Raw genomic sequence first — 55,891 nt, forward strand, 5'->3', positions numbered from 1 at the left:
GCCCGGGTCGAGGCCGAGGGTGGCCCGGGTGCCGGCGGGCGCCGCGAGCAGCAGGTCGCGCAGGTTCGACGCGAAGACGCGCACGGCCTCGTCCTCGGCGGCCTGGCGCAGCCGCATCCGCAGGTCGATGCCGAGGTGCACCTGGACCTTGGTGCGCCAGCACCAGCGGACCGTGTCCGCGAGCCACTTGTCGCCGGGCCGGCCGCGGTCCGCGACGCCGAAGCGGCGCGCGATCATGCCCTCGTACGTGGACGGGCCGGGGGTGCCGGCGTCCTCGGGGGCCTCGGGCTCCAGGTTGAGGTCGAGGACCTCCTCCTTCTCGCCGCGCAGCATGGCGAGGACGCGGTGCGAGGGCAGCGCGGTGAAGGGCTCGGCGAAGTCGAAGTAGTCGGCGAACTTGGCGCCGGCCTCCTCCTTGCCCTCGCGGACCTTCGCGGCGAGCCGGCCGCGGCCCCACATGCGCTCGCGGAGCTCGCCGATCAGGTCGGCGTCCTCGGCGAACCGCTCGGTGAGGATGGCGCGGGCGCCCTCCAGGGCGGCGGTCGGGTCGGCGACGCCCTTGTCGGCGTCGACGAACGCGGCGGCCGCGGCTGCCGGTTCCACCGACGGGTCGGCCAGCAGGCCGTCCGCGAGGGGTTCCAGGCCGGCCTCGCGGGCGATCTGCGCCTTGGTGCGGCGCTTGGGCTTGAAGGGGAGGTAGATGTCCTCCAGGCGCGCCTTGGTGTCGGCCGCGTTGATCCGTGCCTCCAGCTCGGCGTCGAGCTTGCCCTGCTCCCGTACGGAGTCCAGGACCGCCGCGCGCCGGTCCTCCAGCTCGCGCAGATACCTCAGCCGCTCCTCCAGGGTGCGCAGCTGGGCGTCGTCGAGCATCTCGGTCGCTTCCTTGCGGTAGCGCGCGATGAACGGCACGGTGGAGCCGCCGTCGAGCAGCTCGACGGCGGCCTTGACCTGCCGCTCCCGTACGCCGAGCTCCTCGGCGATCCTGCCTTCGATGGACATCGTCACGATCGGGTCCCGCCTGCCTTCGTTTGCACTGGAAGGCTGCCAATTGTGGCAGGTGGCCGTGACGGACCGCGGGAGCCCTGCCCGTCAGGCCCTGCCCATGAGGTCCCTCGGGAAGGCTCCCGCGGTCACGGCCTTGACGACGAGGGCGCCGCCGACCTCGGTGAGGCGGGCCAGTCCGTCCGCGCCGAGGTGCTCGTAGGGGGCCGCGTCGAGGCGGTCGGTGTCGCTCTCCAGTTGCTCGCGCAGGGCCGCGCCGTCCTCGGTCAGCTCGCCGGCGGAGTCGAGCACGCCGCGCTCGCGCAGGCGGCCGGCCGCGGCGTCGAGGTCGTCCTGCGTCCAGCCGCGCATGGCCTTGAGCCACTTCGGGGTCATGCCCTTGCCGGTGGCGGTGTGGCTGACCAGCGCCTCGACCGGGTCCAGGCCCGCGAGGAGGAGGGCGGCGAGGTGGCCGTCGCCGCGATGCTCGCGCAGCAGGGTGGTGGCGTACCACAGCCGCAGGTGCGGCTCTTCGGGTACGGGGAGGTCGGCGTGGGCCGCGTACAGGGTGCGGGCGTGCCGGGTGCAGCCCTCGGTGGCACGCATCGCCAGGTCGGCGGCCTCGGCCACCTCGGGGGACTTCACGGTGTCGGCGCCGAGGAGGCGGGTCAGGGCGGCGTCGGCGGCGCGCAGCCGGGCGGCGAGGGCCTGGCCGGGGGTGACGGTGCTCCAGACGGCGGGCAGGTGCCGGGCGACGAGGTCGTGGCGGTAGTTGTAGAAGGCGGCGGTGACCGCGCCGGCGCCGACGGCGCCCATCGCGGCGGAGCGGTGCGCCAGGTTGACCGCGACGGGGTCGGTCACCCCGAGGGCGGCGAACTCCTCGGCTGTCTCCGGCGAGAAGTAGACGGTGGCGTGCAGCGGATTGACGGCGGCGTGCCAGCAGCGTCTGGCGGCGAGCGGATGAAGGGTCATGCGGGGCACGGTACCGACTGTTCGGTATGCCGGGTAGGCCGTGACCGGACCGCCGTGACCGGACCGCCGTGGGCGGGCCGGCCGGCACCGGGCGGGCCCGCGGGGCCCGGTGGTCCGATCCGGACGATCCGCCGGGCGGGGTGGGGCGTTCGGCGGTGGGGGTGCAGTCGGGCCGGCGGGCGGGTGGACCGCAGGCCGGGGCGGGTGCGGCGGGGTCGGCGGCGTCCGCGCGGGCGACGCCGGCGCCCCGCAGCCGGCGGACCCGTGACGGCCGAATGGCGATCGTGTGACAGCGGGGGCCATGGACATGACCTGAGGGTCCAGGGGTGAATACGGTCGAGCGACGACCTTGAACCGAGCTGCCTCCCCTACCACTTGGAGCCATTCGTGCACCGCAAAGTCATCGTCCCGAGCGTGCTCGCCGCTTCCCTTCTGCTGGTGATCCCGGCGTCGGCGGCGAGTTCCGGTCCGGGCGCCCCGGGTATCGGCGATCCCTACTACCCGGCCAGCGGCAACGGCGGATACGACGTGTCGCACTACGACCTGCGCCTGAAGTACCAGCCGGCGACGGACCTGCTCGAAGGCACCGCGACCCTGATCGCCACCGCCAAGCAGGACCTGTCGCGCTTCAACCTCGACTTCGGCCTGAAGGTGAGCGAGATCCGGGTCAACGGCGCCAAGGCGAAGTTCGCCACGTCCGGCGCCCACGAGCTGGAGGTGACCCCGGCGAAGCCGCTGGCCCGCAACACCCCGCTGACCGTGGTCGTCACGTACGCCGGCAAGCCGTCCGAGCTGAAGGTCGACGGCTGGACGGCCTGGCAGCGCACCCCCGACGGCGGCGTGGCGGCGCAGGAACCCGACTCGGCGGTCTGGTGGTTCCCCAGCAACGACCACCCGCTGGACAAGGCCACCTTCGACGTCTCGGTCAACGTGCCCGACGGCACCCAGGCCATCAGCAACGGCGTGCTCCAGTCGCAGACCTCACGGCTCGGCTGGACCCGGTACAACTGGCGCTCCAACAAGCCGCAGGCCACCTACTTGGCCACGCTCGCCGTCGGCAGGTTCGACATCACCACCGACAGGACGGCGAGCGGGCTGCCGATCGTCAACGCGTACAGCAAGGACCTCGGCGACAACGCGGGGGCGGCGCGCGCGAGCGTGGAGCGGACCGGCGAGGTCACCGAGTGGCTGGAGGGGGTCTTCGGGCCGTACCCCTTCAACGCGCTGGGCGGCTACGTGCCGAACGTGAACGCCGGCTACGCCCTGGAGACCCAGACGCGGCCGTTCTACGGTCCGCGCCAGTTCCAGAACGGCGCGAACGTCTCGGTGGTCGTGCACGAGCTGGCCCACCAGTGGTACGGCGACAGCGTGTCCGTGGAGGGCTGGAAGGACATCTGGATCAACGAGGGCTTCGCCCGCTACAGCCAGTGGCTGTGGTCGGAGAAGGAGGGCGAGGGCACCGCCCGGGAGCTTGCCGACTGGGCCTACTCCCTGCGCCCGGCGGAGGACGCCTTCTGGCAGGTCAAGCCCGGTGACCCGGGCCCGGAGAACCAGTTCCACGGGGCCGTCTACGACCGCGGCGCCATCGCCCTGCAGGCGCTGCGCAACGAGATCGGCGACGAGGCGTTCTTCCGGATCCTCAAGGGCTGGCCGACCGAGCGTGCCTACGGCAACGCCAGGGTCGGGGACTTCGTGCGGTACGCGGAGAAGGTCTCCCGCAAGCCGCTGGCCCAGCTGTTCGAGACCTGGCTCTACACCCCGGGCAAGCCCGACGCGTCGGCGCTGAACCCGGCGGCGGGCCGGCCCGAGGCCCGCACGGCGCAGCCGTCCGCCCCCGCGAAGCCCGCCGCGGAGCCGAAGTCCTGGAAGAAGATCGCCGAGACGAACACGGTCCACGACACCGCGCACGGCTCGGGGCCCGGCCACCGGCACTGAGTCCGCTGCGCCCGGCGCCCGTACGCGGCCCCCGCCTCCCGCAGGGGCCGCGTGCCGTACCGGGGGCCGTCAGCGGCGTCCCGCATGCCACTCGGCGCGCGCCCGGTAGGCGATCGGCAGGTAGCGCAGCCGCTCCGGCAGCAGGGGCACGATCAGGCGGACGGCGGTGCTGAAGCGCCGCAGCCGGCGCTCCTGCGCCGGGCTCCAGTCCAGCCCGATCGCGGCGCGCGCCTCGGGCGGCATGTACCCGGCCGTGACGAAGGCCCGCAGGCGCAGGAAGGCCACCCGCACGGCGGGCCAGGTCAGCCGCAGCAGCAGCCGCAGGAGGAGCGGGCCGCCCTCGGGCCGGGGCAGCGGCACGTCGGTGGCGACCAGCTCGCGGGCGACCGCGGTCGGCTCGATCTCCTCGGCCAGCATCCGCGCCCAGTAGGTCCAGTACTCCTCGATGGTCTGCGGCATGTCCCGGTCGCGCAGGCCGAGGATCCTGCCGACCTGGAGCCACTCCCGGTAGAGCTGCTGCTCCTGGGCGGGGGTGAAGCGGCGCAGCAGGTAGCGCCCGGCGTACAGGTAGACCGGGAAGCCGGTGGCGTGCACCCACGCGTAGCAGGCGGGGTCGAGGGAGTGGTAGCGCCGGCCGCGGGTGTCGGTGCCCTGGATGTCCTTGTGCAGGCGGCGGACCCGGCGGCCCTCCTCGGCGGCCTCCTCACCGCCGTACACCCACAGCTGGACCGAGCGCAGGGAGCGCTCGCCGCGGCCCCAGGGGTCGGTGCGGAAGACGGAGTGCTCGTCGACGCCGGCCGCGATGGCCGGGTGCGCGACCTGCATGGTGAAGGCGGCGGGCAGCATCAGCAGCGCGCGGATGTCGCCGGCGATGGTCCACAGCACCCCGCCGGGCGGGGGCGGCGCGGGGTCGGTGCGGGCGGCGGACGGCTCCGGTGTCGCCCGCGCGGCCGTACGGTCGGTCCCGGTCATGCGCGCCCCCAGCTGTCGCTCTCTTCGGTTTCCAGTATGACCTGGGCCGGAGCCCTTCCGGCGGGGCGGTGCGCACGTCATCCTGCGGCGATGGACCTGTCTCCCTCCGCGTGGCTGGAAGCGCTTCTGCCCTTCGTGCTCGCGGCCGTCGCCGTCACCTCCGCCCTCGTCTGCGCGGCCGCCGCGGTCGTCCTCCTCGGGCTGCGCCTGGCGCTGCGGCGGCGGCGCCGGGGGGCCCGGGAGGAGGCCGCGGGCGGCCTCGCCGGGTTCGGCTGGACCTCCTCGGAGGACTGACGGCGGCCCCGCCGCGTGATCGTCGCGGCCCGGACAGAAAGTGGCTGCACGGGTGTTACCCAGAGGTAACCGCGGCTGCTTGGATGACGGGGCCGATCTTCCCGCGCAGGAATGATGGAGACCTCATGCTGCACACCTCCCACCGCCGCAACCGGGCCGCAGCCGCGGCCGTCGCGGCGATCGCCGCCGGCGCCATGGCAGCCACCACCGCGCCCGCCGCCACGGCCGCGGAGAACGCCGCCGCCCCGCGGCTCAGCGTCCTGTCGTACAACGTGTTCCTGATGAGCAAGAACCTCTACCCGAACTGGGGCCAGGACCACCGGGCCGCGGAGATCCCCAAGACCTCCTTCTACCAGGGCCACGACGTGGTCGTGCTCCAAGAGGCCTTCGACAACAGCTCCTCCGACGCGCTGAAGGCGAACTCCGCCGCGCAGTACCCGTACCAGACCCCGGTCGTCGGCCGCAGCAAGAGCGGCTGGGACGCCACGGGCGGCGCCTACTCCTCCACCACCCCGGAGGACGGCGGCGTCACGATCCTCAGCAAGTGGCCGATCGTCCGCAAGGAGCAGTTCGTCTACAAGGACGCCTGCGGCGCGGACTGGTGGTCCAACAAGGGCTTCGCCTACGTCGTGCTGAACGTGAACGGCACGAAGGTGCACGTGGTCGGCACGCACGCGCAGTCCACCGACCCGGGCTGCGGCGCGGGCGAGGCGGCGCAGATGCGCGCCCGGCAGTTCCGGGCGCTCGACGCCTTCCTGGACGGCAAGAACATCCCGGCGGGCGAGCAGGTCATCCTGGCGGGCGACCTCAACGTCGACTCGCGCACCCCGGAGTACGCGAGCATGCTCGCCAACGCCGACCTGGCCGACTCCGACTCGCGCACGGGCCACCCGTACTCCTTCGACACCGCGATGAACTCGATAGCGAAGTACCGCTACCCGACCGACCCGCGCGAGGACCTGGACTACGTGCTCTACCGCAAGGGCAACGCCCGCCCGGCGGGCTGGGAGAACAACGTGGTCAAGGAGGAGTCGGCGCCCTGGACGGTCTCCAGCTGGGGCACCTCCTACACCTACACCAACCTCTCCGACCACTACCCGCTGATCGGCCGCTGACGCCCCCGACCCGGCCGGTGCGCGGCGTGCGCGCCCACCGGCCGGGGCTCACGCCTGCCTGGCGTCCCGGGCGGTCTCCGCAGTCCAGAAACTGACCGCTCGAACACCACGGCCCCCTCTCGCCTTCGGGCGGGAGGGGGCACATTCGTCATGGCCGGGGTCAGTCAAGCGGCAGGGCTTGGTGCGCGGCGACGATCGCGTCGATGCGCGCGGCCAGGTCGAAGTCTGCCGACGTGAGCCGGTTCCCGGCATCGTGCGTGGTGATGGACGCCCGCAGATGGTCGATCCTCAAGTCCAGGTCAGCGTGATGCTGGATCCGCCGGGACCGGTCGGCGATCGTCACGATCGCGGCCACGGCCGCGTGGTAGCGGATCGGGTAGGTGCGAGTGATCTCGTCACCCACCTGCTCCCACCCTGGCAACGCCGCCAGATGCTCGGCAATCTCCTCGTGCGTCAGCGGCTTCGGTACGCCCATGTCAGCTCCCCTCGTTCACGGGCCCCAAGACCTCGGCGAGGTCCCGGCCAACGGGGGCATCGTGCCACGGCCGCATGGCCCGCTCCAGGGCACCGAGTTCGCGCAACATCCGCACCGACCGGGTCTCGACGGCGATGGTCGCCGCTTCGCGTGCGATCTCTACGGCGTGGTCGGGGTCCCGGGAGACGGCGGCGGCGGTGGCGTGCCGGGCGAGGTACACGCCGCGGTCCCGGCGCGCGGTGGACGGCACCGCGGCGAGGACCTGTGACCAGAGTCGGTCGGCCTCGCGGCCGAGGCCGAGTCGGCCGTAGCAGGTGGCCCGCTGCACCTCCAGGTATCCGGGAGTCCGACGGCAGGCGTTGCCCCAGGGCAGGTCGTCGTCGACGCGCGGCAGCAGCCCGCCGGCGGTGTCGATGAGCCGGTCGACGGCGTCCCGATCGCCGGTGAGACTGGCGCCGGGGGCCTGCTGCTGCATGGCCATGATGCGAACCTTGGGGAAGAGCCGGTCCGCGTCGTCGAGGGCGGCCTCGCAGAGGTCGATGACGCCGTGGCCGTCGCCGAGGTCGGTGCGCACCTGGGCCTGGTTGACGAGGGAGTACCCGATCAGGTGCGGGTCCCGGGACCGTACCGCTATCTCCTGCGTCACCCCCCGCCAGAAGCCCGCGGTCCCGAGGTCCCCGGCGTCCTGGTACAGCCAGCCGACGAGCGCGGCGTAAGTGGAAGCCGCTCGCACGATGGAGCACCGGCACGGCCGGGACCTGCTGTGCATCCCCTGCGCGGAAGCCGGCTACCGAGCCCGCGTGGTCCTGTTCCCCCCGCTCGGCATCTACGGACTCAACGGAAGGAAGCTCAAGACGGGCAAGCACGGATCTCCCGCAGGACCCCAGATGCCGCCGGACCCCGACCCCCGGCCGCCCGCCGGTGTAACCGCCTCGCAGGCGAGATGAGACCGCCCCGGCCGGCAGTTCCCCCTCAGGCCGGGGCTGCTCACGCGCGGAAACGCCCGCAACCGCCCCGGCCAGCGGGCGCGCACGCCGCCCACCGGCCGGGCGCGCGGGTCACGCCGGGTCGTACGACTCCTGGTACAGGCCGTCGATCAGCGCGCCGTACTTGTCGCGGACGACCCGGCGGCGCAGCTTGAGGGAGGGCGTGAGTTCACCGCTCTCGGGGCCCCACTCCTCGGTCAGCACCCGGTAGCGCTTGATCTGCTCGGTCCGGTTGAGCCGGGCGTTGGCCGCCTCGACCGCGCGGGCGATCTCCTCCCGGACGGCGGGGTGCTCGGCGAGCGCGCTCACCGAGTCCGCCTCGATGCCCCGGGCGGCCGCCCAGACCGGGGCCAGCTCCGTGTCCAGGACGAGCAGGGCGACGAGGTAGGAGCGTCCGTCGCCGTGCACCAGCGCCTGGCCGATCAGGGGGTGCTCCTTGACCGTGTTCTCCACCAGCGCGGGCGAGACGTTCTTCCCGGTGGAGGTGATGATCAGTTCCTTCTTGCGGTCGGTGATCCAGAGGAAGCCGTCCTCGTCGATCCGGCCGACGTCCCCCGTGGGGAACCAGCCCTCCGTGTCGGAGGCGCTCTCCACCGAGCCGTCCGGCCGCAGGTAGCCGCCGAAGACGGTCGCTCCGCGGGTGAGGATCTCCCCGTCCTCGGCGATCCTCAGCTCCACCCCCTCGATCGGCCGGCCCACCGAGCCCAGCCGGAAGCCGTCGGCGCTGTTGAGGGTGCACACCCCGGCCGTCTCGGTGAGCCCCCAGGCGTCCATGATCGTGATGCCCCAGCCGGCCCAGAAGCGGATGACGTCGATGGGCATCGGCGCGGTGGCGCTGGCCGTCCAGGCGAGCCGGTCCATGCCCGCGAGCCGCAGCAGCGGGTCCAGCGTCCGTTCCTTCGCCGAGGCGTACGCGGCTTCGAGCGCGGCGGGCACCTCCTCGCCCCGCTCGTGGTGGCCGGCCCGGGCGCGGGCGAGGTCGCCCGCCGCCTCGATGGCGGTGCGCTGGTCCTCGGGGAGCTGCGCGAGGACCGCGCGGACGGAGGCGGCGAGCTTCTCCCACACCCGCGGCACCCCGAAGAACTGCACCGGGCGCAGTTCACGGACGGCCGCCGACACGGCGGCGGGATCGGCGCACAGCATGACGTGGGAGGCCCTCAGCAGGGGCAGGTAGATGCCGAGGACCCGCTCGGCGATGTGCGCGAAGGGCAGGTAGCAGATGTGCGCCGCGTGCTCGGGCAGGTCCACGCGCCGGTCGAGGCGGACCGCCTGGAGGATCAGGTTGCGGTGGGTCAGGCGCACGCCCTTGGGGTCGCCGGTGGTGCCCGAGGTGTAGACGACGGTCAGCGGGTCCTCGGGGCGGGACTCCTGCCAGGCCTTGTCGAAGGCGTCGGCGCGGTGGATCCGGGCGCCGCCCGCGTACAGCGAGGCGTACGTGCCGTGCCGGCCGGCGTCGGCGGCCTCGGCGACGACGAGGCGCTCCAGGGGGACGTCGGCGGCGGCCAGCAGCGGCTCCCACCGGGCGAGTTCGCGGGCGCCCTCGACGACGGCGACCCGGGCCCGACTGTGGCGGGCGATGTGCGCGATCTGCTCGGGCGCGGAGGTCCCGTACACGGTGACGGGCACGGCGCCGAGGTGGAAGAGGGCGAGGTCGCTGAGCCAGTGCTCGGGGCGGTTGCCCATCATCAGCAGGACGTGCTCGCCGCGTCCGACGCCGAGGGCCGCGTAGCCGGCGGCGAGGACGGCGACCCTGTGGCGGACCTCGCTCCAGGTCAGGGTCGTCCAGCCGGCCGCGTCGGGGCCGGCTCGCCAGGAGAGGGCGGGGAGGTCCCCGTGCTCGGCGGCGTTGCGGGCGAGCAAAGCGGAGAAGGTGATCTCTTCGGGTCGTCCGGGCAGTCGCAGGTTCGTGGTCATGGGCAGCTCCTGGCCGTTTCACATCGTTGGTGCGACAGCAATACTGTTGAACCCAAGCTGTGGAGCAGAGAGCGAGGCGCAGACGATGGCCGACCAGGCACCCGAGCCGATGCTCACCGTCGACGAGCTGGCGGCCCGGGCGGGCGTCACCGTGCGCACGGTACGGTTCTACAGCACCCGCGGGCTTTTGCCCCCTCCCGTGATCGGTCCGCGTCGGGTGGGGCACTACGGGCCGGAGCACCTGTCGCGGCTGGCCCTGATCGAGGAGCTCCAGCACCAGGGCATGACCCTGTCCGCCATCGAGCGCTACCTGGACGCGCTGCCCGACGACCTGAGCGCGCACGATCTCGCGATCCACCGGGCGATGGTGGCCAGTTGGGCCCCGGACGCGGCCCGGGAGGTGTCGCGGGAGGAGCTGGAGAAGCGGGCGGGGCGGAGCCTGTCGGACACCGACGTGCGGCGGCTGACGGCGATGAACGTGCTGGCCGCCTCGGGGGACGGGTTCCGGGTGGACGTGGGGCTGCTGCGGCTCGGGGTCGCCCTGCTCGACGTGCCGATCGCGCACGAGACGATCCTGGCGGCGCGCAAGGTGCTGCTGGAGCACACCCGGTCGGCGGCGCAGGAGCTGACGGCGCTGTTCCGGGACGAGGTGTGGGGGCCGTTCACGGAGGGCGAGAGCGATCCGGAGCGGGTGGAGTCGATGAAGGCGCTGTCGGCGCACATGCAGCCGATGGTGGTGCAGGCCTTGGTGACGGCCTTCCAGCGGTCGCTGCGGGAGGAGTTGCGGTCAGCCTTCGCCTCCGGCGACGACTGATCCGGAGTCGAGTGGTCCGGCCGCGTCGGGTAGCTTCACGGCGCATGGCAGTCATTCACCGCACCACCATGTCGCCCGGCAAGCTCGAACTGATCGCCGCCTGGTTGCCGTCGAGGCCCTGGTACCGGGGCGGGGACACACCGCTGCTCGCCAAGGCCGGCGGTTTCCGGCTCGACGACCCCGAGGGCGAGGTCGGCATCGAGTTCATGGTGGTCACCGACACCTCGGGGGACTCCCCCGTCACCTACCAGGTCCCGCTGACCTACCGCGGGGCGCCCCTGGGGTCTGCCGCGGACGGCCTGATCGGCACCTCCGAGCACGGCGTCCTGGGCCGGCGCTGGATCTACGACGGGGCACACGACGCGGTCCTGGTCGAGCAGTTGCTCGCGCTGCTGGCGGGCTCTGCGACGGCCCAGGACCAGAGCGTCAGCGGCGCCCCCGACCCGACGGTCGAGGTCCGCGCCGGGGGCTCCGGCGTACCGGCCGGGCTGGTCGGGCCGGGCGCCGTGACCGACACCGCGGACGCGACCGTCGTCGGCGTCGGCCCGGCCGGGCGGGAGGAGCCGGTGCTGGCCCTGACGGTGTCCCGGGTGCCGGCCTCCGGGTCCGCGGGGGCCGGCGGCTCCGCGCTGGGGCAGGTGTTCGCCCGGTGGACGGACGCGGACGGCGCCGAGCAGCGCGGGGTGTTCGCCGTCCTGCGCGGCGGGGACGTGTAGCGTGCGGCCGCCCCGGGCCCGCTCGCGGCGGGAGCGGGGCGGCCGTCCGTGCTCAGTCGCTGTAGGTCTCGCCGCGCTCGGCCTTCTCCACGAGGGAGGCCGGCGGGGTGAACCGCTCGCCGTACTTCCCGGCGAGCTCGCGGGCGCGCGTCACGAAGCCGGCGAGGCCGCCCTCGTAGCCGTTGATGTACTGGATCACGCCGCCGGTCCAGGCCGGGAAGCCGATGCCCATGATGGAGCCGATGTTGGCGTCGGCGACCGAGGTGAGGACGCCCTCGTCGAGGCAGCGGACGGTGTCCAGGGCCTCGGAGAAGAGCATCCGCTCCTTCATGTCCTCGAAGGGGACGTCGGCGTCCGGCTTGGTGAAGTGCTCGCGCAGGCCCGGCCAGATGCGGGCGCGCATGCCCGACTCGTCGTACTCGTAGAAGCCGGCGCCGCCGCTGCGGCCGGGCCGGCCGAACTCGTCCACCATCCGGTCGATGACGGTGTCGGCGGGGTGCTCGGTCCACGTCCGGCCCTCCGCCTCGAAGGCCTTGCGGCTCTCGTTGCGGATCTTGCGCGGCAGCGTCAGGGTGAGTTCGTCCATGAGGGAGAGCACCTTGGCCGGGTAGCCGGCCTGGGCGGCGGCCTGCTCGACGGAGGCGGGCTCGACGCCCTCGCCGACCATCGCCACGCCCTCGTTGATGAACTGGCCGATGACGCGGGAGGTGAAGAAGCCGCGCGAGTCGTTGACCACGATCGGGGTCTTGTTGATCTGGCGGACCAGGTCGAAGGCGCGGGCGATGGCCTCGTCGCCGGTCTGCGCCCCCTTGATGATCTCGACGAGCGGCATCTTGTCGACGGGCGAGAAGAAGTGCAGTCCGATGAAGTCGGCGGGCCGCTTCACGCCCTCGGCGAGCCCGGTGATGGGCAGGGTCGAGGTGTTGGAGCACAGGAGCGCGTCGGGTGCGATGACGTCCTGGATCTCCTGGAACACCTTGTGCTTGAGGGCGGTGTCCTCGAAGACGGCCTCGATGACGGCGTCGCAGCCCGCCAGGTCGGCGACGTCGGCGGTCGGGGTGATCCGGGCGAGCAGCTCCGCGCGCCCCTCCTCGGTGGTCCGGCCGCGGGACAGCGCCTTGTCGAGCAGCTTCTGCGAGTACGCCTTGCCCTTGGCGGCGGCCTCGGCGGTGACGTCCTTGAGGACCACCTCGATGCCCGCGCGGGCGCAGGAGTAGGCGATGCCGGCGCCCATCATGCCGGCGCCGAGGACGGCGACCTTGCGGACCTGCCGCGGCTCGACGCCCTGGGGGCGGCTGCGGCCGGCGTTGACGGCCTGGAGGTCGAAGAAGAACGCCTGGATCATGTTCTTGGCGGTCTGTCCGGTGACCAGCTCGGTGAAGTAGCGGGCCTCGATGGTCAGCGCGGTCTCGAAGTCCACCTGGGAGCCCTCGACGGCGCAGGCCAGGATGTTGCGCGGGGCCGGGTACGGGGCCCCGTTCAGCTGCTTCTTCAGGTTGGCCGGGAAGGCCGGGAGGTTGGCGGCGAAGCGCGGGTTGGACGGCGTGCCGCCGGGGATCTTGTAGCCGGGTACGTCCCAGGGCTGCTGCGACTCGGGGTTGGCGTCGATGAAGGCGCGGGCCTTGTCGAGCATCTCCTCGGGCGTGGCGGCCAGTTCGTGCACGAGGCCGTTGTCCAGGGCGCGCTGGGGGGTGTACTGGGTGCCCTGGAGCAGCACCTTGAGCAGCGCGTCGGCGATGCCCATCAGGCGTACGGTGCGGGTGACGCCACCGCCGGCCGGCAGGAGGCCGAGGGTGACCTCGGGCAGGCCGATCTTGGAGCCGGGCGCGTCGAGGGCGACGCGGTGGTGGGAGGCGAGCGCGATCTCGTAACCGCCGCCCAGGGCCGCGCCGTTGATGGCGGCGACGACGGGCTTGCCGAGGGTCTCGATGCGGCGCAGGGACCGCTTGATCTCGGTGCCGGTGTCGAAGGCGAGCTGCGCGTGCTCGGGGCGCAGCCGGATCATGTCCTTGAGGTCGCCGCCGGCGAAGAAGGTCTTCTTCGCGGAGGTGTAGATGATGCCGCGGATGGAGTCCTTCTCGGCTTCGGCGCGGTCCGCGATGGCCGCGATGGAGTCCTTGAAGGCCTGGTTCATCGTGTTGGCGGACTGGCCCGGGTCGTCGAGGACCAGGGTGACGACGCCGGTCTCGTCCTGTTCCCAGCGGATCGTGGTGGACTCGCTCATGTTCGCTACTTCCGTGTCGGAGGGGTCGGGGGACAGGGACGGTTCAGAGGCGTTCGACGATGGTGGCGACGCCCATGCCGCCGCCGACGCAGAGGGTGACCAGACCGTAGCGCTTGTCCTGGCGCTCCAGCTCGTCGACGACCGTGCCGAGGATCATCGCGCCGGTGGCGCCGAGCGGGTGGCCCAGCGCGATGGCGCCGCCGTTGACGTTGACCTTGTCGAGGGAGAGGCCCATGTCCTTGACGAAGCGCAGGACGACGCCGGCGAAGGCCTCGTTGATCTCGACGAGGTCGATGTCGTCGATGGTCAGCCCGGCCTTGGCGAGGGCCTTGCGGGTGGCCGGGGCGGGGCCGGTGAGCATGATGGTGGGCTCGGAGCCGGAGACGGCCGCCGAGACGATGCGGGCGCGCGGCGTCAGGCCGTTGCGCTGACCCGCCTCGCGGGAGCCGATGGCGACGAGCGAGGCGCCGTCGACGATGCCGGAGGAGTTGCCCGCGTGGTGGACGTGGTCGATCTTCTCGATCCAGTGGTACTTCTGGAGGGCGACGGCGTCGAAGCCGCCGAGTTCGCCGATGTCCGCGAAGGACGGCTTCAGCTTGGCGAGGGTGTCGGCGGTGGTGCCCGGGCGGACGAACTCGTCGTGGTCCAGGACGACCAGGCCGTTGCGGTCGGTGACCGGGACGACGGACTTCGCGAAGCGGCCGTCCTTGATCGCGGCGGCTGCGCGCTCCTGGGAGAGGGCCGCGTACTCGTCGACGGCGCGCCGGGAGAAGCCCTCGACGGTGGCGATCAGGTCGGCGCCGATGCCCTGCGGGACGAAGCCGGTGTCCCAGTTGGTCATCGGGTCGGCGAACCAGGCGCCGCCGTCCGAGGCCATCGGTACGCGGGACATGGACTCCACGCCGCCCGCAAGGACCAGGTCCTCCCAGCCGGAACGGACCTTCGCGGCCGCCAGGTTGACGGCTTCCAGACCGGAGGCGCAGAAGCGGTTCTCCTGTACGCCGGCCACCGTGTCCGGGAGCCCGGCCGCGATGGCCGCGATACGGGCGATGTCGGAGCCCTGGTCGCCGACCGGGCCGACGACGCCGAGCACGATGTCGTCGATGGTGGCGGGGTCCAGGCCGGGGTTGCGCTCGCGCAGGGCGTCGATGAGTCCGACGACGAGGTCGATCGGCTTGGTGCCGTGCAGGGAGCCATTGGCCTTGCCGCGGCCGCGCGGGGTGCGGATCGCGTCGTATACGTAAGCTTCGGTGCTCACTGGTCAAGCCTTTCGGTGTGCTGGAAGGTGCGGGGAAGGTCCTGGAAGTCCTGAAAAGTCCTGGAAGTTCTGGAAGGCCTGGAAGTTCTGGAAGGCCTGGAAGGTAATCGGTGAGGCCGCGGAAGAAGGTTCGGCCAGGGGGCTCGGCCGACGGGGTCAGCTGAGGAGGGACCGGCCGATGATCTCCTTCATGATCTCGGTCGTACCGCCGTAGATGGTCTGGATCCGGCCGTCGGTGAAGGCCCTCGCCACCCGGTACTCGGTCATGTATCCGTAGCCGCCGTGGAGTTGCAGACAGCGGTCCGCCACACGCTTTTGCAGTTCGGTGGCCCACCACTTGGCCATCGAGGCGTGCACGTGGTCCAGCTCGCCGTTCGCGTGGTCGGTGATGCACCGGTCGAGGAAGGTCCGGGTGACGGCGACCTCGGTGGCCATCTCCGCGATCTCGAACCGGATGTGCTGGAGCTTGGACAGCGGACGTCCGAAGGCCTCGCGCTCCTTCACGTACTGGGTGGTGATCTCCAGCAGGTACTCGGCGGCGGCGATCCCGGCCATCGCGATGCCCATCCGCTCCTGCGCCAGATTGGTCATCAGGTGGACGAAGGCGCCGTTCAGTTCGCCGAGCAGGTTCTCCTTCGGGACGCGTACGTCGTGGAAGAACAGCTCGGCGGTGTCCTGCGCCTTCTGGCCGATCTTGTCGAGGTTGCGGCCGCGCTCGAAGCCCTCCGCGCCGCGCTCGACCACCAGCAGCGACAGGCCGTGCGCCCCGCCCTCGGGGGTCGTCCTGGCCACCACGATCACCAGGTCGGCCAGGATGCCGTTGGAGATGAAGGTCTTGGAGCCGTTCAGCACCCAGTGGTCGCCGCGGTCCTCGGCGGTGGTCCGGATCCCCTGGAGGTCGGAACCGGCGCCGGGCTCGGTCATCGCTATGGCCGTGACGGTCTCGCCGGAGCAGAAGCCGGGCAGCCAGCGGCGCTTCTGTTCATCGGTGGCCAGCGAGGTCAGGTACGGCCCGATGATGTCGTTGTGCAGGCCGATGGCGAGTCCGGGGGCGCCCGCCCTGGTGAACTCCTCGGCGATGACGGCGGCGTAGCGGAAGTCGGTGTTCCCGCCGCCCCCGTACTCCTCCGGGACGGCGAACCCGAGCAGCCCCTGGCGGCCGGCGGCCCGCCACGCCTCGCGGCTGACGATGCCGTCCTTCTCCCACTGCTCGTAGTGCGGCAGCACCTCCTTGGCGAGGAAGGTGCGGACGGTCTCGCGGAACGCCTCGTGGTCGGCGTCGAAGATCCGGCGCTTCATCGGACGGCTCGCTGCATCGGAAGGCTCCTTAGGGCCGGTTAAAGCCAGTTCTTGACGGTCTCGACCAGCCGGGCGGGCTCGGGGCCGACGGGTGTGACGTTGAGCATGGTGACGCCCGCCTCGCGGAAGGCCTCGACACGCTCGCGTACGTAGCCCTCGGGCCCGCACAGGGTCATCAGCTCGCAGAACTCGTCCGGCACGGCCGCCGCGGCGTCGCGCGTGCGTCCGGCGAGGTAGAGCTCCTGGATACGGCGGGCCGCGTCCCCGTAGCCGTAGGCGACGGCGAGGTCGTTGTAGAAGTTCTTGCCGACCGCGCCCATGCCGCCGACGTACAGCGCGATCTGCGGGCGGGCGCGTTCGCGTACGGCGGCCGCGTCCTCGCCGATGGCGAGCAGGCCGCCCGCGACGGTCTGGAGCGGGCCGAGTTCCGGCGCGCGCTTCGCCGCGCCCTCGGCGAGCGGGCCGCCCCACACGGCGGCGGCCTTCTCCGGGATGAAGAGCGTGGGCAGCCAGCCGTCCGCGATCTCGGCCGTCAACGCGACGTTCGCCGGGCCGAGGGAGGCGATGTAGACGGGGATGGCGTCGCGCACCGGCCGGGTGAGGATCTTCAGCGGCTTGCCGTGCCGGCCGCCCTTGTCGGGCGGCAGCGGCATGTCCGTGATGCCGTGGTGGTCGATCGTCTCGCGGCGCCAGATACGCCGGCACAGCTCGACGGTCTCGCGGGTCCGGCCGAGCGGCTTGTCGTACGGCTTCCCGTGCCAGCCCTCGACGACCTGCGGGCCGGAGGCGCCGAGGCCGAGGAGCGCCCGGCCCCCGGAGAGGGCGTCCAGTCCGGCGGCCGTCTGCGCGATGAGGCCGGGGGTGCGCGAGTAGACGTTCATGATCGCCGAGCCGATCCTCAGCCGCTCGGTGCGGGCGGCGAGGTAGCCCATGATCGTCGGGGAGTCGAAGCCCCAGGCCTCGGCCACCCACACGGCGTCGAGTCCGGCGGACTCCAGCGCGGCCGCCTCGTCGGCGGCCAGGCGCGGGTCCCCCGCGTAGTCGAGCATCATCGACAGTTCCATCGGTCAGCCGTCCTTTCCGAGCAGGGCCGGTACGTCCCAGTCGGCGGCCACCGACGCGGTGTGCGCTCCGGGTCGGGCGGGGCCGTCGGTGACGGACACCGGGGTCGCGGAGAACCGCGGGGCGGGGGCCGGCTGCACGATCCCGCCGAAGTCGGTGAAGGTGCCCCGGGCGGCGAGGTGGGGGTGGCCGGGGGCCTCGCGCAGGGAGAGCACGGGCGCGACGCAGGCGTCGGTCCCCTCGAAGAGCGCCGTCCACTCCTCGCGGGTACGGGTCCGGAAGCGGGCGGCGACGGCCTCGCGCAGCTCGCCCCAGCGGGCGATGTCCTTGCGGACCGGAGCCCGGTCCGCGATGCCGAGGAGTTCCACGAAGGTGTCGTAGAACTGCTGCTCCAGCGCGCCGACCGCCATGTACCCGCCGTCGGAGGTCTCGTAGGTGCCGTAGAAGGGGCAGCCTCCGTCGAGGAGGTTGGCACCGCGCCGGTCCTGCCAGCCGCCCGCCGCCATCATCCCGTGGATCATGGCGGTGAGGTGGGCGGTGCCGTCGACGATGGCCGCGTCGACGACCTGGCCGGTGCCGGTGGCCCGGGCGTGCTGGAGGGCGGCGAGGACACCGATCACGAGGTAGAGAGAGCCTCCGGCGTAGTCCCCGACCAGGTTGGCGGGGACCGCCGGGGGCTCGCCCGGGTTGCCGATCATGCCGAGGGCGCCGGTGACGGCGATGTAGGCGATGTCATGGCCCGCGGTGTGCGCGAGCGGGCCCTCCTGGCCCCAGCCGGTCATCCGCCCGTAGACGAGGCGGGGGTTGCGGGCGTGACAGTCGGCCGGCCCGACGCCGAGCCGTTCGGCGACGCCGGGGCGGAAGCCCTCGACGAGGACGTCGGCGCGCTCGACCAGGTCCAGGACCCGGGCGGGCCCGTCGGGAGACTTGAGGTCGACCAGGACGGAACGCTTGCCGCGGTTGGTGATGTCGTAGGCGGGGTCGACCGCGAGTCCGCCTCCGCCGGGCCGGTCCACCCGTACGACGTCCGCTCCCAGGTCGGCGAGGAGCATGGCGGCGAAGGGTCCCGGGCCGATGCCGGCCAGCTCGACAACGCGTACGCCGGCGAGCGGGCCGCGGCCGCCGGCCGCTCCGGTGCCGGCTCCGGCCGCGGCTCCGGTCCCGGTCCCGGTCCCGGTCCCGGTCCCGTTCCCGTTCCCTGTCACTGCCATCGAGCCCCCAGCGTCTGCGGTGTGGTGCCTGGTGTGCCTGGTGTGCCTCGTGTGCCTCGTGTGGCTGGCGTGTCTAGTGGGCGACTGTGTGACACAACTGATGTAACACCGGTGATGCTAGGAACGTGTTCCACCGAGCACAAGCCCCCTGGCCGGGCTCCCGCCGGATCGGCCGGCTTTGGCGGATCCGGCCCCCCGGGACGGCAGTGGGATCCGGGGGCCACCCCCCTGACGGACCGTCCGGGGACTCTGTACTCTGAACACGTTTTCGAGCTGATCAAGCGTTCAATCAGATAAATGGGGGATCGGTGCGTCGTCGCCGTCTTGTAATCTCCGCTGCCGCCATCGCGGCGGGCGTTGGTCTCGTCCCGGGCGTGGCCCAGGCCGATCCGGCCAAGCCGGACCCGCGCGGCACCATCAAGCCGGATCTGGAGCTGGGCAAGGACGCCAAGGCCAAGGGCCACGCCTTCACCAGCCCCGCGGACCGCACGGTCCGCAAGCCCCTGTCGTCTGCCAAGACCGATGCGGCCGCCGCCCCGCAGGTGCAGTCCGTCAACGCCAACGCGGACCTCGCCGTCGGCGTGACCGCCTACGGCACCACGGCTCACGGCACCGAGGTGGACACCACCATCTTCAGCGCGGACACCGCCCTGAAGGTCACCATCGAGTGGGGCGACGGCACGCAGGACGTCTTCGACGCCTACGGCTCCGACAGCCGGACCACGGCCCACACCTACGCCGAGGTCGGCTCGTACAAGGTCAAGGTCACCGTGACCGACGCCGCGAACAACCTCTCGGCCGTCAACGAGGTCGTGTTCGTCACCGACGGCTCGGACTTCACCCCGTACGCCCCGACCCGGCTGCTGGACACCCGCAACGGGACCGGCGCGCCGACGGGCATGGTCCAGCCGTACAGCTCGACCCGTGTGAAGGTCGGCGGCAACGGCGGGATCCCGGCCGACGTCACCGCCGTGGTCCTCAACATCACGGTCACCAACACCTCCTCCGACGGCCACATCACCGCCTTCCCCGAGGGCACGGAGCGTCCGACCACGTCGAACGTCAACTACAAGGCCCGTCAGACCGTCCCGAACCTGGTCATCGTGCCGGTCGGCAAGAACGGCTACGTCGAGATCGCCAACCGCGGCGGCATGCCGGTCGACCTGATCGCGGACGTCACCGGCTTCTTCTCCAAGACCGCCTCCAGCGGTTACACGCCGACCACCCCGGCCCGTTTCGTCGACACCCGCGAGGGCCTCGGCACCGCGAGGGGCCAGCTCGGCGGCCGGAAGACCTTCTCCACCCAGATCAGCGGCCTGCGCGGGGTCCCCCAGGGCATCAGCGCCGTGGCGCTGAACGTGACGGTCACCAACCCGAGGGAGGCCGGCCACCTGTCGGTCTTCCCGGGCGGCGGCGCCACCCCGACCGCGTCGAACCTGAACTTCACCGCGGGCCAGACGATCGCCAACTCGGTCATCGTCCCCGTCGGCCAGGACGGCAAGATCAGCGTGTTCAACGGCGCCTGGGCGGGCGTCGACGTCATCGTCGACGTCGTCGGCTACTACAGCACCGACAGCAAGAGCGCTTTCCTGCCGCTCTCGCCGGAGCGCCTGTTCGACACCCGTGACCCCAAGGACCCGGTCTACGGGAAGCTGTGGGGCCAGAGCTACATCTACATGCCGATGTCCTACGACGACCCGAGCATCACGGGCTTCGTGCTGAACTCCACGGTCACCAACACCGAGGGCGACGGGTACCTCACGGTCACCCCGGACCCGAACTCGATCGACGACTACATCAACGACACGGCCGACTGGCCGACGCCGCCGAACTCCTCGAACCTGAACTGGACGAAGGGCGCCACCGTCCCGAACCTGGTCCAGGCGAGCACCGGCAGCAACGGCATCATCGACCTCTGGAACCGGGGCTGGGACGACATCGACCTCGTCGTCGACCTCTTCGGCCTCTACCAGCAGGGCTGATCCACCGGCAGGTGAACACCACGGCGCCCCGGGCGCGGCCGCACGGCCGTCCCGGGGCGCCGTCGTGGCGGGGACGCTTCTCGGCGCCTGCCGACCACCTGCCCGCGCGGACGGACGGGTCCCGCGCCGGGTCCTGTCGTCGAAGTCCCGCCTGGCCCGCGGCGCCCGGCACCGCGGGCCTCACCGGCGCTACCTTGACGACAGGACCTGGCCTCGGCCACCGACACCCACCCGGAGGAGCTCTCATGAACGCAGGGGTCCCGCAGGACCGACCGGAACGCGCCTACGACGTCGTCCTCTTCGGTGCGACCGGGTTCGTCGGCGCGCTGACAGCCGAGTACCTCGCCGAGCACGCGCCCGCCGGCTGCCGGTGGGCCCTCGCCGGCCGGGACCTCGCGAAGCTGGAGCGGCTGCGCGAGCGGCTGGCCGCGATCGACCCCGCGTGCGCGGCGCTTCCGCTGCTGCGGGCGGACGCCCGGGACGCCGCGGCCGTGCGCGAACTGGCGGCGGCCACCCGGGTGCTGGCCACGACCGTGGGCCCGTACATCTGGTACGGGGCCGAACTCGTGGCCGCCTGCGCCGCGTCGGGCACCGACTACGTCGACCTCACCGGCGAGCCGGAGTTCGTGGACCGGATGTACGTGGAGCACGACGCGCGGGCCCGCGAGACCGGGGCCCGGCTGGTGCACGCCTGCGGCTTCGACTCGATCCCGGCCGACCTCGGCGCGTACTTCACGGTCCGGCAGCTGCCGGAGGGAGTGCCGCTGACAGTCGACGGGTTCATGCGGTCCAACGCCTTCTTCTCCGGCGGGACCCTGGCCTCCGCGCTGACCGCGCTGGGCCGCGGCCCCCAGACCCTGGCGGCCGGGCGCGCCCGCCGCATGCATGAGCCGCGGCTGCTGGGGCGGCGGGCCCGCGGGCCGCTGGGCGCACCGCGGTTCAGCCGCGAGACGGGCACGTGGGCGCTGCCGCTGCCGTCGCTGGACCCGCGGATCGTGACGCGGTCGGCGGCCGCGCTGGAGCGCTACGGCCCGGACTTCCGCTACCGGCACTACGCCTCCGTCAAGCACCTGCCGGTCGCGGTGGGCGGTACGGCGGCGGTGGGCGCGACGGCGGCCCTGGCCCAGGTGCCGGCGGCCAGGCGGTGGCTGATGAACCGCTGGGAGCCGGGCCGGGGGCCGGACGCCGAGCGGCGCGCGCGCAGCTGGTTCACCGTGCGGTTCGTGGGCGAGGGCGATGGCCGGCGCGTACTCACCGAGGTGTCGGGCGGCGACCCCGGCTACGGGGAGACCGCGAAGATGCTGGCGGAGTCGGCGCTCTGCCTGGCCCATGACGCCCTGCCGGAGTCCGCCGGCCAGGTGACGACGGCGGTGGCGATGGGCGACGCCCTGATCCACCGCCTGCAGAAGGCGGGCATCAACTTCCGTGTGGCTGACGCCCGCTGACGGGCCGACCGATGCCGGCCGACTGGCACGGACCGAGCGGCACGGACCGAGCGGCACGGACCGACCGGCACGGACCGACCGGCACGGACCGACCGGCACGGACCGACCGGGACGGACCGACCGGCTCAGGAAGCCTCGCGCAGCGCCCTGCGGCACAGGGAGTCGGCGTGGCGGGTGGTCTCCGGGATGCGGAAGCGGGGGCTCAGGGCCAGAACGTGCGCGCAGGCGTTGTCGAGCGACACCCTGTGCCCGACGGAGACGTACACGGGCTTGGTCCCGTCCTGCGTCCGCAGGGCCCGTCCGACCTCGGCCCCGTCGGCGGCGAGCAGCGCGGCGGCGTCGCCCCGCCGGGTGCCCGGCTCCTCGTAGGTGAAGGTGAACGGGTTCTTCGCGACGCCGATGGAGGGGAGCCCGGTGACCACTCCGAGATGGCAGGCGAGGCCGAAGCCGCGGGGGTGGGCGAGGCCGTAGCCGTCGCAGACCACCAGGCCCGGCCGGACGGTCAGGGCGTCGAGCGCGGCCAGTACGGTCGGCAGCTCGCGGAAGGCGAGCAGCCCGGGCACGTAGGGAAAGCTGACGTGCCCGACGGCGGTGGCCTCCTCGACGACCTCCAGGGTGGCGGCGTCGAGCACCACGGCCGCGGCGGCGACCAGGTCGCGGGTGTCGTCGTAGGCGACGTCCACTCCGGTCACGAGCCCCTGGCCGGGCGGGGGCCCGGGCTCGGTGAGCACGACGCGGTGGCGCAGTTCGTCCTGTATGGCCCGGGCCTCGGCCTCGTCGGCGGGGGTCTTCACACTCGTCATGTTGAGCGAGAGTAGCCTGGCGATCATGTTCGTCATGGAGCTCACCTACACCGCGCCCGTCGAAGCCGTCGAGGACGTGATGGAGGCCCACATCGCCTGGCTGGACGGCTACTACGCCTCGGGCGTCTTCCTGGCGTCGGGACGCAAGGTCCCCCGCGACGGCGGTCTCATCCTGGCGGCGGGGGTGTCCCGGGCCGAGATCGAGAGGATCTCGGCCGAGGACCCCTTCACGGTCGCGGGCGTCTGCGAATACCGCATCACCGAGTTCATCGCCTCGAAGACCTCGGCGGACCTGGCAACGGTGCGGGAGAACCCGGCCGTCTAGGGTCTGTATCGAGTTGCCCCGTGGAGCAAGGAGCGGCGTTCGGTGCGTGCCGGGCGTCGCGACGCCGCGGGGCAACTCGATACAGACCCTAGTGCTGTGGCCGGAGGGGTTTGCCGGGTTCGCGGTGTTCGGAGCATGGGGTCTCCCCAGGCCCACAGGGCCGAGGGGAAGCATCGCAAGGCGGGGGGCCGCGGCGCGTACCGGCCGTACGTGCGTGGTCCGACAACGCGGCGAGGCCGCGCCGGGCGCCGCGGCCCGGTGAACCTCTCCGGCCACAGCACTAGCCTCGCCGTTTCGGTTGGGGCTGAGGAAGTGGAACGGACGCTCAATTCCGGTGTGGTCGACGTGACGTGGTGTGTGGGCATGGCTCGGTGCCGACGCGGCGGCCGGTGTCTCCGGGCTCCTTCGGCTGGTGGGCGGGCGGGGACGCGTGGGTCGGCCGGCGGGCCGGGGCAGAGCGGCGAGCCGGTGGAAGGCCGCGACGAGTTCGCTTCTCCAGGGCCAGGTCGCCGATATCCGGAGCCGTAGGCGCCGGCCGCCGCGGGTGAGGCGAGCGGCGACGTGGAGAAGCCGGTAGCACAGTCGCTTGGGCTCGGCGGTGGCCAGCTCGCCGTCCAGTATCAGGACCCTTGTCCAGGCGAGCAGCCGCCACGCGATGGACGTGCAGGCCACCGCACCGAAAACCCCATGCTGGTCGCGCAGGACGGCCAGGTCGGTGATGGTCTCGCCGCCGTCGGCGAGCATGACCGCAGGATCGGTGGCGATCCGGCCCGGGACATGCCCGGTCCCGCGTGGCCGCAGCGGACTCAGCGCGTTGGAGTACGCACTGGTCAGGCCCGTGGCATCAGCGAGATCCGCCAGCAGCCGGGTCCCGGCATGCCCGACCACCCCGAACCATCCGCCGTGACCTGAAGCTTGGGACGCGAACCGATATCCTGCACGTGGAAAGCGCCCTCCGCTTGGACCGACAGAACCCCTAGACAAGGTTCATCGCCCCAGGTCAGGAAGACACTTTCGGGTTCTCACCCCCTCAGCCGCCACCCGCCAACTGAAACGGGGAGGGCCAGGGGCCGAATCAGCCGGCAGCGCCCCGGCCGCGGGCGATGAGCCCGGCGGCGATCACCGAGGCGAGCTCGTCGAGCAGGGTTTCGTCCACCGGCAGATGGAAGGCGAACAGCGCGAGGAACAGCGGGCCGCCCAGCAGTAGATGGGCCGGCGTCGGGTCCTGCGGCCCGGGCAGTTCCCCCCGCTTCTGGGCGCGCTCCAGTATCGCCGTGAGGTCGCGCCGCTCCTGCGCGATGAAGGTGTTCTGGAAGCGGGCGACCAGCGCGGGGTCGCGGGACATCTCGACCATGAGCGCGGGGGTCAGCATCCGGGCCGCGGGCGTCGAGAGGCGCTCAAGGGCGAGGCCCGCCATCGCGCGGACGTCGCCGCGCAGGGAGCCGGTGTCCGGCGGCGGTTCGATGTCCATGCCGTGCACGGCCGAGGCGAAGAGCAGCTCCGCCTTGGAGCCGAACCTGCGGTATATGGCCGCCTTGCCCACGCCCGCACGGGCGGCGAGCGCGTCCATGGTCACCCCGGCGTAGCCGACCTCCGCGAGCAGTTCGCGCGCGGCTCGGAGCACGGTGCTCTCGATCTGGCTGTCCCTGGGACGCCCCAGTCGCGGTGTCGGATTCGGCATGGCCCAAGTTTACGATACTCAAGTTCCGGAACTCGGGTATCGTAACTGCCGCTGGACGCCCGCCCGGCGCCCCGCACGCACCGCCGCGCGGGACGAGAGAGCGCTTCGCCGGGTGTATCCGGAGAGGGCGAGCGCGGATTTCATCGAGGGAAGGGACGAGAGGCGACGTCATGCGCAGTCACAGGACAGATCCGAAGATGGCCAGTTGTGACAGCTGGCTGCCGCATTACCAGTGGCGCACCCACCACGGCCGGAGCGTGCCGGCCGAACCCGGGGTGGTCGCGCGGGCGGTGCGCCAGGTGCGGCCCGCGGAGATGTACGCGCTCAGGCCGCTGGTCTTCGTGCGCAGCATTCCGGCCCGCCTCACGTCCCCCGACAAGGAGCGGCATCTGGACCGGGACGCGCCTGTCGTCGACGGGCTGTACGAGGGGGTGGGCGCCTTCCAGCTCCAGGACGACCCGGGCGGGGACCTCGTCGTCGGCTTCGTGGGACAGCCGTGGTCCCTGCGGCAGAGGTGGCTCACGCTGACGCCCGACGAGTACCTGGAATTCGACGAGCCGGGGCACATCAAGGGACTGATGGCCTTCTCGGTCGCAAGCCAGGGCGCCGGGACCCACCTGCACACCGAAACCAGGGTCTACGGGACCGACCAGGCGTCCGTGCGCCGGTTCCGACCCTACTGGCTGTTGATCCAACCCTTCAGCAGCCTGATCCGTCACGACTGGCTGACCGCCGCGGCCCGCAGAGCGGGGAGCCGGCCGCGGCAATGAGCGGCAGAGACAGACGGGGAGACCAGGTTCGCCCACCAGATGGTCCGCACGGAGGTCCAACTTGCGGCCACACTCCTAGGCGACGAACTCCCGACCAGGCGGCAAGCCGCTCAGCCCCCACCCTTCAACTGGAACGGCAAGGCTAGGAGACCGTGTCCGCCGTCGCGGCGGCCTCTTCCGGCCGCCGGTCAGCGGCGTTCCAGCCGTGCCACCCGGCCCTTCTCCCCCGCCGCCCAGCATCCCGTGTCGGCCGCGCAGTCGACCGTGTCGAAGGATCCGGCGTCCAGCGGCCGCCAGTTGCGACCCCCGTCCGTGGTCACGTCCGTGCCCGTGGGCCCGACCGCGAGAGCCGTCCCCCCGCTGTACGGGTACCAGGCCGCGCCGGACCGGTAGGCCGGCGGCGGTGTCGTCGCCTGGCGCCAGCTGCGGCCCCCGTCCGAGGACACCGCGGCGGCCTGCGGGGAGGCCTGCCCGGTGCGGTAGTCGCCGCCGACGGCGAGGCCCCTCGTACGGTCCCGGAAGGCGAGGGCGAAGAGCCCGCGCGCGGGGTCGCCCGCCGGAACGGTGGATTCGGCCACCCGCCAGGTCCGGCCGCGGTCAGCGGAGTGCAGGACCCGCGCGCTCGCCCCGCCGCCCGTGGCCAGCCAGACGTCGCGCGGTCCGGCGCTGACCAGGCACTGGCCGCTCGCCGCGAAGCCCGCCTCGCCCGGCAGCGCCTCGGGCATGCCCGCGCTGGGCAGCACCCGCCAGTGGCGCCCGCCGTCGTCCGTGGACAGGATGCGGAACTTCCCGTCCACCGGATCGCTCATGGCCAGCCCGTGCCGGGCGTCGAAGAACGTGAGGCAGTCGTAGAAGGCACGCGGGTCGGGGTTGCGGAAGGTCTCGGTCCAGGTGGCGCCGCCGTCTTCGGTGCGCAGCACCCTGGAGGCCTCGCCCTCGCCGATGGACAGGGCCACGGCGCGTCGCGCGTCGAACGCCTCGATGTCGCGCAGTTCCAGTTCCTCCGCGACCGCGCCGGGCGGGGAGACGTCCTGCCAGCTGCGGCCGCCGTCGAGGGTGCGGAGCACGGTTCCCTTGGAGCCAGCGACCCACGCCGTGCTCCGGCTGACGGCGGAGAGTCCGCGGAAGCGGGCGGTCTTCCCGGTCTCCTTGAGGGCCCAGCCGGCGGTCCGCAAGTCCTGCCCCCGGCCGAGCCCTTGCTCCGCGCCGGGATCCGGGGCGGCGGGTGCGGCGGGTTCCGCGGCGGCGTGTGCGGGGCCGGCGAGCACCCCGAGCGCCAGGATTGCCGCGGACATGCCAATTCCAACATCCAGAAGCCTCATGGCGCCGGAAGCTAACGCACCCCGGATCCGCCGTCCAGAGGGCGTCAGACCGTGCGTTGCGCCGACGGAGTGAGCGACAACCGGCCCTTCTGCGATGCCTCCCGCCGCTGCCCGGCACATCGGCCCGCCTTCGGACACTTCCACCCGCCGGTCACTCTGTGCGATCACACAGGCGGGTTCCGGCCAGTCGGTGACACAGCTCACTCAAACACCCATGCACGGATTCGCCGATTCCGGCGTCTATCGGATTGCCGGGCCCCACCCCGCAGTCCGGCAGGAGATCCGCCGCAAGGGAGTGAGCCTTGATCACTGTCATCGAGCAGGCCGCGCAGGCCCGTCTGGTCGCCACCGCGCCGAAGGTCGAGAGCGTTCCCGTCACCCTCTGTTACGACCGGGCGGATCCCTTCGCCGTGCGCATGGCCTTTCCCGCCCCGGCCACGCTGGAGGGCGTCGAGGTCTCGTGGACCTTCTCCCGCGAGCTGCTGGAGTCCGGCCTGGACCGCCCGTCCGGCTTCGGTGACGTGCGCGTACGACCGTACGACGGGGACCGCACCACGATCGAGTTCCACGCGGTGGAGGGGGTCGCGATCGTGCTGATGCTGACGGCCGAGCTGCACCGGTTCCTGGAGCGGGCGGCGACTGTCGTCCCGCCCGGCCTGGAGCACCTCTACCTCGACATGGACCACAGCCTCGCGGAGCTGATGCGCGACACCTGCTGATCGCCCGCCGTAAATCGTTTGCGGGCGGCCGGCGGCGCCCGTAGCTTCGATGACGACCCATTGCCGTCGAACGGAGCAGGACGTTGCTCTTCTGAGGTCCGAGACACCGACCACCGCGAAACCCGCGAACTCGCCGAACCCGCGACCGTCACCACCACCGTGATCCCGCGTCACCGTCACGGTCGCTGATCCGAGAGTCGGCTGTCTCCCCGCGTTGCACGCACCACTCACGCAACCTGGAGGCCTCCATGAGTCACGCCCCTGCTTTCATCACCTGCTCCGCCCTGTCCTTCGACTGGCCCGACGCCACTCCCGTGTTCGACGGGTTCCACCTCGCCGTCGGCCCCGGCCGCACCGGTCTGATCGGACTCAACGGGAGTGGCAAGTCCACCCTGCTGAAGCTGATCGCCGGCGAACTGAAGCCGTCCGAGGGCCAGTCGTCCGTCGCCGGCTCGGTCGGCTATCTCCCCCAGACCGTCACCCTCGACACCGCGCTGCGCGTGGACGAGGCACTCGGCATCCGCACCGCCCGCGCCGCCCTCCACGCCATCGAGGCGGGCGAGGCCACCGAGGCGAACTTCGCCGCGGTGGGCGACGACTGGGACGTGGAGGAGCGGGCCCTGGCCACGCTCGACCAGCTCGGTCTCGCCCGGATCGGCCTGGACCGCACCGTCGGCGAGCTCTCGGGCGGCGAGTCCGTGCTGCTGCGCCTGGCCTCACTGCTGCTGGCCCGGCCCGATGTCCTGCTGCTGGACGAGCCCACCAACAACCTCGACCTGCGCGCCCGGGGCCGGCTGTACGCGGCCGTCGAGTCCTGGTCGGGGGTGATGCTCCTGGTCAGCCACGACCGGGAGCTGCTGGAACGGGTCGACCAGATCGCCGATCTGCGCGACGGCGAAGTCCGCTGGTACGGAGGGAACTTCAGCGACTACGAGGACATGCTCGCCGCCGAACAGGAGGCGGCCGAGCGGATGGTCCGGGTCGCGGAGGCCGACGTACAGCGACAGAAGCGCGAACTGGCCGACGCGCAGGTCAAATTGGCGCGGCGCAAGCGGTACGGCCAGAAGATGTTCGAGAACAAGCGCGAGCCGAAGATCGTGATGGGCGCGCGCAAGCGTGCGGCGCAGGAATCGGCCGGCAAGCACCGGATCATGCACACCGAGAAGCTGGCCCAGGCGAAGGAGCGGCTGGACCAGGCGGTGGAGGCAGTCCGCGACGACGCCGAGATCCGCATCCAACTGCCCGCCACCATGGTCCCGCCCGGGCGGCGCGTCCTGACCCTCAGCGGTCTGCGCCTGCCCCACGGGGCCTGCGCACCGGGCGAGTGGGAGCTGCGGGGTCCGGAGCGGATCGCCCTGGTGGGCCGCAACGGCTCGGGGAAGACCACCCTGCTGCGCACGATCGCGGGGCAGCTCGCACCCGAGTCGGGGACCGCGGTGACCCACGTGGCGACGCGGTTCCTGCCGCAGCGGCTGGACGTGCTGGACGAGGACAGCTCGGTCGTGGAGAACGTGGCGCGGTTCGCCCCGCAGGCCACGAACAACCTGATCCGGGCCCGCCTCGCACACTTCCTCTTCCGGGGCGGGCGGGCGGACCGGCCGGCCGGCACCCTGTCGGGCGGCGAGCGCTTCCGGGCGGCGCTGGCGGCACTGCTGCTGGCGGAGCCCGCCCCGCAGCTCCTCATGCTGGACGAGCCGACGAACAACCTCGACCTGTCGAGCGTCCGGCAGTTGACGGACGCGCTGGAGTCCTACCAGGGCGCGCTCGTGGTGGCCAGCCACGACGTGCCGTTCCTGGAGTCGATCGGCATCACGCGCTGGCTGCTGCTCGACGGGGAACTCCGGCCGACCACGGCCGAGGAGGTCCGGGAGACGCTGTGGCACGACTGACCGCCTGACGGACCACACCACACGCGGGCCCCTCGCGGGCCCCCTCCCCCGCGAGGGCGGGTCGTACGGGGCGCGGCGGTCGCCCCGTACGACACTTCCGCTACAGACCGTAGCGAAACGCCGCGCAGCCGCCCCCGCGAGGTGCTCGCAGCCGTGGCCTCGCCCCCGCCCCACCCTGCCTCGCGTACGCCGCGGAGACGCCGAACCGGCCGGACACCGTGCAGCCTGACAGCTCGCACGGCTCGGTCCCGGTCGACCGGGACCCGGCGCCGACGCGGTACCGGGGGCTGCTGGAGCGGCTGCACGCCCCGGCGCCTGCGGGAGGCCGCCCCCGAAGCCGCCTTCGGGCCACCTCGGCCGCCACGGGGCCGGACGGCTCGGGCACGCCGCCCGTCGGCGTCGCCGCCGGGGCGGAAGCGGCTCACGCCGCCCTGCGGCCGTCAAGGCGGGAACGGCGGACCACCTGCTGGCGTGATTTTGCTCTTTCACTGCCCCTTTTGCGCCCTCTCAAACTGCACAGATAACCGGATGTAACCGGGCATAGGTACACCCGGGGCTTGGCTGGCCTTGATGTCGCGCTTAACCTACGACTCCGTAGGCTACGGAACCGTAGGTAATTCGCTTTGCACCCAGGAGTACCCGTGACGATCACCTCTCCCCACCTCGGCAGCTCGGAGGCGTGGACCGACGCCAAGCTGCTGTACGCGCTGGAAGAGGTGGTCGAGCAGGAGCTCAACCGCCACCTGAAGGTCACCAAGGACTGGATGCCCCACGAGTACGTCCCGTGGAGCGACGGCCGGAACTTCCCGGGCTTCTTCGAGGACGGCGAGGCCTGGGACCCGCAGCAGTCCAAGGTCACCGACATCGGCAAGATCGCGCTCGTCGTGAACCTGCTGACCGAGGACAACCTCCCCAGCTACCACCACGAGATCGCGACGCTCTTCGGCCGCAACGGCGCCTGGGGCACCTGGGTGCACCGCTGGACGGCCGAGGAGGGCCGCCACGGCATCGTGATGCGCGACTACCTGCTGGCCTCGCGCGCCGTGGACCCGGACAAGCTGGAAGCGTTCCGGATGCAGCACATGTCGGAAGGCTTCGAGTCCGACAACCGCCACTCGATGCTGCACTCGGTGGCGTACGTGGCCTTCCAGGAGCTCGCCACGCGCATCTCGCACCGCAACACCGGCCACCAGTCCGGTGACCCGGTCTGCGACCGCATGCTGGCGCGCATCGCGCAGGACGAGAACCTGCACATGATCTTCTACCGCAACCTGCTGGGCGCGGCGTTCGAGATCGCCCCGGACCTGACCATGCAGGCGGTGAGGGATGTCGTCGTGGGCTTCCGGATGCCCGGACACGGCATGCCCGGCTTCGAGCGCATGGCCGCGCAGATGGCCATCGGCGGGGTCTACAACCTGCGAATCCACCACGACGACGTACTGGCCCCGGTGCTGCGCTTCCTCAAGGTCATGGACATCGCCGACCTCGGACCGGAGGGGCAGAAGGCCCAGGACGAGCTCGGACTGTTCATGAACGGCCTGGACTCGGAGGCCAAGAAGTTCGACGAGCGCCTGGCCGCCCGCGCGGCCCGCCTGGCCGCCCGCAAGGGCTGACCTGACCGACCTGACCGGATTTGGCCCGCTCGGGCGAGTGACGCCGATTGCCCTGGCAGAGCACCGCTCTGCCAGGGTTTCGCGTCATGACGTCACTGCAGGTGGACATCGACCAGCTGACCCGCTTGACCCGTGCCCTGGACTCCTCGCTGAGCTCCCTTCGGGAGGCCCGGCGGGCACTGGACCACGTACGGCCCGACCAGCTGGGCACGGCGGACCTCGACGCGGCGTGCGACGGCTTCCAGGAACGGTGGGCCTACGGCACGCGGGAGCTGACCGAGCGGGTCAAAACCGTACGGGAGGGCGTGGACCGCAGCGCCGCGCAGTACGCGGAGCTGGAGGAAGCCGTCCGCGCGGCCTTCCTCCGGGCGGCGGCCACCCATGGCTGAGCACGCGGCGCTGGGCTTCGACCCGGCCCCCGGGAACCCCGCCGCGGTACTGGCGCTGACCAGGAAGCTCGGCGCGTCGGCGAAGTCCCTCGGCGAGGCCTCCCGGGTGGTGACGGACCTCGTCTCCCACAGCTCGTCCTGGCAGGGCGAGGCGGCGACCGCCTTCCGCGCCTCCCTCTCCCGGGATCTCCCCCGGTACCTGTCCTCGGCCCACACCTCCCTGGAGGAGGCCGCCCGCCGGCTCACGGGGTGGCACGACACGCTGGTCGCCCACCGCGAGCTGGCCGCCCGCTACGAGGTGCAGGCCGCGGCGGCGAAGACGGAGGAGGCCCTCACCGACGTCCGCCGCCTGGCCCGCGAACTGGCCGCCGAACACGCGGCGGCGGCCCGTCGCGTGTCCGCCACCCTGAACGCGGCGACGGACGAGTTGGCCCCCAAGGAACCGGGCCTCCTGTCCTCGATCTGGCACAAGATCACCGAAGACCCGGCCGACGCCCTCTCGAACGCCTCGGCCATCCTGGGCGCGATCGGTGCCGGCGTGGCCCTGTTCTTCCCGCCGGCGGGCCTCGCGATCATGCTGGTCGGCAGTGGCCTGTCCCTGGCCGCGCTGGCCATGCACGTCTCGGACGCGAAATTCCGCAAGTCCCTGACGGACGGCTTCACCAAGGGACAGTTCGACGCGGACTTCTGGAAGAGCAGCGTCACCCTCCTGGGAGACACCGCCGGCTCCGTACCTGGTGTAGCCGCGCTCGCCTCCGGCGCCAAGGCGGGCACGGCGGCCGCCCGCGCGGCAATGGCAGCCACCCCGGAGGCCAGCGCCCTGACGGGACTCGCCCCGGGAACCACGGCCTTCCAGCAGGCGGCATGGTCCACATCCGACGATCTACGACAGATCGAGAGCCCGCTCACGGGATGGGCCATGCGGTCGTCGAGTCAGGAAACCCGCGACCGGGTGGGGGTGGCGGTGGCAACTACAGGAGCGGTAACTGCAGGGTGCGACTACGGCTCCGATAGCGAGGCCCTGGAACACGGCTCCACAGCGGTGGACGGCGCCCGAGGGGTCCTCGAAGACGCCCCCTCGGCAATCAAGAAGTCCGGTCGCGTCTGGTCGGCGTTGAGGCCATGACCCGTCAGGTCTCAACACCGCCGGTCTGGTTCCGTCTGCCCCCGGGCTTCCATGACATCGGCCCCGAAGACAGGTCGGCACTGGACTCATTCGCCGAGGCCCTGGGCGGCTCGGACGCCCAACGGGAACTGTCCCAGCTCATCAGCGGCCTCGAAGAACTCGCCGCCCACGATGTCGTACACACCGCGATCGGCCTGCACCCCGAGGAGCCGGTCGGCGTCGCAACCTCGTTCTTCTCGCTGACTACTCGGCCAGCCGCACAGCCCAACCCCCGGCTCACCGTGGCACGTGCAGGGTTGGGCATCGCACGCTCGCCACACTGGACCAGCTCAACCCGTCGGTTCATCGATCTCCCGTCGGGACTCCCCTGTTGCCTGGTCGCGGGCACAATCTCCGTGCCCAACGTCGAGCATCGTCTCTTTCAGGCCAGAGTCGCGACCGTCCCTCCGGATGGGCTCCATTTACTCGTCCTCGATCTGACCAGCGCCTCCACGCAGCACGCGGACGCGTACACGGACATCCTTGAGGCAGTCACGCACACCATCCTCTTCTCCGACCCCGAGGAAAGTACGCCGAAGGCAGTCGGGACCTCGCGCATCCTGGAGGTGCTGCTATGAGCCTCGCGCTCACCAAGGTGGCCTGGGATCACCCGCCCACGGCGGTCGGCTACAGGCGATTGGTCATCCGTCGTCTCGGGTGGGTGGTCACCTTGGGTGGCTCACCACTGCTCGCCTTGGCGTGCATCGACCTCATCCCCCACGCGGGAATGGCCTTTGCCCTGATCACCCTAGCCGTCGCGCCTTATCTGCCCTGGGTGGTCATCGCGTTCATCAGGCGCCATCGTGTCAGAGCCGTACTACGGGCGTACCCCTGGTGCGAGTGGCCATGCCAGTACCCACGCCGTCCGCCTGGAAGCCCCGCGACCATCGTGATCCCCTTCCGGGAGGACTTCACTGCCACGCTGCGGATCCTCCCCTTCCCCATCGCGCTCGCGCAGTTGGAGAACGACCACCCGGACCGGATCTGGTTCGCGGGGGATCCTCGCTTCGGTGGGGTCGTGTCGCCCGTCGGGGGGCATTACCCCGTGCGGGTCGTGCCCCACACGCCGCGGCGCGAGGAGTGTGGTGGCGAGGGGTTCGACCTCGCGCGGCGGGTGGGGCTGGTCCGTGCCAGCGGGAAGGCCACACGGACCTGAATCAGCGGCGGGTGGGGCGCAGCGCGAGGCGCTCCGACTCCGAGAGGCCGCCCCAGACCCCGAAGCGCTCGTCATTGGCCAGGGCGTACTCCAGGCACGCCGCCCGCCCCTCGCATGCCCCGCACAGCCGCTTCGCATCCCGCAATGAGGAGCCCGGCTCGGGGAAGAAGAAGCCCGGGCCGGTCTGGGCACACAGGGCGAGTTCGTACCAGGCGGCGGTGTCGGCGGCTGCGGTAGAGGTGTTGATAGACATGCCGCAGATACTGGTCAGCGCGGATGGACGTCCGCTATACGCCTGATCAACACGGCGTACGTCGCCGCTTCCCGAGCATCTCATCCCCCACTGACAGAGGTCAGTCCTCGTGCTTGGCTCGGCTGGGCTGGACGCGCTTCGGTTCGCCCGGCATCTTCGGGTAGTCCGGGGGGTACGGCATGTCGCCCAGGCCGTGTGCGTGTTCTTGGCGGTCCGCGAGTTCCAGTACGGAGTCCAGGGTGAAGGCGTGGTCCTCCATGTCCGCGTGCACGTCGCCCAGTTCCGCGAAGCGGGCCGGCATCGTCACGATGTCGAAGTCCCGCGGCTCGGCGTCGTCCAGCTCGTCCCAGCGCAGGGGCGCGGAGACCGGGGCGTGCGGGCGGGGGCGGACCGAGTAGGCGGAGGCGATCGTGCGGTCGCGCGCCGTCTGGTTGTAGTCGACGAAGATCCGCTCGCCGCGCTCCTCCTTCCACCAGGCCGTCGTGACCTTGCCCGGCATGCGGCGCTCCAGCTCCCGGCCGAGGGCGATGGCGCAGCGGCGGACCTCGGTGAAGGTCCAGCGCGGCTCGATCGGGACGAAGACGTGCAGTCCCCGCCCGCCGGAGGTTTTGGGCCAGCCTCGCAGGCCCAGCTCCTCCAGCAGGGCGCGCAGTTGATGGGCGGCGGCCACCGCGTGGTGGTAGTCGGTGCCCGGCTGTGGGTCCAGGTCGATGCGGAGCTCGTCGGGCCGGTCGGTGTCCCCGCAGCGGACGGGCCAGGGGTGGAAGGTGAGGCAGCCCAGGTTGGCCGCCCACAGGACGGCGGCCGGCTCGGTCGGGCAGATCTCGTCGGCCGTACGGCCGCTCGGGAAGGCGATGTGGGCGGTCGGGATCCAGTCGGGGAGGTTCTTGGGAGCCCGTTTCTGGAAGAAGGACTCGCCCTCCACCCCGTCGGGATAGCGCTCCAGGGTCGTCGGCCGGTCGCGGAGGGCGCGGACGATGCCGTCCGCGACCGCCAGGTAGTACTCGGCGACGTGCCGCTTGGTGAGGCCCCGCTCCGGGAAGTAGACCTTGTCCGGGCTGGACAGCCGTACCGTCCGCCCGGCCGCCTCCAGCTCGATCGCATTGCCAGCAGCACCCATGTGCGCCACGGTAGGCGGGCCGGACCGCGGGCGCATACCGGGCGAGTCCGGACGTACCACCGCAGAATCGAAGGCATGGATCTGCCTGTGATGCCGCCGGTCAAACCGATGCTCGCCAAGTCAGTGGCGAAGATCCCGCCCGGGATGCAGTACGAGGCCAAGTGGGACGGCTTCCGGGCGGTCGTGCATCGCGACGGCGACGAGGTCGAGATCGGCAGCCGCACGGGCAAGTCCTTGGCCCGGTACTTTCCCGAGCTGGTGGAGGCCCTGAAGGCGAATCTGCCCGGCCGGTGCGTCGTGGACGGCGAGATCGTGATCGTCCACGAGGGGCGTCTGGACTTCGACCGGCTGACGGAGCGGATCCATCCCGCGCAGTCCCGTGTCGCCTTGCTGGCCGAGACCACGCCCGCCAGCTTCGTCGCCTTCGACCTGCTCGCCCTCGACGACGAGGCGCTCCTCGACACCCCGCTCACCGACCGCCGTACCGCCCTGGTCACTTCCCTGTCCACCGCTCGGCCCCCCGTTCATCTCGCGCCCGCGACCACCGACCCCGCGCTCGCGCAGGAGTGGTTCGAGCGGTTCGAGGGCGCCGGGCTCGACGGGGTGATCGCCAAACCGCTCGATCTCCCCTACCGGCCCGATGCCCGTCTCATGTACAAGATCAAGCACGAACGTACCGCCGACGTCGTCGTCGCCGGTTTCCGTTTCCACAAGAGCGGTCCGATTGTCGGATCGCTCCTGCTGGGCCTCCACGACGCACAGGGCACGCTCCAGCACGTGGGCGTCTGCGCCGCCTTCCCCATGAAGCGCCGGGCCGAGATGGTGGAAGAGCTCGAACCCCTTCGGATGCCCGACCCGGGCGGGCACCCGTGGGCCGCCTGGGCCGAGGAGTCCGCGCACGAGAGCGCCCGGCTTCCCGGCGCGCAGAGCCGCTGGACCGGCAAGAAGGACCTCTCCTGGGTACCGCTGCGCCCGGAGCGGGTCATCGAGGTCGCCTACGACCACATGGAGGGGGACCGCTTCCGCCACACCGCCCAGTTCCGGCGCTGGCGGCCCGACCGGACCCCCGACAGTTGCACGTATTCCCAGTTGGAGGAGGTCGTGGGCTACGACCTCGCCGAGGTGCTGGGCCCGCCCCCTGCCGGCTGAGGCCAGGGCCCGTCACCCGGGGCCGGCACATCAGCCCGCCGTCAGCTTCTCCCACTCCTCCCGGTCCGGCCCCACCTCGTTCGGCGCGTAGTCGGGCCGCGCCGCCAGCCAGCGCGCCACCCGGGCCCGGATCTCCGGGTCCGCGTACGCCTGCTCCGGAGGTTCGGCCAGGTGACGGACGCGCGCCCGGGCCCGCATCACCTCGGGGTCCTCCAGCGCGCAGTCGAACAACGCGGCCACCTCGCGGGCCGTCCCCGTGCGCCCCGCCCGCGTCGCGAAGCGCTCGCCGATGGCCGCGTCGGCGACCACCTGGAAGTCGAACCACGGCTTCAGGGTCCGCACCGCCCACGCGTGGTGCTCCACGGCGAACCGGTCCGACCCCGGCTCCATGTGCGCCGTACGGGCCACCCTGCGCGCCGCCCACAGGGCGAGCGAGGTGCCCTGGCCGAGGGTCGGGTTGGTGTGCGTGATCGAGTCCCCGACCGGCACCAGCCCCGTCACCACCGGTCCCCGCTCGTCCACGAGCGCGCTCCAGCGGTTGTCCAGGCCGGCCGTGGCCAGTACGCCCGACAGTGGCTCGGCGCCGAGCGCCAGCCAGGCCTCACCGGGCGGGAAGGAGCGTGCCGCCCGCTCGAACACCGCGGGGGCGCGCAGCGCCGACCGCGAGGTGTCCGCGGTGTGCACGAACAGCGTCACGGCGAAGACCCGGTTGTCGGCCGGGAAGACGGCGCACCCGGCGAAGGCGCCGCCGGTCACCGCCCAGGGCCGCCGCGGGCCCTCGTCCATGCCCTCGGGCAGCCGGTACCAGCGGCAGAAGTACGCGAGCCCCGTGCGGTGCCGTTCCACGACGGGCGGCGGGCACCCCACCGCACCGAGCCTGCGCTCGATGCCTCCGCGGCGGCCTCCTGCGTCCACGACGAGATCCCCCTCGTAGCCGCCCGCCTCGGTGGTCACTCCCGTCACCCGGATCCCGGCGCCGAGGTCTTCCCCGGCCTGCGGCGCTGCGGTGAGCCCCGTGACCGGCTCCCCGTAGCGGACGACGGCTCCGGGTTCCGCGCGCAGCGCCGTGGCCAGCGCGCTCTCCAGTACGATGCGCCGCGCCTGCAGCATGACGAGGTCCTCGTCGCCGGGCAGCTCGGGGGGCCGGACCTCGAACCAGTCCAGCTCGTGCCGCTCGCGGGCGCCGAGCCGGAGCATCTCCTCGTAGACGTCGGGCAGTTCGTCCCGCAGGAGGTTGCGGGCGGCTCCCAGCAGCGCGTGCGGCTGGACCGCCTGCGGTACGGTCGGCCGCCGCCAGCCGAAGAAGTCGCGGTCCAGCGCGGTACCGGGGGCGCGCGTGTCGCGCTCGAAGAGCTCCGCCGTGTGTCCTCGCCGCGCCGCGAGGAGGGCGGTGGCGAGGCCGCCGATGCCTCCGCCGATGACCAGCACATGTGCCATGGAGCGTCCCCCCGAACCGTTGCACCCCGTCGGACCCCGTTGGACCGTACGACGATCACACCGCTCAGAGCCTGCACGTACGGCGAGGGGCCGAAACCCGCACACGTGTCCGGCGCGCCGCGACCGCACCGCCGCCCGCCCGGTCAGCCCGGTCGGCCAGTCAGCTCCCGGTCAGCCCGGTCAGCCCGGTCAACCGTGGACCGTACCGGCCGCCGCGCCCGCCGCCACGCCCGCGCGGTGGGCCTCCACCGCCCGCCGCGTCTCCGCCTCGATCAGGTCGGCGTTGATCGCCGCGGCCGCCTGCGCGCCCTGGGCGGCCGCCCCGGACACCTTCTCCAGCGGCGCGGTCACGTTGCCCGCCACCCAGACCCCGCGGAGCGCGGTGGCCCCGGTGGCCGGGTCGCATTCGACGCTACGGCCGATCACGTGCCCGTCCCGCGTCATGTCGGTGGTCGGCAGCCCCAGGCTGGTCAGGACCCCCGAACGGGCCGTGAACCGCGGGGCGACCACCAACGCCCGGCACTCCACCGCCGCCCCGCCGGCCAGGGTGACCCCGGTCAGCCGGTCGTCCTCGACGACCAGGCCGGTCACCTCGCCCTCGACGACACGGATCCCGAGAGCCGCGGCCAGGTCCCTGTCCTCCCCACCCAGCGGCCAGGTGTGCGCCAGCAACGTGGTCCGCGCGCTCCAGTGCCGCCACATCTGCGCCTGGTGCACGGCGAGCGGCCCGTCGGCCAGCACCGCGACCGGCTCGTCCCTGACCTCCCAGCCGTGGCAGTACGGGCAGTGCAGCACGTCCCTCCCCCAGCGCGCCCCGAGTCCCGGCACCGCCGGCAGCTCGTCCACCAGGCCGGTGGCGACCAGCAGCCGCCCCGCGCGCACGGTCGAGCCGTCCCCGCAGCGCACCAGGAAACCCCCGTCGGGCAGCCGGTCCGCGGCGACGGCCGTGCCGGGCCGGATCCGCCCGCCGTAGCCCTCCACCTCCGCTCGCCCCTTGGCGAGCAGCGCGGCCGGGCTCTGCCCGTCCAGGCCCAGGTAGCCGTGCATGTGCGCGGCCGGGGCGTTGCGCGGGCTGCCGGAGTCGATCACCAGTACCGAGCGGCGGGCCCGGACCAGGGTGAGCGCCCCGGCGAGTCCGGCCGCGCCGCCACCGACGACGACCACGTCGAACGATTCTTCCCTCGCGTTGTCCATGTCTGCGAGGGTCTGCCCGACGCCGCCATTTGACAAATGTTCTTGCCGAAGTGGCAAATGGAGTCATGGCCAGCGACCATCAGGACGAGGAACTCTCCGACGTGCTCACCGCCGTGGGCCCGCGGCTGCGGGCCCTGCGCCGGCAGCGCGGCACCACGCTGGCCCAGCTCAGCGAGACCACCGGGATCTCGCTCTCCACCCTCTCCCGGCTGGAGTCCGGACAGCGCAGGCCGACGCTGGAGCTGCTGCTGCCGCTGGCCAAGGCGCACCGGGTGGCGCTGGACGAGCTGGTCGGCGCGCCGGAGACGGGTGATCCCCGGATCCGGCCGCGCCCCTTCGTCCGGCACGGCCACACCTACATACCGCTGACCCGCAACTTCGGCGGGGTGCACGCCTTCAAGCAGATCCTCCCGCCGGTCGAGGGACCCCCGCCCGTACCCGAGTTGAAGGTCCACGAGGGGTACGAGTGGCTGTACGTGCTGTCCGGGCGTGTCCGGCTGCTGCTCGGGGAACACGACCTCGTGCTCGGCCCCGGTGAGGCCGCCGAGTTCGACACGCGTACGCCGCACGCCTTCTGCAACGCCGGTCCGCAGCCTGCGGAGTTCCTCAGCCTCTTCGGCCCCCAGGGCGAGCGGATCCATGTCCGCGCCCGTCCCGCCACTCCTCCGGAAGGACGTTCATGACCACCCCGGCCGATCACACCGAGCACCCCGAGCACCCCGGACGCGAACGTCCCGAACGGGCCGTCCCCCAGCCGAACGCCGTCGTCGGCGTCGGCCTCGTCGTCATCGGCGACGACGGCCGCGTGCTGCTCGGCCAGGCGCACGACGGCCGTTGGGAACTGCCCGGCGGGAAGGTCGACCCCGGAGAGGGATTCGAGCAGGCCGCCGCCCGGGAACTCGCCGAGGAGACGGACCTGCGGGTGGCCCCTGAGGGCGTGCGCGTCCTGTCCGTCCAGATCGAGGCGCAGTCCGGCCTGACCCGGCTGACGGCTGCCGCCGTCACCACCACGGCGCAGGGCGTGCCCGCCGTCACCGAACCCCACAAGATCGCCCGCTGGGAGTGGTTCACCCCCGCCGAGATCCCGCCGGCGCTGTACGCCCCCTCGGCGGCGGTGCTTCGCGCCTGGCGCCCGGACCTCACGGAACTCCCGCACGTCCCCTCGTACGACTACCCCACGACGGGCCGGGCTCCGAGCGCCTGAGCCCGACGGGACGACTCCGACATGTCCGTCAGCTGATAAAATTGGATGTTCTGACCTCTTCGGCCGTGCCCCGTCCCCCACGCGGCACCGGACCACCGAGCACGAGGGCTGTGACGCCGGCATGCGGAAACCACGAGCAGCTTCCCGCAACATCCTTCTGTTGACGCCGTGCGCGGCCCTGCTCGTCGCGGGGTTCGCGCTGCCTGCGGATCCCGGTGCGCCGGCCCTGTCCGAGGCCCGTGTCGCGCGGACCGCGCCTGCGGCGACGAACACGGCCGAACCCCCGGCCCCGGATCCCGCCGGGTCCGCGCTGAAGCGCATCGATCCGGCCGCGCTGCAGGCCTCCGTGGAACGCGCCGCGAAGGCGCTCGGGGTCCCCGGGGCCATGGTCCTGCTCGACACCCCGCAGGGCGCCTTCCGGGCGAGCGTCGGCACGACCGAGTCGGGAGCAGCTGCCCCGCCCACCGCCGGCACGCACTTCCGGATCGCCTCCAACACCAAGACCATGACGTCGGCGCTGATCCTCCTGCTCGCCCAGGAGGGCAGGCTCAAGCTGTCCGAGCCGGTGTCCGACTACGTCCCGGGCGTGCCGAACGGCCAGAACATCACCATCGCCCAGCTGCTCAGGATGCGCAGCGGGCTCTACAACTACACCGACGCACCTGAACTCTCGGCCTCCTTGGACGCCCAGCCGGCCAAGGCCCGGACGCCGCAGGAGATGCTGGCCATCGCCTTCTCGCGTCCGCCGAACTTCCCGCCCGGCACCTCGTACGAGTACAGCAACACCAACTACGCGCTGCTCGGCCTCATCGCGGAGAAGGCGGGCGGGCAGCCGCTGAAACGGCAGTTCCAGCAGCGGCTGTTCGGCCCGCTCGGCCTGGCGGGCACGTCCCTGCCCGGCATCCACGACACTTCCCTCCCCGCCCCTTCCTCGCACGGCTACATGTACGGCGGTACGGCCTACGCGTTGACCGACAAGCCCTACCCCGCCGACATGCGGGAGGCGGCCGAGTCCGGCAAGCTCAAGCCGCTGGACTACACGCACCAGAACGCGTCCTACGCCTACGCCGCGGGAGGCGCCGTCTCCACCGCCGACGACCTGGCCCGGTGGATCCGGTCCCTGACGACGGGCAAGGTGCTGAGCCCCGCCTTCCAGAAGCAGTGGCTCGACAGCCCCCAGGCCGAGGACCCCACAGCTCCGGAGGGGCAGCGGTACGGCTACGGCATCGCCCACCAGCGCTTCACCCCGAAGGCGGGGATGTACTACCACGGCGGTGAACTGCCCGGCTTCAACTCCTTCATCGGACACGACCCGGACAACGACGTCACGCTCGTCGTATGGACGAACCTGACCGTGTCGCCCGACGGCCGCACCACGGCGAACAGCATGCTGCCGACCATCCTCAACCAGGTCTACGCAGGCGCCTCCTTCCCCGGCGCTTACTAGTGCCGCACGACCACCTTCGGTGCGAAGTTGCCCTCACCCAGGTCTTCGGCCAGCAGCCGCTTCGCGATCGCGTCCGCCGCGACCCGCAGTTCGGCGCTGCGCGGGCGGCCGCGGTCCTTCTCCAGCTGGTCGCCGAGCCACTGGGCCCAGGCCGCCGAGATGACGTCGGCCTCCCGCTGCCCGGCGGCCGTGAGGCTGAAGTAGGCGCCTTCCCGGGTGAGGAAGCCCTCCTCCACCATCCGGTCGAACGCCGGGAGCAGCACCTCCGGCGGGAGCGAACGCCGCCCGGCGACCAGGCCGATGGTGCAGTGGCCGATCGTCCTGGTCATCAGCTCCACCTGCATCACCGTCCACGCGCCCGCGATGTCCAGCCGGGTGTCGGAGGATGCGACGATCGCCCGCGCCGTGTCCGCCCCCATGGTGCGTACGAGCTTGCCGACCGCCAGTTCCAGCAGCTTGGCCGAGTCCCCCGAGGCCGTGGCGGGCGAGCCGAAGCCGTCGCCCATGTCGGTGGATCCGGCCCGGGCGCTGTCGCGCAGCTTGACCTGCTTGAGGAAGAGCGCCACGACGAACCCGAACACCGCCACCGGCACGGTCCACAGGAACACCGTCTGCAGGGCTTCCGCGTACGCCTCGATGACCGGTGCGGCGGCGGCCGGATCGAGCTGGTGCACCCCCTGCGGGGTCGAGGCGGCCTCGGCCAGGCCCGCCGGGTCCTCCCCGGTGGCCCTCGCCGCCTCCGCGTACGCCTCCTCCAGCGACGGCCCCAGGTGGTTCGCGTAGATCGTGCCGAAGACCGCCGTGCCGAAGGCGCTGCCCAGCGTACGGAAGAAGGTGACCCCGGAGGTGGCGGTGCCGAGGTCGGCGTAGTCGACGGTGTTCTGCACGGCGATCGTCAGCACCTGCATGGACAGGCCGATGCCGGTGCCGAGCACGAACATGTAGACCGACTCCAGCAGGGTGCTGGTCCCCGGCTCCATCCGCGACAGCAGGTACAGGCCGACGCCCATGACGGCGTTGCCGACGATCGGGAAGATCCGGTACCGGCCGGTCTTGCTGACGACGTTGCCGCTGAAGACGGAGGCGAGCAGCAGCCCGAAGACCATGGGCAGGGTGCGGACTCCCGAGATCGTGGCCGAGTCCCCGTCGACGTACTGCAGGTAGGTCGGCAGGAACGTCATCGCGCCGAGCATCGCGAAGCCGACGACGAAGCTCAGCACGGAGCACACGGCGAAGACCGGGTTGCGGAAGAGCCGCATCGGGATCATCGGCTCGACGGCGCGCGTCTCGGCCAGGCAGAACAGCGCCAGCGCGACCGCGCCGCCCGCGAACAGGCCGATGATCACGGGCGAGGTCCAGGCGTACTCGTTGCCGCCCCAGCTGGTGGCCAGGATCAGGGCGCTGGAGCCGATCGCCACCAGGGTGATGCCCAGGTAGTCGATGACCGGTTTGCCCGAGGCGCGTACCGACGGGATCGTCCTGGCGGCCGCGACGACGACCAGGATGGCGATCGGGACGTTGACGTAGAAGCACCATCGCCAGGTCAGCTGATCGGTGAAGAAGCCGCCGAGCAGGGGCCCGATGACGGTGGCGACGCCGAAGACGGCGCCGATCATGCCCTGGTACTTGCCGCGTTCGCGCAGGGGCACGACGTCGGCGATCAGTGCCATCGCGGTCACCATCAAGCCGCCGGCTCCGACGCCCTGGACGCCGCGCCACACGATCAGGAACGTCATGTTGCTGGACAGGCCGCACAGGAAGGAGCCGCTGATGAAGACGACGGCGGAGATCTGGAAGATCAGTTTCCGGCCGAAGAGGTCGCCGAACTTGCCGACCAGGACCGTCGCCACGGTCTCCGCGAGCAGGTAGGACGTCACCACCCACGACATGTGGTCCCCGCCGCCCAGGTCCCCCACGATCGTGGGCAGGGCGGTCCCGACGATCGTCTGGTCGAGCGCCGCCAGCAGCACGCCCAGCATGATCGTGCCGAAGATGACGTTGCGCCGCCGCCGGTCGATCACGGGGGGCGCCGCGGCCGTGGCGGGGGCAGTGGTCACATCTCGCACTCTCACAGGCCGCCCGCCGCGACGCATGCGGCGCTGGGCCGTCCGAGGGACCCGCGCGCAGCGCCGGCCCCGGGGCCGGCGGGGCGGATCAGCGCAGGTGGGCGAGGCCCGGATGGGCCTGCGCGTAGCCGTCCAGCAGCCGCCGGGCCACCGCCACCGAGTCGACCAGCGGATGGAGCGCGAAGGCCTTCACGGCGTCCGCCCGCAAACCGCTCGCAGCCGCGGCCAGGACCTCCCGCTCCACGGCCTTGACGGCCGTCACGAGCCCCACCGCGTGCAGCGGCAGCGGCGCTACGCCCATGGGGTGGGCGCCGTTCGCGTCCACCAGGCAGGGCACCTCGATGACCGCCGCGGCGTCGAGGACGCGGAGCGTCGAGCCGTTGCGGACGTTCAGGATCAGCGTGGCCCGCTCGTCCCGGGCGATGGCCCGCATCAGCGCCAGGGCCACCTTCTCGTAGCCGCCGGACTCCAGGTCGCTCTCGTCGCGCGCGCCCACCCCGGCCGCCTCGCGGTTCTCGGCCATGTACGTGGCCTCGCGCTCGGCCCGGGTCCGGTCCCAGGCGGCCAGGGCCGCACCGGCCGGCAGCCCCGCCCGGCCGGCCTCGGCGTAGAAGCCGCGCTGCTGGTCGCGCAGGAAGGCCCCGCGGGTCTGCCCCGCCTCCTGGTACGCCCGTACGGTGTCGCGGTTGAAGTAGTAGTAGTGGAGGTACTCGTTGGGGATCGCTCCGAGCGATTGCAGCCACTGCGCGCCGAAGAGGCGGCCCTCCTCGAAGGACTCCAGCGCCTTGGTGTCGGCCAGCAGCCGCGGCAGTTCGTCCCGGCCGCCGATGTGCAGGCCGCGTACCCAACCCAGGTGGTTCAGGCCCACGTAGTCGATCCAGGCCTCGTCCGGGCGGGCTCCCAGCAGCCGGGCGATGCGCCGGCCGAGGCCCACCGGCGAGTCGCAGATGCCGATCACCCGGTCGCCGAGCTCCTCGGCCATGGCCTCGGTGACCAGGCCGGCCGGATTGGTGAAGTTGATGACCCAGGCCTCGGGGGCCACGCGGGAGATCCTGCGGGCGATCGCACGGGCCACCGGAACCGTCCGCAGTCCGTACGCGACCCCGCCCGCGCCCACCGTCTCCTGGCCCAGCACACCCTCGGCCAGGGCGACGCGCTCGTCCGCGGCGCGCCCTTCGAGGCCGCCGACACGGATGGCCGAGAAGACGAAGTCGGCCCCGCGCAGGGCCTCGTCGAGATCCCGGGTGGCCGTGACGGCCGGGGCGTCGGGCACCGCGGCGGCCGCGGCCTGGTCGGCTAGGACGCCGGTCATGGCGGCGAGCCTCGCGGGATCCTCGTCATACAGCGTCACATGGGACACCCGCCCCTCGGCGTGGTCCCCGAGCAGTGCGCCGTAGACGAGCGGTACCCGGAAGCCGCCTCCGCCGAGGATCGTCAGCCGCACGCCCCTACCGCCCTTCGCCAGTGCAGATGCCGGTGCCGGTGCGGATGCCCGTACCGGTGGCAGTACCCGTAACCCGTACCACCACCCGCATCCTGCCGGCGTCAGTGCCACGATCGGCGACACGATCCGTGTCCCGGTCGGCGCCACGGATCTCCGGCAGGCGGCGGCTTCCGCCCGCGGGAACCAGTCTGCCCCGGCCGGTCAGTCCTCCAGCGACGGCACGGCGCGCAGCCTGGCGCCCTGCGGCGGGTAGGTGACGGCCGCGCCGCCCCGCACGGGGCCCGTCGGCACGCCCTGCGGCCCGGACAGGATCAGGGTGATCCGGGTCAGCCCCATCTCGTCCAGCATGCGGCTGGTCTCGGCCACCATCCGGCAGCGCACCAGGCCCCACCGCGGGTCGGGATGGCGCACGGTGCGCACCGCCCCGTCCTGTTCGGCGGCCTCCGGCCCGCGCTTGCTCAGCCAGTGGGGGACGCCGTATCGGTAGGCCGCCTCCATGAACGGGTCACGGGCCACCTCCTGGCGGATGCTGCACAGCCCCTCGTCCTCCGGGGCTTCGGCGAGCGCCGCCGCGAACTGGGCGAGCAGCGGTACGCACCAGGCCGGTTCGTGGTCCTCCAGCACGGCCGCGGCGTCCGGGTGGAACAGCACGAAGCGCAGGAAGTTGTCGTCCGGCAGGGCCGTCGGGTGCGGCCGTACGGACTGGAAGAGCTGGTCGAAGGCGGAGTTGGTGAGGGCGACGTCCCACCGGTGGTCCACCAGGAAGCTCGGGTAGGGCACGGCCTCCATGAGGGCCGCGTAGTCGCACAGGTAGTCGCGCTGCGCCGGGTCCTCGGGGAGCCGGTTCTCGTCGGAGGCCCGCCACGTGGGCGGCGGGTCGCGGTCGACCATGACGCGGAAGAGCCAGAAGCACTGGCGCTCGCTCATCTCCAGGGCTTCGGCCAGCGCGAGGAGCTTGCGGTCCGTCCACTCCTTGACCAGGCCCCGTTCCCAGTTGCCGTACGCACGCACGCTGATGCGCAGCCGGGCGGCGAGGTCCTCCTGGCTCAGCCCCAGCTCTTCGCGGCGCTGGCGCAAAATCTCCTTGCGTCGCTCCGACCGCACGGCGCCGCGCGCGGACTCCTCGCCCGCCAGGCGTTCCTCACCGGCTCGGGCGAGGCCATCGGACGGGCCCACCGCTGCGAGATGTGGCACTGAGAGGTCCCCCTCCTCCGGTCTGGATCTTCATTTCCGTGTGGCGATCCTGCTACCGACTTCATTCGAGTGTCAACTATTGTGGCAATTCCAGCCTCTTGACAGCTCATTCCCGCCACAGCTGTGGCACGTTCTAGCCCTTACGGGCGGGAGCGGCTAGATTCCAGAAGCCGACCATGTGCCGTACCGACTTCGCGCGATCTAGGAGAACCACTGGTGACAGACGGCTTCCCGGCTCCCGTCGCGGTGGCCGACGCACCCCTGGCCGCGACCATCACCCGCGTCGCCGAACTCGCGGGCAAGATGGGCCGCGAGCTGAACCAGGTCTTCGACCTGCGACGCCTCTCGGAGGCTTCGGGCGTGCCCATGGATGTGGTGAAGACCCTGCTCGAAGGCAGGCCGGCCGGCGAACCCGACCTCCAGGCCCGCTTCCTGCAGCGGCTCGACCTGCTCCGGCGCACCCGCGTCAAGGCGAACGGCCGCCGCTACACGCAGCAGGAGATCGCGGACGGCGCCGGCATGTCGAGGCAGCAGGCGGGAGCCCTGATCAACGGCGACCGCCGCCCCACGATGGAGCACTGCGACGCGATCCAGCGCTTCTTCGGGGTGCACGCCGGGTTCCTCACGGCCCACGACGCCGACGCCCTCACCGACGCGCTCCAGCGGACCGAGCAACAGCTGCTCCAGGACTACGCGGGGCGCGCACGGGAAACCGTGTCGGCCTCGACCGCATCGGCGGGCGATCCACTGGCAAGACTCCTGCAGAACCACGGTGTACGGGGCATCGCCTGGCGCGCTGCCCAACTGCCCAGCGACAAGCACCGGGACAAGGTGACCGAATGGCTGGACATGCTCCTCGAAAGCGTCAAACCGAACGAATCCTGACCCAGTCGAAAGTCTGGGTCTGATCCTTGAGTCCTGATCCGGATCCGCGCCGACGGGGAGAACGGTGAGCATAGGCAGAGAGCAGCGGCGGTTGTGCGGGGAGCTGGTGGCCGGCATCCGGCTGACCGCCCCCGTGGAACCCGTGGACCTCTACGCTGCCCTCTGTGAGGGCATGAGCAGACACCGCGGCCGCCGGGTCGACTTCCGGATGGCTGCGTTCCCGCCCCGGACGGCCAGCGGTCTGTGGCTCGACATGGCGGACCGCGATCTCGTGGTCATCGAGGAACGCACCGCACCCGACCACCAACTGGTCATCCTGGGCCACGAGCTGTGGCACATGAAGGCCGGCCACTGCAGCCACCACGTCGACGGCGCCGCCGTCGCCGCGCGGCTGCTGTCCGACGAGGCCGACATCGGCGAGACGGTCCGCCGCGTCGCCGCGCGCACGCGCGCCGACGTCCAGGAGGAGACCGAGGCCGAGACCTTCGGTTTACTGCTGGGCAGCCGCTGCCGGAACTGGCTGGCCGGGTCGGCGGGCCATCGGGCTCCCTTCCAGCGCGACGACCTGGCCGGCCGGATCGAAGCCTCGCTCGGCTACCGGGGACTGAGGAACGACCGTTGACCGGTGAGGACTACTACATACCGGCAGCGGCGATGGCGATCTCACTCGCCTTCAAGCTGCCGGCCCTGCGGCACAACTGGCGCGATCCGCTCCTGCGCTCGGTCGTCGCCCTGCTGGCGCTGGCGGGGGCGGTGTTCTCCTTCGCCGCTCCGCCCACCATCGCGGCGGTCAACCGCTGGACCGGGATCGCCAACTTCTCCGCCCCGCTGGTGTACTGCCTGATCACCGCCTTCAGCGCCTCCTGCCTGGTCCTGATGGTCAACTGGCGGGGCGGGCCGCCCGAGCGGACCAAGCGGGTCTCACGCCGCTGGATCCTCGGCTACAGCATCGTGATCGTGGCCCTGATCGTGCTGTTCGCCCTCGGGGAGACTCCCGAGGAACGCCTGCGGGACTTCGACACCTTCTACGCGAACACGCCCTACGTCGGCCACATGATCGCCCTCTACCTGCTGGCGCACCACGTGGCGGCCGTGGTGATGGTGGTCCTGTGCTGGCGCTGGTCGCTCCAGGTGCGCGGCTGGCTGCGGATCGGCTTGATGATCATCGTCGCCGGCTACCTCTTCAACCTCGGCTACGACGCCACGAAGATGTCCGCCGTCGTCGCCCGCTGGCTCGGCCACGACCTCGACGACCTGAGCACCTACGTCGCCCCGCCCCTCGCCTCGCTGGGCGCGCTGATCAGCGCGATGGGCTTCGTGGTGCCGCTCGTCTGCCAGCGCCTCTCGGACCACTGGCAGACCTGGGCGGCATACCGCCGGCTCGGCCCGCTGTGGCAGGAGGTGCAGATCTCCGCCCCGGTCGGCACGCCCTCCGTGCAGATGGCCTGGTGGACGGCTGGGGAACTGCGCGTGATCCAGCGGGAGTCCGACATCCACGACGGGTTCCTGCACCTCGGCCCCTACTTCGACAGGGGCCTGCGCGACGACGCCTACGCCACCGCCCGCGCCGACGGCGCCGAGGAGGAGACCGCCCGCGCGATCGCCGACGCCGCCATGGTCGCGGCCGCCGTAAGGGCCCGCTCGGCGGACCCCGAAGGGAAGGTCGTCGGCGAGGAGGAGGAGACCCTGATGGATGCCTCCGACGGGCCGCGCGACCTCCTGAGGATCTCCGACGCCCTGCGGCGTTCACCGGTGGTGCAGGCGGTCCGGCGGCAGGTGACGGTCTAGCGGGCGGGCGCGGCGGGCGCCGCCAGGGCTGCCTGGGCGGCCGGCGCCGTACGAGGGACACCGGCCGCCGCCCCGCTCAGCGGGCCGCGGCCACCGCGGTCGCCGGGAACAGCTCCTGGAACGGCCCGGCCGAGTCCATCCCGTCCCGCCCGTACGGCGCGTCGAAGCTCCACACCATGAACAGCAGGAACACGATCAGCGCGCTGAAGAGGCCCGCCAGCAGCAGCTCCCGCCCGGAACGCCGGATCTGCAGTGTGAAGATCAGTCCGACGGTGACCACCCCGCCGACCAGCAGACCGAACCACACCACACCCGGCAGCGTCGACTCCGAGCTCTGGGTCCGCGAGTGGCGGGCCTCGTCGGCGGCGGCGATGTGGTCCAGCAGCGGCTGGTAGGCCTGCGCCTGGAGCTCGGTGGTGGGGCTCTGGTGGGTGACGGAGGTGCGGAGCTTGCCGAGCAGCGCGCCGCCCTCGGCCGACGCACTCTCGCCGGAGGCCATCAGCGGCCAGTCCACGGCGACGGTGTGGGAGACGTAGGCGTCCACCTCTCCGCGGATCCGGTCGCGGACGGCGGCCGGGTAGACGTCGGCGCGCTGGGTGACCTCGTACAGCGCCTGGGCCTCCCGGCGCACGCTGTCCTCGGCGGCGCCGCGCGCCTCCCAGACGCCCGCGATGGCCAGGCCCAGCACGATCGCGTAGACCACGCCCACCATCATCGTCATGTACTCGATGACGTCGGGGGTTTCGCTGGTGTCCTCGTCGTCGGCGGCCCGGCGGTGCCGGATCGCCGTGAAGGCGAGGACGAGGGCGCAGACGAGCACCATGGCGATGGCCAGGACCAGCCATTCGGACACGTGGATTCTCCCGGTGTGGATCGGTGGGCGCAGCGGTGGACGGACGGAGCGGTGGACGGGCGTATCGACGGACGGGCGCGCGGGCGGAGGTGCGGCGTCAGCTGCGGCTCTTGCCTCGGGGGCGCAGCGCGGCGGCGGCGAGTACGGCCGGTGTGGTGACGACGACCATGAGCATCACGGTGGACATGCCGCCCGGGCCGCGCCGCTGCAGGGCGACAGAGCGGTACGGACGCACGTGGAAGGCGCTCACGGGCGCGGCGGCGGCCCTGGGCCGGGGCGGGGCGGCCGCTTCGGCCGGAGCCGGCCCGGCATCCTCCTGCGGCCCCGGCGCGGGCGGCGGCGGCTGGGCCGGCGCGGCCACGGCCTCCGCGGGAGGCTCGGCGGGATCCACGGCCGCCGGCGGCTCGGCCGGCCCGGGCAGCCCCGGCACCGCGGGCCGCGCCCCGGCGGGCTCGGGGATCCGCCCGGGGTGGCGCACCGTCGGCCCGTCGGCGCCGGGCACTGCGACCCGCACCGGGGGCCGGCCGGCAGCCGGTACGTGGGGCCGCTTCGGCTGGCCGGCCGGCACGCACAGGTCGACGCGCGCCCCGCGGCCGTGGCCGTCGCCCGCGACCGCCACATGGCCGTGGAGCGGACAGAGCGCCGCCACCAGCCCCGCACCGGCGAAGTACTGCCAAGCGGTCACCGCGCGTCCTCCCAATTCCGCCGCAGACATGAGGGCTACGCCTGAAGAAACGATCAAGGCCCGGCTTCGACACGCGGTGCACCGCAGAACGGTGGAGATCCCGCCGCCGTGCGGGGGGGCCCACGGGCCGGATGGCGACGCGGCATGATGGCGCCACGCCGACCGAGGGGGACGACGCCCGCCTGATCGCGGGGCGTTGTCGGCAGCGACGGCCGCCTCGCCGCCGTTCGACACGGCGGTCGGCACCCTCCCCGCACCGGGGGCTCAACGCCCGTGGGCGGATACGCCGAAGGGGCGCGCCCGGTGGGCGCGCCCCTTCGGTCGGACGGGTGTGTCAGCCCGCCTCGGTGCCACCGAAACGCTCGCGGTAGGACTCCAGGTCCTCCTCGGTGACCCGGGCGAAGAGCACCGGCGGGACGGTGAACGGGGTGCCGGCCGGGACCGCGTCCAGGGCCTTGGCCTGCTCCGGGGTCACCCAGGTCGCGGTGTCGTCGGCGAGGGCGAACGCCGAGCGCATGGCGCGCGCCGAGGCCGGGATGAACGGCTCGGAGACCACCGAGTAGAGGTGGATGAGGTTCATCGCGGTGCGCAGGGTGAGCGCGGCGGCGTCGAGGTCGGTCTTGACCTCCAGCCAGGGGGCCTTCTCGTCGAGGTAGGCGTTGCCGGCGGACCACAGGGCGCGCAGCGCGGCCGCGGCCTTGCGGTACTGGAGGGTCTCCATGTGGCCCTCGTACTCGGCCAGCAGCTCGGCGATCTGCTCGCCGAGCTTCGCCTCGGCCTCGCCCGCGGGGCTGCCGGCCGGGACCTCGTCGCCGAACTTCTTGCGGGAGAAGGTCAGTACGCGGTTGACGAAGTTGCCGAGGGTGCCGCCGAGGTCCTTGTTGACCGTGGCGGCGAAGTGCTCCCAGGTGAAGGACGAGTCGTCGGACTCGGGGGCGTTGGCGATGAGGAAGTAGCGCCAGAAGTCGGCCGGGAGGATCTCCAGCGCCTGGTCGGTGAAAACGCCGCGCTTCTGCGAGGTGGAGAACTTCCCGCCGTAGTACGTCAGCCAGTTGAAGGCCTTGACGTAGTCGACCTTCTTCCACGGCTCGCGGGTGCCCAGCTCGGTGGCGGGGAACATCACCGTGTGGAACGGGACGTTGTCCTTGGCCATGAACTGGGTGTAGCGGACGTCCTCGGCCTCGTACCACCAGGACCTGTAGTCGCGGTTCGCCGGGTCGGCGTCGGCCCACTCCTTGGTCGAGGCGATGTACTCGATCGGGGCGTCGAACCAGACGTAGAAGACCTTGCCCTCGGCCGCCAGGTCGGGCCAGGTGTCGGCCGGCACCGGGACGCCCCAGTCGAGGTCGCGGGTGATGGCGCGGTCGTGGAGGCCCTCGGTCAGCCACTTGCGGGCGATCGAGGAGGCCAGCTGCGGCCACTCCTCCTCGTGCTCGGCGACCCAGGCCTCGACCTCGTGCTGGAGCTTGGACTGCAGCAGGAAGAGGTGCTTGGTCTCGCGGACCTCCAGCTCGGTGGAGCCGGAGATGGCCGAGCGCGGCTCGATCAGGTCCGTGGGGTCCAGGACGCGGGTGCAGTTCTCGCACTGGTCGCCGCGGGCCTTGTCGTAGCCGCAGTGCGGGCAGGTGCCCTCGACGTAGCGGTCCGGCAGGAAGCGGCCGTCGGCGGGCGAGTAGACCTGCCGGATCGCGCGCTCCTCGATGAAGCCGTTCTTCTGGAGCTGCCGCGCGAAGTGCTGGGTGATCTCGCGGTTCTGCGCCGAGGAGCTGCGGCCGAAGTACTCGAAGGACAGCTCGAAGCCGTCGTAGACCGCCTTCTGGGCGTCGTGGGCCTGCGCGCAGAACGCGGCGACCGAGAGACCGGCCTCCTTGGCGGCGAGTTCGGCGGGGGTGCCGTGCTCGTCGGTGGCGCAGATGTAGAGGACGTCGTGGCCGCGCTGGCGGAGGTACCGGGAGTACACATCCGCCGGAAGCATCGACCCGACCATGTTGCCCAGGTGCTTGATCCCGTTGATGTACGGAAGCGCGCTGGTGATCAGGTGTCGAGCCATCCTCGGATGCTCCATTTCCTCTGTGCGGTACGTCGTGACGTCACGGACTGTGAGTGTGGTTCATCGTATCGAACCGTCGATCGGCCACGCGCCGCATTTGTTCCGGGTGGGCATAACGCAAAAGCGAGGACAGTGACCTCTGCGTCACGGCCCTCGCGATCGGCCCCATGGTACAGCGGGACGGCGGCGCGCCGGACCCGAGGTGCGGCGGCACCGGCAGACGGCATATGCATACGTGCTGGCTGGAGCCCTGGGTGATCGAGACCGATCACGGTTCGATCATCGGCGACGCAATGCTTCCCAGCTTTCTTCTCCGCGCCCCCCGAGTGCGCCCGCGCTGCTTTCCTGTTCTGCACACCAGGGGACGAGGTGGAGCGGAGGTGGAGCGGTGAGCGATGGTGGACTGGAGGAGTCCGGTGGGGCCGTGGGACTGCCGAGTCGGCGCCGGCGGCCGACTCCCATGAGCCAGTGGGACCCTACGGCACGCCTGTCGTACTGGGCCTTCCACGCCAACCGGCGCCCTGCGTACATGCGCTTCGCGTATCTGCAGCTGGGTTCCGACGCGGCGGCCGAGGAGGCGGTGGACGCCACCTTCGACTCGATCATGGGCGACTGGCTGCGGATGCTCCACATGGACCGCCTGGACGCCTACGCGTGGACCCTGCTCAAGCACTGCCTGGTCGAACGGCAGCACCGTCGCCACCCCTGGCAGCAGGAGCCCGAGCCGATGGACATCAGCGCCTTCGAGGCGGCGCTGAAGGAGGCGCACGCCGACCAGTACGAGGTGCTGACCGACGCCATCCGCTTCTACTCCGCCGTCTCCCGCCTCGTCGAACGCCAGCGCGACGCCGTGCTCCTGCGCTACGGGCTCCAGTGCACCCCCGGTGAGGCGGCCTCCGTGATGGGCGTCGACGAGGCCACGGTCAGCTCCTACCTCGGCCAGGCCCATCGGCGCCTCGCCCGGCTGCTCGACACGGCCGCGGATCCGGCGGAACCGGCCGGAGCAGCCGATCCATCCGAACCAGCCGGCTCATGAGGCGCCGCGACCGGCTTGAGCGGGCGGACAGCGACCCGGCACCGCGCTCACTGGCCGAGTTCCTCGCGCGGGCGGGCGTCCGCGACCGCTACCGCCACTACGACCTCGGCGCGGCCGAGGCCCGGCTGCTGCGCGCCACACCGCACCCGTCCTTCCCGCACCGCGCCCGGCGCCACGCAGCCCACGGCTGGAGCGACCCGGTCCGGGACCGCCCGCTCGACGCCGAGCGGGCCCGGCGCGACCTCAAGGCGATCTGCCTGGCCTCCGTGTGCGAGCCCGATGCGGCGGCGCACCTGGACTCCTTCGCCCGCCTGCGCACCGACCTGTCCGGCGCCGTCGTCTTCGGCTGCCTGCTGCACCTCGCCGGGATGCGCGAAGGCGCCCGGTTCTGGTGGCAGTTCGCCGCCGCGTCCGGAAGCGCGAAGGCCGCCGCGGCCGCCTACTGCCTCTTCCTCGACCACTCCCGGCGCGGCGAGCACCACGACGCCCGGCACTGGGCGCGCGAGCTGGGCCGCCGCGGCTTCCGGCCGGGCGGCCGACGGGACCTGCGCGAGGTCCGGCTGTGCGCGCAGGCCGCCGTCCTGCGCTACGTCGACCAGTGCGAGGACCCCGACCTGGGCCCGGTGCCGTTGCCGAGGGCCGGGCTGTCGCGCACGCTGGACGCCTTCCTGCAGCCGCCGCCCGGGCCGGTCGTCGCGCCGACGGCGGCGGCCCGGCCCGGCACCGGGCCGCTGCGCCACCCCGCGCTGACGGCCGCGGCCCGCGGGACCGTCGTACAGGCCGGTACGGGCGAGGCGCTGGCGGAGGCCCGCCGCGCGCTGGCCGTCGTACGCGTCCTGGAGCAGCACCCGCTGGGGGTGCGGGCCGCCCAGCTGGCACGGGAGTCGGGCCTCGCCGAGGCGGAGTTGCGGCCCCTCCTGGCGATGCTGTGCGAGGAGGAGTACGCGTACCGGCCCGGGGCCGGGGTGTACGGACGCGGCCCGGCCCTGGACCGGCTCGCCGGCCACGGCCTGGCCGGGCAGCTCCAGCGCACGCTGGCCCTGGCCCGGGACAGCGCGGGCGCCGCCGTGTACCTCAGCCGGTACGCGGGGGGCGAGGTCCACATCACGCAGATGGCCGCCGGGCCGGCGACCCCGCCGGTCCGGGAGTGGGTGGACTTCCGGGACGCGGCGCATGCCAGCGCGGTGGGCAAGTGCCTGCTGACGCAGCTGGACCACGACCGCCGCGCCGACCACGTGGCCCGGCACCGGCCCGCGCGGCTCACCCCGCAGACCATCACCGACAGCCGGGCGCTGTTCACCGCGCTGGACGCGGTGGCCCCGGGCGCGCCCGTCTTCGACCTGCTCGAATACGCCCCCGGGGTCGTCTGCTCGGCCGTTCCCATCGCCGCGGGCGGCGCCGCGGGGAGCCTCGCGCTGTCGCTGCCCGCGACCCACGCCCACCGGCTGCGCTCGGCCACCGAGACGCTGCGCCGCAAGGCCGTACCGGTCCTCCTCGCCCTGCTCCTGACCGGGGCGATCCCCCCGGACGCCGCGGCCGCGGCGGTCGAGCCCGGCCCCGCACCCCACCGGCCCGAACCGCGGCCGCCGGCCCAGGCCCAGCCGATGCGGGCGCCGGTCACCCCGGAGACCCTGCGGCACCTCCGGCGGCTCTTCCGCACCCCGCTCGCCGAGGCCGCGGCGGCGCCCCAGGGCCCGCACCTGGTCAGCGACACCACGGCCGGGGCGGCCTACCTCTTCGACGCGGCCCCGGCCGGCGACGCACCCCGCCTGTCCCTCCCCCACACCTTCACCTCGGTCGCCCCGGGCAGCCTGACCCGCCCGACAGGGCTGGTGGTCCTGGGTACGTGAGCGGGGGAACACGCCGGAGCAACACGAAGAGCCCCACACGACGTGTGGGGCTCTTGCTGGTGTCCGAGGGGGGACTTGAACCCCCACGCCCGATAAAGGGCACTAGCACCTCAAGCTAGCGCGTCTGCCATTCCGCCACCCGGACCGGTGGTCGGCCCCGGTTTCCCGCGGCGACATGGACAACAATAGCAAAGGATCGGCGGGTCTCCGACCACTTATCCGGGCGGCCGCGGTCCGCCACGCCGGGCTGACCTGCGGGCATGTCTCGCCAGGGTCGACAAGACGGGCCGTCTCGCCGCGCTCGGGGCCCCTCGCGGCACGGGCCGGGCGGGCCTCGTCGGGCCCCCGGATGTCGGCATCCGGCTGGACAGCGGCGGGCCCGGGGCGGTCGGATGGCTGCGCACACATCCGGGGGGAGCCGCGCATGGAAACCGAGCACCGCGTCAGCACGCTGGAGCTGTTCTTCGACCTCGTCTTCGTCTTCACCATCACGCAGTTGACGGTGCTGCTGGCGGACGACCTGAGCCCGCGGGGCGCGGGGCAGGTCGTGCTCATCTTCACCGTGCTGTTCTGGATGTACGGGGGCTACGCGCACCTGACCAACCAGGTACCGCCGGACCGGACCGCCCGGCGCGTGCTGCTCATGCTGGCCATGGGCGCGTTCCTGGTGTGCGCGCTGGCCGTGCCCACCGCCTTCGGGGCGGGCGGTGTCGCCTTCGGCCTGGGGTACCTGCTGGTCGTGGTGGTGC

At 72.3% G+C, this 55,891-nt stretch carries 48 protein-coding genes, 1 tRNA gene and 4 pseudogenes (2 of these 53 cut by a window edge); 26 read left to right on the plus strand and 27 right to left on the minus strand.

Features of this window, described 5'->3' with window-relative positions; genetic code table 11:
- Together ACFWFZ_RS14465 and ACFWFZ_RS14470 are read right to left on the minus strand one after the other, a co-directional pair.
- Positions 1–1,005: the beginning of a Tex family protein gene (locus ACFWFZ_RS14465; protein WP_387121713.1), read on the minus strand. The gene continues 1,461 nt to the left of window position 1, outside the view; 1,005 of the gene's 2,466 nt are visible here — the first part of the coding sequence; it begins with the start codon at positions 1,003–1,005; the stop codon falls past the left edge of the window.
- An 84-nt stretch (positions 1,006–1,089) separates the two neighbouring features.
- Positions 1,090–1,953 carry a hypothetical protein gene (locus ACFWFZ_RS14470; RefSeq protein ID WP_387121715.1) on the minus strand — a complete coding sequence of 288 codons (864 nt, stop codon included), beginning with the start codon at positions 1,951–1,953 and terminating at the stop codon, positions 1,090–1,092.
- 387 nt (positions 1,954–2,340) lie between these two features.
- Between ACFWFZ_RS14470 and ACFWFZ_RS14475 the strand changes: the two genes are divergently transcribed.
- Entirely contained in the window at positions 2,341–3,888 is a 1,548-nt protein-coding gene (locus ACFWFZ_RS14475) for a M1 family metallopeptidase (protein ID WP_387121718.1), read from the plus strand.
- Positions 3,889–3,957: 69 nt separating this feature from the next.
- Here the strand turns inward: ACFWFZ_RS14475 and ACFWFZ_RS14480 are convergent, their stop codons facing one another.
- Positions 3,958–4,860: an oxygenase MpaB family protein gene (locus ACFWFZ_RS14480; RefSeq protein ID WP_387121721.1), complete on the minus strand. Its 903-nt coding sequence runs from the start codon at positions 4,858–4,860 to the stop codon at positions 3,958–3,960.
- A gap of 90 nt (positions 4,861–4,950) precedes the next feature.
- Here ACFWFZ_RS14480 and ACFWFZ_RS14485 point away from each other — a divergent pair, with 90 nt between their 5' ends.
- Positions 4,951–5,154: a hypothetical protein gene (locus tag ACFWFZ_RS14485; protein ID WP_387121724.1), complete on the plus strand. Its 204-nt coding sequence runs from the start codon at positions 4,951–4,953 to the stop codon at positions 5,152–5,154.
- A gap of 125 nt (positions 5,155–5,279) precedes the next feature.
- Positions 5,280–6,269 carry a sphingomyelin phosphodiesterase gene (sph, locus tag ACFWFZ_RS14490; protein ID WP_387121726.1) on the plus strand — a complete coding sequence of 330 codons (990 nt, stop codon included), beginning with the start codon at positions 5,280–5,282 and terminating at the stop codon, positions 6,267–6,269.
- A gap of 160 nt (positions 6,270–6,429) precedes the next feature.
- On the opposite strand, the gene ACFWFZ_RS14495 is transcribed toward sph, so the two are convergent.
- The 3 genes from ACFWFZ_RS14495 to ACFWFZ_RS14505 all read right to left on the minus strand — a co-directional run bounded on the left by ACFWFZ_RS14495 (position 6,430) and on the right by ACFWFZ_RS14505 (position 9,644).
- The gene (locus tag ACFWFZ_RS14495; protein ID WP_387121728.1) at positions 6,430–6,744 is read right to left on the minus strand and encodes a 4a-hydroxytetrahydrobiopterin dehydratase; all 315 of its coding nucleotides are present in this window, start codon (positions 6,742–6,744) and stop codon (positions 6,430–6,432) included.
- Between the two features lies 1 nt (position 6,745).
- Positions 6,746–7,477 carry a Twin-arginine translocation pathway signal gene (locus tag ACFWFZ_RS14500; RefSeq protein ID WP_387121731.1) on the minus strand — a complete coding sequence of 244 codons (732 nt, stop codon included), beginning with the start codon at positions 7,475–7,477 and terminating at the stop codon, positions 6,746–6,748.
- Positions 7,478–7,802: 325 nt separating this feature from the next.
- Entirely contained in the window at positions 7,803–9,644 is a 1,842-nt protein-coding gene (locus tag ACFWFZ_RS14505) for an AMP-dependent synthetase/ligase (RefSeq protein ID WP_387121734.1), read from the minus strand.
- An 85-nt stretch (positions 9,645–9,729) separates the two neighbouring features.
- On the opposite strand from ACFWFZ_RS14505, the gene ACFWFZ_RS14510 reads away from it, so the two are divergent.
- Both ACFWFZ_RS14510 and ACFWFZ_RS14515 read left to right on the plus strand, forming a co-directional pair.
- Positions 9,730–10,458 (plus strand): MerR family transcriptional regulator, encoded by a 729-nt coding sequence (locus ACFWFZ_RS14510; RefSeq protein ID WP_387121737.1) that lies wholly within the window; start codon positions 9,730–9,732, stop codon positions 10,456–10,458.
- A gap of 44 nt (positions 10,459–10,502) precedes the next feature.
- Positions 10,503–11,174 (plus strand): 1,4-alpha-glucan branching protein, encoded by a 672-nt coding sequence (locus ACFWFZ_RS14515; protein WP_387121740.1) that lies wholly within the window; start codon positions 10,503–10,505, stop codon positions 11,172–11,174.
- Positions 11,175–11,226: 52 nt separating this feature from the next.
- On the opposite strand, the gene ACFWFZ_RS14520 is transcribed toward ACFWFZ_RS14515, so the two are convergent.
- From ACFWFZ_RS14520 to ACFWFZ_RS14540, 5 genes are all read right to left on the minus strand, one after another.
- Positions 11,227–13,398 (minus strand): 3-hydroxyacyl-CoA dehydrogenase NAD-binding domain-containing protein, encoded by a 2,172-nt coding sequence (locus ACFWFZ_RS14520; RefSeq protein ID WP_387121743.1) that lies wholly within the window; start codon positions 13,396–13,398, stop codon positions 11,227–11,229.
- A 43-nt stretch (positions 13,399–13,441) separates the two neighbouring features.
- On the minus strand, positions 13,442–14,656 hold the full coding sequence (locus ACFWFZ_RS14525; RefSeq protein ID WP_387121747.1) for an acetyl-CoA C-acetyltransferase: 1,215 nt from the start codon (positions 14,654–14,656) through the stop codon (positions 13,442–13,444).
- A 156-nt stretch (positions 14,657–14,812) separates the two neighbouring features.
- The gene (locus ACFWFZ_RS14530; protein WP_387121751.1) at positions 14,813–15,955 is read right to left on the minus strand and encodes an acyl-CoA dehydrogenase family protein; all 1,143 of its coding nucleotides are present in this window, start codon (positions 15,953–15,955) and stop codon (positions 14,813–14,815) included.
- 38 nt (positions 15,956–15,993) lie between these two features.
- On the minus strand, positions 15,994–17,019 hold the full coding sequence (locus ACFWFZ_RS14535) for an LLM class F420-dependent oxidoreductase (protein WP_387121754.1): 1,026 nt from the start codon (positions 17,017–17,019) through the stop codon (positions 15,994–15,996).
- A gap of 3 nt (positions 17,020–17,022) precedes the next feature.
- Positions 17,023–18,228 carry a CaiB/BaiF CoA transferase family protein gene (locus ACFWFZ_RS14540; protein WP_387121757.1) on the minus strand — a complete coding sequence of 402 codons (1,206 nt, stop codon included), beginning with the start codon at positions 18,226–18,228 and terminating at the stop codon, positions 17,023–17,025.
- A 374-nt stretch (positions 18,229–18,602) separates the two neighbouring features.
- Here ACFWFZ_RS14540 and ACFWFZ_RS14545 point away from each other — a divergent pair, with 374 nt between their 5' ends.
- Entirely contained in the window at positions 18,603–20,210 is a 1,608-nt protein-coding gene (locus ACFWFZ_RS14545; RefSeq protein ID WP_387121759.1) for a PKD domain-containing protein, read from the plus strand.
- A 245-nt stretch (positions 20,211–20,455) separates the two neighbouring features.
- The gene (locus ACFWFZ_RS14550) at positions 20,456–21,655 is read left to right on the plus strand and encodes a saccharopine dehydrogenase family protein (protein ID WP_387121762.1); all 1,200 of its coding nucleotides are present in this window, start codon (positions 20,456–20,458) and stop codon (positions 21,653–21,655) included.
- Between the two features lie 125 nt (positions 21,656–21,780).
- Here ACFWFZ_RS14550 and ACFWFZ_RS14555 read toward each other — a convergent pair whose 3' ends face one another.
- Positions 21,781–22,458: an endonuclease V gene (locus ACFWFZ_RS14555; RefSeq protein WP_387121765.1), complete on the minus strand. Its 678-nt coding sequence runs from the start codon at positions 22,456–22,458 to the stop codon at positions 21,781–21,783.
- Positions 22,459–22,483: 25 nt separating this feature from the next.
- On the opposite strand from ACFWFZ_RS14555, the gene ACFWFZ_RS14560 reads away from it, so the two are divergent.
- On the plus strand, positions 22,484–22,783 hold the full coding sequence (locus ACFWFZ_RS14560) for a YciI family protein (protein WP_387122013.1): 300 nt from the start codon (positions 22,484–22,486) through the stop codon (positions 22,781–22,783).
- Between the two features lie 510 nt (positions 22,784–23,293).
- Here ACFWFZ_RS14560 and ACFWFZ_RS14565 read toward each other — a convergent pair.
- From ACFWFZ_RS14565 to ACFWFZ_RS14575, 3 genes and pseudogenes are all read right to left on the minus strand, one after another.
- Positions 23,294–23,440 (minus strand): annotated as a pseudogene (locus ACFWFZ_RS14565) (IS1380 family transposase); the annotation flags it as partial.
- Positions 23,420–23,754 (minus strand): annotated as a pseudogene (locus ACFWFZ_RS14570) (IS1380 family transposase); the annotation flags it as partial. The pseudogenes ACFWFZ_RS14570 and ACFWFZ_RS14565, both read right to left, overlap by 21 nt.
- A gap of 104 nt (positions 23,755–23,858) precedes the next feature.
- Positions 23,859–24,464, minus strand: coding sequence for a TetR/AcrR family transcriptional regulator (locus tag ACFWFZ_RS14575; protein WP_387121768.1), 606 nt, complete (start codon positions 24,462–24,464; stop codon positions 23,859–23,861).
- A 197-nt stretch (positions 24,465–24,661) separates the two neighbouring features.
- Here ACFWFZ_RS14575 and ACFWFZ_RS14580 point away from each other — a divergent pair, with 197 nt between their 5' ends.
- Positions 24,662–25,234 (plus strand): hypothetical protein, encoded by a 573-nt coding sequence (locus ACFWFZ_RS14580; RefSeq protein ID WP_387121771.1) that lies wholly within the window; start codon positions 24,662–24,664, stop codon positions 25,232–25,234.
- Between the two features lie 188 nt (positions 25,235–25,422).
- On the opposite strand, the gene ACFWFZ_RS14585 is transcribed toward ACFWFZ_RS14580, so the two are convergent.
- The gene (locus ACFWFZ_RS14585) at positions 25,423–26,529 is read right to left on the minus strand and encodes a WD40/YVTN/BNR-like repeat-containing protein (RefSeq protein ID WP_387121774.1); all 1,107 of its coding nucleotides are present in this window, start codon (positions 26,527–26,529) and stop codon (positions 25,423–25,425) included.
- 329 nt (positions 26,530–26,858) lie between these two features.
- On the opposite strand from ACFWFZ_RS14585, the gene ACFWFZ_RS14590 reads away from it, so the two are divergent.
- The 7 genes from ACFWFZ_RS14590 (at position 26,859) to ACFWFZ_RS14620 (ending at position 33,487) form a co-directional block, all read left to right on the plus strand.
- Positions 26,859–27,275 (plus strand): SsgA family sporulation/cell division regulator, encoded by a 417-nt coding sequence (locus ACFWFZ_RS14590; RefSeq protein ID WP_387121777.1) that lies wholly within the window; start codon positions 26,859–26,861, stop codon positions 27,273–27,275.
- A gap of 248 nt (positions 27,276–27,523) precedes the next feature.
- A complete protein-coding gene (locus tag ACFWFZ_RS14595; RefSeq protein WP_387121780.1) occupies positions 27,524–29,164 on the plus strand; it encodes an ABC-F family ATP-binding cassette domain-containing protein in 1,641 nt (546 codons plus the stop codon).
- Between the two features lie 641 nt (positions 29,165–29,805).
- On the plus strand, positions 29,806–30,777 hold the full coding sequence (locus ACFWFZ_RS14600) for an acyl-ACP desaturase (RefSeq protein ID WP_387121781.1): 972 nt from the start codon (positions 29,806–29,808) through the stop codon (positions 30,775–30,777).
- Positions 30,778–30,863: 86 nt separating this feature from the next.
- Positions 30,864–31,166, plus strand: coding sequence for a hypothetical protein (locus ACFWFZ_RS14605; RefSeq protein ID WP_387121784.1), 303 nt, complete (start codon positions 30,864–30,866; stop codon positions 31,164–31,166).
- Positions 31,159–32,292 carry a hypothetical protein gene (locus ACFWFZ_RS14610; protein ID WP_387121787.1) on the plus strand — a complete coding sequence of 378 codons (1,134 nt, stop codon included), beginning with the start codon at positions 31,159–31,161 and terminating at the stop codon, positions 32,290–32,292. The genes ACFWFZ_RS14605 and ACFWFZ_RS14610 overlap by 8 nt, the downstream gene beginning before the upstream one ends.
- Positions 32,289–32,909, plus strand: a complete 621-nt coding sequence (locus ACFWFZ_RS14615; RefSeq protein ID WP_387121790.1) for a hypothetical protein — start codon at positions 32,289–32,291, stop codon at positions 32,907–32,909. The genes ACFWFZ_RS14610 and ACFWFZ_RS14615 overlap by 4 nt, the downstream gene beginning before the upstream one ends.
- Positions 32,906–33,487, plus strand: a complete 582-nt coding sequence (locus ACFWFZ_RS14620) for a hypothetical protein (RefSeq protein ID WP_387121793.1) — start codon at positions 32,906–32,908, stop codon at positions 33,485–33,487. The genes ACFWFZ_RS14615 and ACFWFZ_RS14620 overlap by 4 nt, the downstream gene beginning before the upstream one ends.
- A gap of 1 nt (position 33,488) precedes the next feature.
- On the opposite strand, the gene ACFWFZ_RS14625 is transcribed toward ACFWFZ_RS14620, so the two are convergent.
- Positions 33,489–33,740, minus strand: a complete 252-nt coding sequence (locus tag ACFWFZ_RS14625) for a WhiB family transcriptional regulator (protein ID WP_387121796.1) — start codon at positions 33,738–33,740, stop codon at positions 33,489–33,491.
- A gap of 100 nt (positions 33,741–33,840) precedes the next feature.
- Positions 33,841–34,860: a non-homologous end-joining DNA ligase gene (ligD, locus tag ACFWFZ_RS14630; protein ID WP_387121799.1), complete on the minus strand. Its 1,020-nt coding sequence runs from the start codon at positions 34,858–34,860 to the stop codon at positions 33,841–33,843.
- A gap of 75 nt (positions 34,861–34,935) precedes the next feature.
- Between ligD and ACFWFZ_RS14635 the strand changes: the two genes are divergently transcribed.
- Positions 34,936–36,009: an ATP-dependent DNA ligase gene (locus ACFWFZ_RS14635; RefSeq protein WP_387121802.1), complete on the plus strand. Its 1,074-nt coding sequence runs from the start codon at positions 34,936–34,938 to the stop codon at positions 36,007–36,009.
- Positions 36,010–36,039: 30 nt separating this feature from the next.
- On the opposite strand, the gene ACFWFZ_RS14640 is transcribed toward ACFWFZ_RS14635, so the two are convergent.
- Both ACFWFZ_RS14640 and ACFWFZ_RS14645 read right to left on the minus strand, forming a co-directional pair.
- The gene (locus ACFWFZ_RS14640) at positions 36,040–37,446 is read right to left on the minus strand and encodes an NAD(P)-binding protein (protein WP_387121805.1); all 1,407 of its coding nucleotides are present in this window, start codon (positions 37,444–37,446) and stop codon (positions 36,040–36,042) included.
- Positions 37,447–37,635: 189 nt separating this feature from the next.
- Complete coding sequence (locus tag ACFWFZ_RS14645) at positions 37,636–38,640, minus strand: NAD(P)/FAD-dependent oxidoreductase (protein ID WP_387121808.1); 1,005 nt, start codon at positions 38,638–38,640, stop codon at positions 37,636–37,638.
- Between the two features lie 65 nt (positions 38,641–38,705).
- Between ACFWFZ_RS14645 and ACFWFZ_RS14650 the strand changes: the two genes are divergently transcribed.
- The 3 genes from ACFWFZ_RS14650 to ACFWFZ_RS14660 all read left to right on the plus strand — a co-directional run bounded on the left by ACFWFZ_RS14650 (position 38,706) and on the right by ACFWFZ_RS14660 (position 41,291).
- Positions 38,706–39,323, plus strand: a complete 618-nt coding sequence (locus tag ACFWFZ_RS14650) for a helix-turn-helix domain-containing protein (protein WP_387121811.1) — start codon at positions 38,706–38,708, stop codon at positions 39,321–39,323.
- Positions 39,320–39,844, plus strand: coding sequence for an NUDIX hydrolase (locus ACFWFZ_RS14655; protein WP_387121814.1), 525 nt, complete (start codon positions 39,320–39,322; stop codon positions 39,842–39,844). Before ACFWFZ_RS14650 ends, ACFWFZ_RS14655 begins: the two co-directional genes overlap by 4 nt.
- 160 nt (positions 39,845–40,004) lie before the next feature.
- Complete coding sequence (locus ACFWFZ_RS14660) at positions 40,005–41,291, plus strand: serine hydrolase domain-containing protein (RefSeq protein WP_387121817.1); 1,287 nt, start codon at positions 40,005–40,007, stop codon at positions 41,289–41,291.
- Here ACFWFZ_RS14660 and ACFWFZ_RS14665 read toward each other — a convergent pair.
- The 3 genes from ACFWFZ_RS14665 to ACFWFZ_RS14675 form a co-directional block, all read right to left on the minus strand.
- A complete protein-coding gene (locus tag ACFWFZ_RS14665) occupies positions 41,288–43,384 on the minus strand; it encodes an MDR family MFS transporter (protein ID WP_387121820.1) in 2,097 nt (698 codons plus the stop codon). The two genes, ACFWFZ_RS14660 and ACFWFZ_RS14665, sit on opposite strands and share 4 nt — an antisense overlap.
- Positions 43,385–43,445: 61 nt before the next feature.
- A complete protein-coding gene (locus ACFWFZ_RS14670; protein WP_387121823.1) occupies positions 43,446–44,801 on the minus strand; it encodes a 6-phospho-beta-glucosidase in 1,356 nt (451 codons plus the stop codon).
- 201 nt (positions 44,802–45,002) lie between these two features.
- Positions 45,003–45,995 (minus strand): helix-turn-helix domain-containing protein, encoded by a 993-nt coding sequence (locus ACFWFZ_RS14675; RefSeq protein ID WP_387121826.1) that lies wholly within the window; start codon positions 45,993–45,995, stop codon positions 45,003–45,005.
- Positions 45,996–46,211: 216 nt separating this feature from the next.
- Between ACFWFZ_RS14675 and ACFWFZ_RS14680 the strand changes: the two genes are divergently transcribed.
- The 3 genes from ACFWFZ_RS14680 to ACFWFZ_RS14690 all read left to right on the plus strand — a co-directional run bounded on the left by ACFWFZ_RS14680 (position 46,212) and on the right by ACFWFZ_RS14690 (position 48,668).
- Positions 46,212–46,880 (plus strand): helix-turn-helix domain-containing protein, encoded by a 669-nt coding sequence (locus ACFWFZ_RS14680; protein ID WP_387121829.1) that lies wholly within the window; start codon positions 46,212–46,214, stop codon positions 46,878–46,880.
- A 64-nt stretch (positions 46,881–46,944) separates the two neighbouring features.
- A complete protein-coding gene (locus tag ACFWFZ_RS14685; protein ID WP_387121832.1) occupies positions 46,945–47,502 on the plus strand; it encodes a toxin-antitoxin system, toxin component in 558 nt (185 codons plus the stop codon).
- Entirely contained in the window at positions 47,499–48,668 is a 1,170-nt protein-coding gene (locus ACFWFZ_RS14690; protein WP_387121835.1) for an MAB_1171c family putative transporter, read from the plus strand. The genes ACFWFZ_RS14685 and ACFWFZ_RS14690 overlap by 4 nt, the downstream gene beginning before the upstream one ends.
- Before the next feature lie 76 nt (positions 48,669–48,744).
- Here ACFWFZ_RS14690 and ACFWFZ_RS14695 read toward each other — a convergent pair whose 3' ends face one another.
- The 3 genes and pseudogenes from ACFWFZ_RS14695 to metG all read right to left on the minus strand — a co-directional run.
- Positions 48,745–49,521 (minus strand): hypothetical protein, encoded by a 777-nt coding sequence (locus tag ACFWFZ_RS14695; RefSeq protein ID WP_387121838.1) that lies wholly within the window; start codon positions 49,519–49,521, stop codon positions 48,745–48,747.
- A 97-nt stretch (positions 49,522–49,618) separates the two neighbouring features.
- Complete coding sequence (locus tag ACFWFZ_RS14700; protein ID WP_387121841.1) at positions 49,619–50,206, minus strand: hypothetical protein; 588 nt, start codon at positions 50,204–50,206, stop codon at positions 49,619–49,621.
- Positions 50,207–50,540: 334 nt separating this feature from the next.
- Positions 50,541–52,274, minus strand: a pseudogene (metG, locus tag ACFWFZ_RS14705) (methionine--tRNA ligase); the annotation flags it as partial.
- 370 nt (positions 52,275–52,644) lie between these two features.
- Between metG and ACFWFZ_RS14710 the strand changes: the two are divergent.
- Positions 52,645–53,292: a sigma factor-like helix-turn-helix DNA-binding protein gene (locus ACFWFZ_RS14710; protein WP_387121844.1), complete on the plus strand. Its 648-nt coding sequence runs from the start codon at positions 52,645–52,647 to the stop codon at positions 53,290–53,292.
- A gap of 797 nt (positions 53,293–54,089) precedes the next feature.
- Positions 54,090–54,800: pseudogene (locus ACFWFZ_RS14715) on the plus strand (IclR family transcriptional regulator C-terminal domain-containing protein); the annotation flags it as partial.
- 399 nt (positions 54,801–55,199) lie between these two features.
- Here ACFWFZ_RS14715 and ACFWFZ_RS14720 read toward each other — a convergent pair.
- Positions 55,200–55,287, minus strand: a tRNA-Leu gene (locus ACFWFZ_RS14720).
- Positions 55,288–55,566: 279 nt separating this feature from the next.
- On the opposite strand from ACFWFZ_RS14720, the gene ACFWFZ_RS14725 reads away from it, so the two are divergent.
- Positions 55,567–55,891: the start of a low temperature requirement protein A gene (locus ACFWFZ_RS14725; RefSeq protein ID WP_387121847.1), read on the plus strand. 875 nt of this gene lie beyond the right edge of the window; 325 of the gene's 1,200 nt are visible here — the first part of the coding sequence; the start codon lies at positions 55,567–55,569; its stop codon lies beyond the right edge, outside the window.

The sequence above is a fragment of the Streptomyces sp. NPDC060232 genome, from assembly GCF_042726555.1.
Classification (GTDB): Bacteria; Actinomycetota; Actinomycetes; order Streptomycetales; family Streptomycetaceae; genus Streptomyces.

Excerpts from the sequence above, each read along its gene's own strand:
- ACFWFZ_RS14470 (WP_387121715.1), bottom strand. The coding sequence starts at position 1,953 with ATGACCCTTCATCCGCTCGCCGCCAGACGCTGCTGGCACGCCGCCGTC.
- ACFWFZ_RS14480 (WP_387121721.1), bottom strand. The coding sequence starts at position 4,860 with ATGACCGGGACCGACCGTACGGCCGCGCGGGCGACACCGGAGCCGTCC.
- ACFWFZ_RS14485 (WP_387121724.1), top strand. The coding sequence starts at position 4,951 with ATGGACCTGTCTCCCTCCGCGTGGCTGGAAGCGCTTCTGCCCTTCGTG.
- sph (WP_387121726.1), top strand. The coding sequence starts at position 5,280 with ATGCTGCACACCTCCCACCGCCGCAACCGGGCCGCAGCCGCGGCCGTC.
- ACFWFZ_RS14495 (WP_387121728.1), bottom strand. The coding sequence starts at position 6,744 with ATGGGCGTACCGAAGCCGCTGACGCACGAGGAGATTGCCGAGCATCTG.
- ACFWFZ_RS14505 (WP_387121734.1), bottom strand. The coding sequence starts at position 9,644 with ATGACCACGAACCTGCGACTGCCCGGACGACCCGAAGAGATCACCTTC.
- ACFWFZ_RS14510 (WP_387121737.1), top strand. The coding sequence starts at position 9,730 with ATGGCCGACCAGGCACCCGAGCCGATGCTCACCGTCGACGAGCTGGCG.
- ACFWFZ_RS14515 (WP_387121740.1), top strand. The coding sequence starts at position 10,503 with ATGGCAGTCATTCACCGCACCACCATGTCGCCCGGCAAGCTCGAACTG.
- ACFWFZ_RS14520 (WP_387121743.1), bottom strand. The coding sequence starts at position 13,398 with ATGAGCGAGTCCACCACGATCCGCTGGGAACAGGACGAGACCGGCGTC.
- ACFWFZ_RS14530 (WP_387121751.1), bottom strand. The coding sequence starts at position 15,955 with ATGAAGCGCCGGATCTTCGACGCCGACCACGAGGCGTTCCGCGAGACC.
- ACFWFZ_RS14535 (WP_387121754.1), bottom strand. The coding sequence starts at position 17,019 with ATGGAACTGTCGATGATGCTCGACTACGCGGGGGACCCGCGCCTGGCC.
- ACFWFZ_RS14540 (WP_387121757.1), bottom strand. The coding sequence starts at position 18,228 with ATGGCAGTGACAGGGAACGGGAACGGGACCGGGACCGGGACCGGGACC.
- ACFWFZ_RS14550 (WP_387121762.1), top strand. The coding sequence starts at position 20,456 with ATGAACGCAGGGGTCCCGCAGGACCGACCGGAACGCGCCTACGACGTC.
- ACFWFZ_RS14555 (WP_387121765.1), bottom strand. The coding sequence starts at position 22,458 with ATGACGAGTGTGAAGACCCCCGCCGACGAGGCCGAGGCCCGGGCCATA.
- ACFWFZ_RS14560 (WP_387122013.1), top strand. The coding sequence starts at position 22,484 with ATGTTCGTCATGGAGCTCACCTACACCGCGCCCGTCGAAGCCGTCGAG.
- ACFWFZ_RS14575 (WP_387121768.1), bottom strand. The coding sequence starts at position 24,464 with ATGCCGAATCCGACACCGCGACTGGGGCGTCCCAGGGACAGCCAGATC.
- ACFWFZ_RS14580 (WP_387121771.1), top strand. The coding sequence starts at position 24,662 with ATGGCCAGTTGTGACAGCTGGCTGCCGCATTACCAGTGGCGCACCCAC.
- ACFWFZ_RS14585 (WP_387121774.1), bottom strand. The coding sequence starts at position 26,529 with ATGTCCGCGGCAATCCTGGCGCTCGGGGTGCTCGCCGGCCCCGCACAC.
- ACFWFZ_RS14595 (WP_387121780.1), top strand. The coding sequence starts at position 27,524 with ATGAGTCACGCCCCTGCTTTCATCACCTGCTCCGCCCTGTCCTTCGAC.
- ACFWFZ_RS14605 (WP_387121784.1), top strand. The coding sequence starts at position 30,864 with ATGACGTCACTGCAGGTGGACATCGACCAGCTGACCCGCTTGACCCGT.
- ACFWFZ_RS14610 (WP_387121787.1), top strand. The coding sequence starts at position 31,159 with ATGGCTGAGCACGCGGCGCTGGGCTTCGACCCGGCCCCCGGGAACCCC.
- ACFWFZ_RS14615 (WP_387121790.1), top strand. The coding sequence starts at position 32,289 with ATGACCCGTCAGGTCTCAACACCGCCGGTCTGGTTCCGTCTGCCCCCG.
- ACFWFZ_RS14620 (WP_387121793.1), top strand. The coding sequence starts at position 32,906 with ATGAGCCTCGCGCTCACCAAGGTGGCCTGGGATCACCCGCCCACGGCG.
- ACFWFZ_RS14625 (WP_387121796.1), bottom strand. The coding sequence starts at position 33,740 with ATGTCTATCAACACCTCTACCGCAGCCGCCGACACCGCCGCCTGGTAC.
- ligD (WP_387121799.1), bottom strand. The coding sequence starts at position 34,860 with ATGGGTGCTGCTGGCAATGCGATCGAGCTGGAGGCGGCCGGGCGGACG.
- ACFWFZ_RS14635 (WP_387121802.1), top strand. The coding sequence starts at position 34,936 with ATGGATCTGCCTGTGATGCCGCCGGTCAAACCGATGCTCGCCAAGTCA.
- ACFWFZ_RS14640 (WP_387121805.1), bottom strand. The coding sequence starts at position 37,446 with ATGGCACATGTGCTGGTCATCGGCGGAGGCATCGGCGGCCTCGCCACC.
- ACFWFZ_RS14645 (WP_387121808.1), bottom strand. The coding sequence starts at position 38,640 with ATGGACAACGCGAGGGAAGAATCGTTCGACGTGGTCGTCGTCGGTGGC.
- ACFWFZ_RS14650 (WP_387121811.1), top strand. The coding sequence starts at position 38,706 with ATGGCCAGCGACCATCAGGACGAGGAACTCTCCGACGTGCTCACCGCC.
- ACFWFZ_RS14655 (WP_387121814.1), top strand. The coding sequence starts at position 39,320 with ATGACCACCCCGGCCGATCACACCGAGCACCCCGAGCACCCCGGACGC.
- ACFWFZ_RS14665 (WP_387121820.1), bottom strand. The coding sequence starts at position 43,384 with ATGCGTCGCGGCGGGCGGCCTGTGAGAGTGCGAGATGTGACCACTGCC.